Consider the following 56,978-nt stretch of genomic DNA (forward strand, 5'->3'; position numbering starts at 1 on the left):
CTGCCGCCTCCGGGTTTGTTACGCATTTGGCGTGGTTTTATGCGGTGTGCAGTACGGTTCTCCGCGCCCCTTACGGGGCGCGCCCCGTAAGGGGCGCGGGGAACTGCGCGATCAGCCACGACGGTGGTGCGCTCGGCGGCGCACCGTACCGTCTGCGGCGGCTAGCCGACCTGGCCCATGCCCGCCGCGTTGGGCCAGCTCTGGGCGTTGGGCCAGCCGGTGGCCGGTGCGGGGGCCAGGTTCGGGGCCGGGGGCGCGGGGGCCGTCATCCCGCGGACCTGCGCGGCGGTGAGACCGCCCCGGGCCGGTACCCCGGGCGGCGTGGGCCCGGCCGGAACGGGGGCCGGGGCCGGGATCGGGGCGGGGGCCTGCATCTGCATCGGCATCTGCATCGGGACCGGCGCGGGCGCCGGTGCCATCGGCGTCACCGGCGCCATCATCGGCTGCTGCATCTGCTGGGGCTGCTGCATCTGCATGGCTGCCGCCGGCATCGGCATCCCGACGCCCTGCTGCGCGGCGACGGGGAGCGGCATGCCGACACCGGCGGCGGGAGCGGCGGCGAGCCCCGGAGCGGACATCGCGCCGACGGCCTGCGCGAGCTGGAGGCCCGCCCCGTTGGTCTCGCTCACCAGCCGGTCCACCGCCGCCGTACCCGAGCTGTAGCTGGTCCCATTGCTCAGCTCGGGCACGGCGGCTCCCCTCCTGGTCCCGTAGAGCACCTGTTCCATGGCGGACACCAGGCGACGCACGTCCACCTCGGGGCGCACCACGAGACGCAGGAAGCGGCTGGAAGAACCGATCTTGTTGCCGCACTCACGGACCAGGATCCGGTGCTCGGTGAGCATCCGGTCGCGGACCACGGTGCCCTCGGCGCCGACGGGAAGGCGCACGAAGAGGAAGTTGCCCTGCGAGGGGTAGACCGTCAGGCCGGGCAGGGTGGCGAGCTGGCTGGCCATCTCCAGGCGGTCCTTGCGGACCTGGAGCAGGCTCTGCGCGTACTCGGTGCCGTGCTCCTTGAGCATGAAGACGACGTACTCGGCGAACGCGTTGAGGTTCCACTTCGGGAGCATCGAGCGGACCTTGCCGGCCAGCGAGGGGTTGGCCACCATGTAGCCGAACCGGATGCCGTGCAGGCCGAAGTTCTTGCCGAGGCTGCGCAGGACGATGACGTTCGGGCGGAGCATCGCCTCCTGGACGACGCTGGGCTCGGCCTCGGCGTCGGCGAACTCCAGGAAGGACTCGTCGATGACGATCAGGTCCAGGTCGGCCATGGCGTCCATGAACTGCACCAGCGCCTGCTTGTGCAGGAAGCCGCCGTCGGGGTTGTTCGGGTTGCAGATGACGGCGACCTTGGTGCCCCGCTTGCGGATGAAGTCGGCGTACTGCGCGAGGTCGAGCGCGAAGCCGTTGGACTCCTGGAGCGGGAACATGTCGACGCGCTTGCCGGTCTCCATCGGCTGGTCGGTCCAGCGGCCGAAGGTGGGGACGGGGATGGCGAGGGACTCGCGGACCAGCAGGTGGTCGATCCAGGTGATCAGCTCGGTGGAGCCGTTGCCCATGGCCACGGCCTGCGGGGGGAGCTGGAGGAGGTTGCAGAGCTCGGCGGTGATGGTGTCGGCGCTGCTCGGGTAGAAGGTGATGATGTCCTTCAGCCGGGCCGCCATTGTTTCCATCATGGCCGGGGTGGGGAAGTAGGGGTTGCAGGGAATGCAGAAGTCGACCGGACCGGTTCCGTCGCCCCCCTCGCGTGCCAGCGCCGCCATCGACGGGCTGTGTGCACCGCTGCGGAACAACGAGGTGACGTTGCCGGCCATTTAACCTCCGTATGAGGCGGGCCCGGTGGGGACGTCCGGGCCCGTCGTCTTGGGCGGCCCGCGCGGGGGAGCACGGGCCGCCCTTCAATACGGAAACAGCTGATCCTCTGTTCACCCGGTGTGAAAAAAGTGTGAGTTACCGTTTCTTCATGGAACCGGGCTGTGCCGCGCCCCGTCAGGGGCGCGGGGAACTGCGCGGCCGGCCCCTTACCGCCCGCACAGCTCCCCACAACCTCAGGCGTCGAACGAATGAACCGTCCGCGTCCTGTAAACCTGCCCCGGCCGCAGCACCGTCGACGGGAAGCTCGCGTGGTTCGGCGAGTCGGGGAAGTGCTGGGTCTCCAGGCACAGTCCGTCGCCCTGCCGGTAGGTGCGGCCGGAGGTGCCGGTGAGCGTGCCGTCGAGGAAGTTGCCCGAGTAGAACTGCAGGCCCGGCTGGTCCGTGGCGATCTTCAGGGTGCGGCCGGAGCGCGGGTCGCGCAGCGTGGCGATGTGCTCGGGCCGGGCCGTGACGCCCTTGTCCAGGACCCAGTTGTGGTCGAAGCCCTTGGCCTGCACCTGCTGGGGGTGGCCCGCGCGGATGTCCCGGCCGACCGGCTTGCCCTTGCGGAAGTCGAAGGGGGTGCCGGAGACCTTGGCCAGCTCGCCCGTCGGGATCAGGCCCGAGTCGGTCGGCGTGTAGCGGCCGGCGGCGATCGTCAGCTCGTGGTCCTCGATCGTGCCGTTGCCCTCACCGGCGAGGTTCCAGTAGGTGTGGTTGGTGAGGTTGACCACGGTCGCCTTGTCGGTGGTGGCCTCGTAGTCGATGATCCAGTCGCCGTGCCGGTTCAGGGTGAAGGTCACCTTCGTCCTGAGGGTGCCCGGGTAGCCCATCTCGCCGTCGACGCTCGTGTAGTGCAGGTGCAGGCCGACGTCGGAGCCCGAGGTGAAGCCCTCGATGTCCCAGACCTTCGTGTTGAAGCCCTTGGCGCCGCCGTGCAGGCTGTTGACGCCGTCGTTGACGGAGAGCTGGTAGGTCGTGCCGTCGAGGGTGAACCGGCCCTTGGCGATCCGGTTCCCGTACCGGCCGATGGTCGCGCCGAAGAAGGTGGTCCCGGCGACGTACGCGGCGAGGTTGTCGTAGCCGAGCGACACGTTGGCGTACCGGCCGTGCCGGTCGGGGATCTCCAGGGACTGGATGATGCCGCCGTAGGAGAGGACCTTCAGGCGGGTGCCGCCGTTCTCCAGGGACCAGCGGTAGACCTTGGTCCCGTCGGCGAGGGTGCCGAAGAGCTCCTTCACCGGCTTCCTGCTCCCCGAGGCGGCCTCGGCGCTGCCCGTACCGAGGGTGGTGGCGGCGATGCCCGCCGCCGCGGCTCCTGCGATGACCGTGCGTCTGTTCAGTTCCATGTGCGGCTCCTGGATAAAGGAGGGGCCCCGCCTTCCGGCGGGGCCCGCGCTGACTACGAACCGGACTTGCGCTTGTTCCACACGTCGAAGCCGACGGCCGCGAGGAGGGCGAGGCCCTTGATGACCTGTTGCCAGTCGGTGCCGACGCTGAGGAGGTTCATGCCGTTGTTCAGCACGCCGAGGACGAGACCGCCGATGATGGCGCCGAGGATGGTGCCGACACCGCCGCTCATGGAGGCGCCGCCGATGAACGAGGAGGCGATCGCCTCCAGTTCGAAGCCGTCGCCCGCCTTCGGCGAGGCCGCGTTCAGCCGGGCCGCTACCACCAGGCCGGCCAGGGCCGCGAGCACGCCCATGTTCAGGAAGACGTAGAAGGAGACCTTCTTGTCCTTGACGCCGGACAGCTTGGCCGCCGGCAGGTTGCCGCCGATCGCGTAGATGTGCCGGCCGAAGACCGCGTTGCGCATCACGTAGCCGTAGCCGACGACCAGCGCGCCCAGGACGATCAGGATGATCGGGGCGCCCTTGTAGCTGGCGAGCAGCATGGTGAGGACGAGGATCGCGGCGACCAGCGCGGTCAGCTTCAGCAGGAACAGCCGGGTGGGCGGCACCTCCAGGGCGAACTCCTGCTGGCGGCGCCGGTCCCGGAACTCCTGCCAGACCACGGCGGCGATCAGCACGATCCCAAGGAGCAGCGTGATGTTGTGGTAGTTGGTGTGCGGGCCCACCTCGGGGAGGAAGCCGTTGCCCAGGTTCTGCAGCCCGTTCGGGAACGGGCCGATGGTCTGGCCCTGGAGCAGGATCTCGGTCAGACCGCGGAAGAGCAGCATCCCGGCGAGGGTGACGATGAACGACGGTATGCCGAGGTAGGCGATCAGGAACCCTTGCATCGAGCCGGCCACGGCGCCCATCACCAGGCACAGGATCAACGCGACCGGCCACGGCACGCCGTGGTTGACCGTCAGGACGGCCGCGAAGGCGCCCACGAACGCGGTCAGCGAGCCGACCGACAGGTCGATGTGCCCGGCGATGATCACCATCATCATGCCGATGGCCAGGATCAGGATGTAGCTGTTCTGCAGGACCAGGTTGGAGACGTTGCGCGGCAGCAGCAGGTCGCCGTCCGTCCACACCGCGAACAGGGCGACGATCAGGCCGAGCGCGATCAGCATGCCGTACTGGCGCATGTTGCGGCGCAGCCCGTCCAGGACCAGCCGGAGCAGGTTCCCGTCGGCGGCCGACCCGCTCCTGCCCGGCGGCGCCGGCGCCGGGCTCTTGGCGGTGACATCCGTGCTCATCGCGATACCTCTTTGTCCTTCGCCTTGTCTTTCGTCATATGGCGCATCAGCACTTCCTGCGTGGCCTCGGCCCTGGGCACCTCACCGGTCAGCCGGCCCGCGGCCATGGTGTAGATGCGGTCGCACATGCCGAGCAGTTCGGGCAGTTCGGAGGAGATGAAGACCACCGCCTTGCCCTGGGCGGCGAGCTGGTCGATGACCGTGTAGATCTCGTACTTGGCGCCGACGTCGATGCCGCGGGTCGGCTCGTCGAGGATCAGCACGTCGGGACCCGCGAAGATCCACTTGCTGAGGACGACCTTCTGCTGGTTGCCGCCCGACAGCTTGCCCACCGGCTCGAAGACCGTCGGCGCCTTGATGTTCATGGACGTGCGGTAGCCCTCGGAGACCTGCCGCTCCTCGTGCTCGTCCACGATCCCGCGCCGGGCCACCTTGTTCAGCGCGGTCAGCGAGATGTTGCGGTTGATGGTGTCGATCAGGTTGAGGCCGTAGTGCTTGCGGTCCTCGGTGACGTACGCGATGCCGTGCCCGACCGCCTCGGCGACCGACTTGGTACGGATCTCCGTGCCGTCCTTGAGGACCGTGCCGCCGTCGTAGCGGCCGTAGGTCCGCCCGAAGACGTTCATCGCGAGTTCGGTGCGGCCCGCGCCCATCAGGCCCGCGATGCCGACGATCTCGCCGCGCCGGACGTGGATCGACACGTCGTCGACGACCTTGCGCTCGTGGTCGATCGGGTGCCGCACGGTCCAGTCGCGGATCTCCAGGGCCGGCGCCGCGTCCGTCTCGCCCTCGTACGCGGTGCGTTCGGGGAAGCGGTGGTCCAGGTCGCGGCCCACCATGCCCGAGATGATCCGCTCCTCGGTCGTCTCCTGCGACTTCACGTCGAGGGTCTCGATGGAGTGGCCGTCCCGGATGATCGTCACCGAGTCGGCGACCCGACGGATCTCGTTGAGCTTGTGCGAGATGATGATCGAGGTGATGCCCTGGTTCTTCAACTCCAGGATCAGGTCCAGGAGTTTGCCGCTGTCCTCGTCGTTCAGAGCCGCGGTCGGCTCGTCGAGGATGAGCAGCTTCACCTTCTTCGACAGCGCCTTCGCGATCTCCACCAGCTGCTGCTTGCCCACGCCGATGTCGGTGACGCGGGTCTCCGGGTGGTCGTCGAGACCCACCCGGCGCAGCAGTTCGGTGGCGTGCCGCAGGGTCTCCCGCCAGTCGATGAACCCGCCCTTGGCGTGTTCGTTGCCGAGGAAGATGTTCTCCGCCAGCGAGAGGTACGGCGACAGCGCCAGCTCCTGGTGGATGATGACGATGCCGCGCTGCTCGCTCGCCCGGATGTCACCGAACTTGCACAGCTCGCCCTCGAAGAGGATGTCCCCCTCGTAACTGCCGTGCGGGTGGACGCCGGAGAGGACCTTCATCAGGGTCGACTTGCCGGCGCCGTTCTCCCCGCAGATGGCGTGGACCTCGCCCTGGCGGACGGTCAGCGTGACGTCCGACAGCGCCTTGACGCCGGGAAAGGTCTTGACGATCGAGCGCATTTCCAGGACGGGTCCCGCCATGGTCGTGCCTTCCAATCAGTAGGACAACTAGTGGGGGACTCGGGTCACTTGAGCTCGGCGTCGGTGTAGTAGCCGCCCTTGACGAGGACTTCCTCGTAGTTGGACTTGTCGACGCTCACCGGCTGCAGCAGGTAGGCGGGCACGACCTTGGAGCCGTTGTCGTACGTCTTGGTGTCGTTCGTCTCCGGCGTCTTCTTGTTCAGGACGTCGTCGACCATGGTCGCGGCGACCTTGGCGAGCTGCCGGGTGTCCTTGTAGACGGTCTGCGTCTGCTCGCCCGCGATGATCGACTTCACCGAGGCCAGCTCGGCGTCCTGCCCGGTGATGACGGGCAGCGGCTGGCTGCCGGAGCCGTAGCCGTCCGACTTCAGCGCGGCGATGATGCCGATCGAGATGCCGTCGTACGGCGAGAGCACCGCGTCGACCTTGGCGGACTTGTAGGAGGAGGTGAGGATGTCCTCCATGCGCGACTGCGCGGTCGCGCCGTCCCAGCGCAGGGTCGTGACCTTGTTGAGCGCGGTCTGCCCGGACTTGACCACCAGCTGCTTCTTGTCGATGTACGGCTGGAGCACGCTCATCGCGCCGTTGAAGAAGTACTTGGTGTTGTTGTCGTCGTTCGAGCCGGCGAACAGCTCGATGTTGAACGGGCCCTTCTTGCCGCTGTCCAGGCCCAGCTTGTGCACGATGTAGGTGCCCTGCTCGACGCCGACCTTCTCGTTGTCGAAGGACGCGTAGTAGTCGACGTTCTTCGTGCCGAGGATCAGGCGGTCGTAGGCGATGACCGGGATCTTGGCGTCCGCGGCCTCCTGGAGCACGTTGTTCAGGGACTTGTTGTCGATGGCCGCGATGATCAGGCCCTTGACGCCCTGCGTGATCAGGTTCTCGATCTGCGAGACCTGGGTGTCCGGGTCGTCCTCGCCGTAGACCAGCTTGGTCTTGTAGCCCTTGGACTCCAGGTCCTTGACGACGTTCTTGCCGTCCGCGATCCAACGCTCGGAGGACTTGGTCGGCATCGCGATGCCGATCGTGCCGCCCTTCGCGCTGCCGCTGTCCTCCTTGCTGCCACCCTCACTGCTCTGCCCGCACGCGGACAGCGTCAGGGCGAGGGAGGCGGCCCCGGCTATGAGGGTAAGAGCGCTTCTGCGAGTACGCATGGTGATGGATCCCTGTTCTTCTCGTCGTTGAGATGCATTGCAGGTGTCGTGAAGCGCCCCGAAGGGCAGCGCCCCAAGGGGGCGCGGGGAACTGCGCGACCAGCCGTGACGGACCCGCAGTCCCCGACGCTCATCAGGCAGAACCCTCGACCGGGAACCGGCGCAGTTCCCCCGGCAGCCGCGACCCCAGCGGCGCCATGTCCCCGTCCGCCCCGTGCCGGGCCAGCAGGTCAAGGGCCAGCCGCCCCCGCCGCACCCGCTCCCGCGCGGTGTCCAGCGTCACGTCCCGCAGGTGCGTGCCCCACGGGTAGATGCCGGGCGCCTTGGACAGCCCGAACTTCAGGTAGATCGGCGCCCCGCGCCGGATCAGCTCGGCGACCTCGTACATCCGGATGTAGCCGCCGAGGTCGTCGGGGGCCTCGATGTACATGTCCATCGGGGCACCCGACACCCGCCGGATCTCGGTGAGGTGATCGAGCGTCAGGTCGCTCGGCACGTTGACGGAGTCGGCGCCCAGGTGCTCGAAGACGGAGTACGAGGCCGGGTTGACGGGACCGATCAGCGCCGAGACCTTCAGGGTCGTGTCGGCCGGGATGATCCCCGCCTGCCGGGCCCGGTGCAGGGTCCACAGCACGCCCTCGTCGGCGACCAGCAGGCACTTGACGCCCAGCTCGGTCGCCCGGACCGCGTCCTCGACGCACCCGGCGACGGCGTCGTGGCCGCGGGCACGCAGTCCGGCCCCCCGCGAGTCGGAGCGCACCGAGCCGCCGATGTCCCAGGTGCCGCGCGGCCCGGTGAACAGGCAGAGCTCGATGTCCCGTTCGTTGGTCGCCTCGACCATCTCGGTGATCTCGGCGTCGGAGAGCATCCACACGCCGCTGCCCTGGCTGATCCGGTGGATCGGCACGTCGAGCCGCGAGGACTCCTTGAGGACGACGGCCAGCGCCTCGGGACCCTCGCAGGAGGGGATCTCGGTGCGCCACTTGCCGCCGCCCGGGAAGCCGTGGGCGGAGGCGTCGGCGGGGTCGAGGGCGGGCGCGCCCAGGCCGAGGGCGGCGAGCGCCTGCTCACCGGGTCGGCGGGCCGCCGTAACGGAAGCGTCGGTCGTCACAAGCTGTCCTTCGTGTTCGGTATTTCGGACAAGGTTCGCGGCTCGGGGCAGAGAAAGACTGTGGTGGTACGCCGGCCACGGCGAGGTCAGGGCACGCCGCGGCCGGCGTACGCCTAGGGGCGGAGCAGCACCTTGCCCACCTTCGGATCACCGGCCCCCACCAGCTCGATGGCGTGCGGGAACTCGGTCAGCGGCAGCTCGTGCGTGACCAGCGGCAGCGGGTCGAGGAGGCCGGCCGCGAAGACGCGGACCGTGTGCGACCAGGCGTCCGGCGGTGCTCCGAAGACGGTGTGCACCTCCAGCTGCCGTACGACGAGGTCGGTCGGGTCCAGGCCGTCGGCGCCCGCGGCCGGGATCCCGGTCAGGACCAGGCGTCCGCCGCGCCTGAGCAGGGAGGCGGCGGTGCGCGCGGCGGACGCGGACCCGGCGGTCTCGATGACGACGTCGAAGTCGTCGGGCAGCTCCTGGTCCTTGGTACGGAAGTCGGTCGCGCCGAACTGCCGCGACAGCGCCTCCCGGTCGTTCCTGGTCCCGACCACCAGCAGCTCGCCCGGCGAGATCGCGCGCAGGAACTGCACGGCGAACATGCCGAGCGTCCCGGTGCCGACCACCGCGACCCGCTCGCCCGGCTGGGCGTTGCCCTTCAGGGCGGCGGCTGCGATGCAGGCGGCCGGTTCGAGCAGGGCCGCGGCGGTGAGGTCGGCGTCCTCAGGGAGGGCGTGCAGCAGGCGGGCCGGGAGGGTGAGGGTGGCGGCCATGGCGCCCGGCTGGGTGAAGCCGGTCTCCTCGTAGCCGTCGGTGCACAGGGTGGTCTCCCCGGCGTGGCAGCGGTCGCACACCTGGCAGTTCCGGAACCCCTCGCCGACCACCTTGCGGCCGACCAGCGAGGCGGGCACCCCGGCGCCCACCGCCCGTACGGTCCCCGACCACTCGTGGCCCGGCGTCAACGGGTACCGGACGTACCCCTCGGGCCGGTTCCCCTGGTACACCTCGCGGTCGCTTCCGCAAATCCCGACCGCGTGCACGGCGACCAGCGCCTCGCCGGGACCCGGGTCGCGGGGCGTGTGCTCCTCGACCCGCTGGACGCCCGGCGCCTCGACGACGACCTGGGAGCTCACTTCGACGTCCCCTTCGGCTTGCGCTGCTCCCAGCCCTCGGCCCACAGGTCGAACCGGGCCTGCTGCTGCGGGAACTCGGCCGCCGCGTCGGCGTCGAACTCGACCCCGAGACCGGGCTCCTCGGACAGGTGGAAGTACCCGTCCACGACCTCCGGCGCGCCCTTGACGACCTTCTTGATCTCGGCGTCGGCGAAGTCGTTGAAGTGCTCCAGGATCTTGAAGTTCGGGGAGGTGAACCCGACCTGGAGGGAGGCGGCGGTGAGCACCGAGCCGCCGACGTTGTGCGGGGCGACCAGCACGTAGTGCGTCTCGGCGGTGGCGGCCAGCTTCCTGGTCTCCCAGATTCCACCGATATGGCCGACGTCCGGCTGGATGATGTCCACGGCCTGGCTCTCGAAGAGCTCGCGGAACTCGATGCGGTCGTGGATGCGCTCACCGGTGGCGACCGGGATGTCCACCTTGGCGGCGACCTTCTCCAGCGCCTTCAGGTTCTCCGGCGGGCAGGGCTCCTCCAGCCAGGCGGGCTTGAAGGGCGCGAGCTCGCGCACCAGCCGTACCGCGGTGGAGGGCGAGAACCGGCCGTGCATCTCCAGCATCAGCTCGGCGTCCGGCCCGATGGCGTCCCGCACGGCCTCGATGAGCGACACGGCGTACAGGGTCTGCTCGTGGTCCAGCTCGAAGTGCCCGGTGCCGAACGGGTCGATCTTCAGCGCCTTGTACCCGCGCTCCATGACCCCCTGCGCGGCCTTGTGATAGGCCTCCGGGGTCCGCTCGGTGGTGTACCAGCCGTTGGCGTACGCCTTGACCTTGTCGGTCACCTTCCCGCCGAGCAGCTGCCACACCGGCACGCCCAGCGCCTTGCCCTTGATGTCCCAGCAGGCCATCTCGATCACGGCGATGCCGGACATGACGATCTCACCCGCCCGGCCGTAGTCGCCGTACTTCATCCGGCGTACCAGGTCTTCCACCGCGAACGGGTCCGAACCGAGAATGTGGTTGGCCTCGGCCTCTCGCAGATAGCCGATCAGCGCGTCGGTGTGACCGAGCATCCGGGTCTCGCCGACTCCGGTGATCCCCTCGTCGGTGTGCACCTGGACGTAGGTCAGGTTGCGCCACGGCGTCCCGACCACGTGTGTGCTGATTCCGGTGATGCGCACGGCAGTTGCCCCTCAGCTGTTCGAGATTTCGTCACACGTTCGAAATGCTGGCGTGACAGTAAGGACGGGGCGGCAGGGGTGTCAATGGGTCGAACAGGTAACGGTTTCGGCAAGGCTTGCGATACGTTTTTCGGTCCCCCACAGAACCTTCACAGGGGTGGCTGGTTAAGTGACTGGTGGGGAACTTAGTCTTCCCGCGTCATGGACTACTGCTACCCGTGCCGACGGCACCTCAACGGCGCCCTCGCCTGCCCGGGGTGCGGCACCGCCGCCGAAACGCTACGCGCGTCAGCGCCGGAAGCGTCCGCCTCCGAACCGGTTACGCCCGGTGAAACCCCGTACACGGAGCCGCGGTTCGCCGGCGGCGGGTACGGCCGCGGCCCGGCGTTCACCGAAGACGCACAGGGCGCCGAGGACGCACGGAGCGCCAAGGACGCCGAGGACACCGAGGACGCCGAGACCGAGGCCGACGGAGTGCCGGCGGGCGGCCGGGCCGACCGGCGGCGGGCGGCGCGCGGACGCGGCGGCCGGAGCCGGGGGCAGGCCGCCGACAGCCTCGCCGAGGATCCCGGGGATCCCGAGGAACCGCTGTCCGCCCCGGACGGGAGCCGTCGCGACCGCAAGGCCGCCGCCCATCGCCGGCGGCGCCGCAGGGTCCTGCTGGTGGCCGCGGCGTGCGTACTGGCGGCGGGCGGCCTGAGTCTCGCCGAACTCGGCACGGACGCCATACCGTTCACCAGCCCCGGCTCGGCCTCGGCGGGCGGCGACACGACCGACGGCGTTACGTCGACGTCGTCCCCCGGCACGACGGCCCAGCCCCTGGGCGACACCTCCGGCGCGACGGGCACACCCGGCTCCGCCTCCGCCGACCCCTCGGCCTCCCCGTCCCCCTCCTCCTCGAAGGACAAGGCGTCCGGCTCCCCGTCCCCCTCCTCCTCGAAGGACGCGAACGCCCAGTCGGCGACGACGGCCCCGGTCACCGGCAAGCCCACGGCGACGGCGACATCCACGACGGGCTCGACCCCGACGGCGACCCCGACGACGTCGGACCCGTCCCCCTCCCCGTCCCCGAGCAAGACGTGCACCCGGTTCCTGTGGTGGTGCTCGTAAGGGAGCACCGCCGGACGGCGCCCCGCCGCCGGAGCGCCCCGTCAGGGGAGCGGGGAGCTGTGCGACCGGCCCCCACCGGCCGGCGCTCGACATGTCCACCGGAGCAAACCCAGCAAAGCGATCCTCAGTCCACCGGAATCACCGTCCGCCCCGGATGACTCCCGCTCTCGGCCTCGTCCAGCATCGCCGCCGCGACCGTCGCCCGCCCCACCCTCGCCGGGAAGAACCTCCTCGGCGCCTCCTCCACGCCGAGCGTGCGCCGGGTCGCGCTCAGCGGCGTGTCCGCCAGCGGGCCGGCATGGAACACCGTGCCGCCGGAGCCGGTCACCACCTCGCACGCCGTCACCCGGTCGGCCATCTCGGACTTCATGAACGTCCGCAGCAGGTTGCGGGTGAACCCCCCGGCCGCCTGCGCGGTCGCACCGGTGCCGAACGCGCCGAGCCAGATCACCCGGGCGCCCGCGTCGACGGCCGCCCGCGCGCCCGCCGTCAGGATGCCCGGCTCGCTGCCGCCGCTGATGCCGAGCCCGGACAGCACGGTCGTACTGTCCCGCAGCGCCTCGGCCAGCCGCGCCGCGTCGCGCACGTCCGCGGCGATCCGGGTCAGCCGGGTCCCGTCGGGCACGGAGATCCGCTGTGGATCGCGGGCGACGGCCACCACCGTGTGGCCGCGTTCGAGGGCCTGCCGGGTCAGCTGCAGTCCCGTACCGCCCGACGCGCCGAGGATCGTGACGTTCATGACGCGACGCCGTCCAGGACGGCGCGGGCGGCCTCGTGCAGCCCGGGCGCGGCGATCAGGACGTCGGGGCTCCCCGGCCGCCACGGCTGCCCGCGCAGGTCCGTGACGGTTCCGCCGGCCTCGGAGACCAGCAGCGAGCCGGCCGCGACACCCGGCAGGTCGGGCTCGTACTGCCAGAAGACGTCGTACTGCCCGGAGGCGACCGCGAGCAGCGGGAACGTGGTCGGGATCGTGTTGCGCACCAGCAGGGACACGCCCATCAGCGCGGCCACCGCGTCACCGAAGCGCCGGTTGGCCTCCGGGTTCCCCGGCGCCTGGCTGGCCGTGACGACCGCCGCGTCCAGGCTCTGCTTCTCCGACACGCGCAGCCGCACCCCGTCGAGGAAGGCGCCCCCGCCCCGCACGGCGGTGTAGGTCAGGTCCGGCACCGGCATCCGTACGACGGTCAGCACGGGGACGTTGTCCCGGATCAGCGTGATGTTGACCGACCACTCGGGCAGCCCGTGGACGTGGTTGACGCCCCCTTCGATCCCGTCGGTGGCCCACCACTCGCCCTCGGGCAGGTCGCTGCCCTCCATCTCGTCGCCGACCCAGCCGGCCTCCGGCCGCAGTTCGCGCAGCGCGGCCTCCAGGTACTCGCTGGTGCCGCCCTCGATCCGCCGGCCGAAGGCGTACATGTCGGCGCGGCTCTTCGGGCGTGCCTCGGCCGAGTACGTCTTCAGCAGCCGCTCGCCCGCCTCGCGGGCGATCTCGACGACTTTCTCCAGTAGCTCCATGGGTTTTCCTCCCCTTCGCCGGTGTTGACACCAGTGAAGGGCCCGGACGTCGTTGCGTCCAGTGCAACGTTCTCAACTCTGGATTTACCGAGACGCAATCAATGTCTTGACCTGCTCCCGCAGCCACCGGTGGGCGTGATCGCCCTCGTAGCGCTGGTGCCAGGCCGCGATCAGCGGGACGGGTGCCACGGTCACCGGCAGCTCCGTCAGCCGCAGTCCCTGCCGCGCGACGGCCTCCGCGCACATCCGCGCCGGCACGGTCACCAGCACGTCGTTGCTCCGCGCGAAATCCAGTGCCGCCGTCGTCGTCGGCACCGCGGCCACCGTGCGGCGCCGCAGACCGTGCTCCTGCAGGGCCTCGTCGACCGGATCCCGCAGGCGGCCCCGGCGGGAGACCAGGACATGGTCGGCCGCGGCGTACTGCGCGAGGCTCAGGCGACCGCCCGGCAGGCCCTCGGGGACGGCGACCATCAGCCGGTCCTCGCCCAGCGTCTGCGACCGGATCTCGGGGGCGGCCGGCTCGGTGGCACCCACCTCGATGTCCACCTGCCCGTGCCGCAGGTCGTTCGTGTCCGTACCGGACTCGGCAAGGAACCGCAGCCGCACGCCGGGTGCCCGGTCCCGTACGGCCTTCAGGAGCCCGGGGCCGATCGCGGTGGTGACGGCCTCGTGGAACTGCACGGTGAACGTCCGGTCCAGCGTGGCCAGATCCAGCCGCCGCTGCGGCGCCAGCAGCCCCTGCGCCTCCTGCACGAGCCGGTGCAGGTCCGCCCGCACCGCCAGCGCGTACGGCGTGGCCGTCATCGTCCGTCCGGTGCGCACCAGGATCTGATCCCCGGTCAGCCGCCTGATCCGCCCCAGACTCCGGCTGACCGCAGGCGCCGAGAGTCGAAGCCGGTCAGCGGCCCCCGTCACACTCCCCTCCTCCAACAGCGCGTCGAGTACCGTCAGGAGATTGAGATCCATCTGCATCCGGCGACTCTAGGCTCCCCCCGCTGGGCAGCGCCCCGAAGGGGCGCGGGGAACTGCGCGACCAGCCACAACGCCGCCGCAGCCGACACACAACCCCAGACGCCCACACGCCAATCGCGGCCCCCCCAGCGGAGCGTCTACGCGTCGAGCATCCTGCGCAGCAGATCCCGCAGCGACAGCCGCTCCTCGTCCGACAGCCCCGCCAGCGGCTCGCGCGCGAAGCGCAGCCCCTCGCGCAGGTCCCGGGCGACCCGGCGCCCCTCGTCCGTCGCCGCGGCCAGCTTCACCCGGCGGTCGGCCGGGTCGGGCCGCCGCTCCACGAGCCCGCGCGCCTCCAGCCGGTCCACGATCCCCGTCACGTTGGACGGCTCGCACTTCAGCTTCTGGGCCAGCTTCCGCATCGGCAGCGGCTCCAGCGAGAGCAGACTGAGCAGCCGCGCCTGCGCCCCGGTGAGCGTGTGCTCGCCCGCCGCCTCCTCGTAGTCCGCGTAGAAACGGGCCACGACGTCCCCGATGAGCTCGACGACCTCCAGGGTCAGGGCGTCGGGACGGCGGGTCTGCGCTGGGGTGGACCGTGTGGACGACATGCGCTCCAGGGTACCGCGTTACTTGACATCATGAAATATTCAGGAGCATGGTTGTTTCAGGTACTGAAGTAATTTCGGAAAGGCGTACGTCATGATCAACCGCGAGTGGCACCTGCTGAGCCGTCCCGTCGGCTGGCCGAAGCCCGAGGACTTCGCCCTCGTCGAGACGGAGGTCCCCACGCCGGGCGAGGGGCAGGTGCTCGTGCGGAACAAGTACCTCTCCGTCGACCCGTACATGCGCGGCCGGATGAGTGCCGCGAAGTCGTACGTCGCCCCCTTCGAGCTGGGCAAGGTCATGCAGGGCGGTGCGGTCGGCGAGGTCGTCGAGTCGAACGCCGAGGGCATCGCGGCCGGCGACCACGTCCTGCACTTCTTCGGCTGGCGCGAGTTCGCGGTCGTGGACGCGAAGAACGCCGTCAAGGTCGACGCCGACGCCGCGCCGCTCTCGACCTACCTCGGCGTCCTCGGCATGACCGGCCTCACCGCGTACGCCGGCCTGCTGCGCACCGCCTCCTTCAAGGAGGGCGACTCCGTCTTCGTCTCCGGCGCCGCCGGTGCCGTCGGCAGCCAGGTCGGCCAGATCGCCAAGCTCAAGGGCGCCTCCCGGGTGATCGGCTCGGCCGGCTCCGACGAGAAGGTGAAGCTCCTGGTCGAGGAGTACGGCTTCGACGCGGCGTTCAACTACAAGAACGGCCCGGTGAGCGAGCAGCTGCGCGCCGCCGCCCCCGACGGCGTGGACGTCTACTTCGACAACGTCGGCGGCGACCACCTGGAGGCGGCCGTAGGCCAGCTCAACCGGGACGGCCGGATCGCGGTCTGCGGCATGATCTCCGTCTACAACAGCACCGAGCCCGTCCCCGGCCCGAAGAACCTCGCGCGTCTCATCCAGACCCGCGGCCGGATCGAGGGCTTCCTGGTCGGCGACCACTACGACCTGCAGCCGCAGTTCGTCGCCGAGGTCGGCCCGTGGGTGGCCTCCGGGCAGCTGAAGTACCGCGAGACGGTCGCCGAGGGCATCGAGAGCAACGTGGAGGCGTTCCTCGGGGTCCTGCGCGGCGACAACACCGGAAAGATGATCGTCAAGCTGTAAGGCCGCAGGGAGCGGTGGGCGCCCTCACGGGTCCGGCGGCGAGCCGGGGTTCCCGGGGTGAGGGCGCCCCGTTTCCGTGTTGGATCCTGTCCGAAGTCTTCCCTGGAGCTGTGCGTTCCTGTAGCCATGTGCGCGGAGGTGTTCGCCTCCACTGGGCCTCGGGGTCGGGAGAGCCGCATGCTCCAGTCCGTCCGGTACCGCGCGCTGTCATGGCTCGCACTCATCAGCTGCCTCGTGTTCGTGTCCGGCGCTCTGACATCGTTGTCAGCCCACGCCGCCACCACGACATCCGCGCCGCCGGCCACCACGATCACCGTGGACGGGTCCGGCACCGGCCGCACCTTCGACGGCATCGGCGCCATCAGCGGCGGCGGAGGCAACTCCCGGCTGCTCGTCGACTACCCCGAGCCGCAACGCAGCCGCATCCTCGACTACCTCTTCAAACCCGGCTACGGGGCCGCCCTGCACCTGCTCAAGGTGGAGATCGGCGGCGACACCAACTCCACCGACGGCTCCGAACCCAGCATCGAGCACACCCGGGGCACCGTGCACTGCGACAGCGGCTACGAGTGGTGGCTGATGGAGCAGGCCAAGAAGCGCAACCCGGACATCGAGCTGTACGGCCTGGCCTGGGGCGCCCCCGGCTGGATCGGCAACACCGGCGACACCCCGGGCGGCGGCGACTTCTGGTCCCAGGACATGATCGACTACCTGGTCGACTGGCTGGGCTGCGCCCGGCAGCACGGCCTGGACATCGACTACCTGGGCGGCTGGAACGAACGCGGCTACGACACGGCCTGGTACGAGAAGCTGCACGCCGCGCTCGCCGCCCGGCACCTCCCGGTGCGGATCGTCGCCGCCGACTCGGGTCTGGACGTCGCCGACGACATCGCCGGGGACCAGCAGTTCGCCGACTCCGTCGACGTCGTCGGCGTGCACTACCCCTGCGAGGGCGGCGACGGCGGCACCGCGGACACCTGCTACAGCTCCGACACCGCCCAGGCCACCGGAAAACCCCTGTGGGCCAGCGAGAACGGCTCCCTCGACGAGGACACCGGCGCCGGCGCGCTGATCCGCTCCATCACCCGCGGCTACCTCGACGGCAGGTACACCGCCTACCTCAACTGGCCCCTGCTGGCGGCGGTCTACCCGAACCTGCCGTACGACACGGTGGGTCTCGCGGTCGCGAACCAGCCGTGGTCCGGGGCGTATCAACTCGGCACCAGCCTCTGGACCACCGCCCAGGTCACCCAGGTCACGCGTCCCGGCTGGAAGTTCGTCGACCAGGCGAGCGGCTACCTCGGCGGCGACCGCGCCGACGGCAGCTACGTCACCCTCAAGCCCGCCGACAACTCCGCCTACAGCACGATCGTCGAGACCTCCACCGCGAGCACCGCGCAGCGAGCCGACTTCACCGTCGGCGGCGGACTTCCCACCGGCACCGTGCACGTCTGGGCCACCGACCTCTCCGCCGGCGGCCGGGGCTTCGTCCACACCGGCGACGTGACCCCCCGGGCCGGGCACTTCTCCGTGACCCTCCAGCCCGGCCACGTCTACTCCCTGACCACCACCACCGGCCAGGGCCACGGCACCGCCGTCAGCCCGCCGCAACGGCACCTCGCCCTGCCCTACCGGGACTCCTTCGAGCGGCCCACCCCCGGCCGGGAGGCCAAGTACCTCTCCGACATGCAGGGTTCCTTCGAGACCGCGGCCTGCGGTGGCGGACGGCCGGGACGGTGCGTACGGCAGATGGCGGCGCAGCAGCCCATCGAGTGGCAGGACGACAGCGACGCGTTCGCGCTGCTCGGCGACACGGACTGGCGGGACTACACGGTCAGTTCCGACGTCCGTCTGGCGCAGCCCGGCACCGTCGAACTCATCGGCAGGGCCGGTGAGCAGCAGCGCCCGCAGTCCCACCAGGCGGGTTACTTCCTGCGGGCCGCCGACACGGGTGCCTGGTCGATCGTCAGGAGCGACACCGCGGGTCGGCTGACCACCCTCGCCGCCGGAACCACCCGGGCGCTGGGCACCCGGCACTGGCACACCCTGGCCCTGAGCTTCAGCGGTACCACCATCACCGCGAGCGTCGACGGCCGCCGGGTCGGTGCGGTGGACGACTCCGCGTACCCGGCCGGGCAGGTCGGCCTGGGCGTGGTCGGCTACCAGACCGACGAGTTCGACAACCTGGCCGTCACCCCCGTACGGCACCCCGCCGCGCCTCCGGCCACCCTCACCGCCGACCTGCCGGCCACGGTCCAGCGGGGCGCGTCGGCGACCCTCACCACCACCTTCACCCTCCCGGCGGCCGGCGGACCGGCCACCGGCCTCACGCTGGCGCCCGGCATCCCGGCGAACTGGCGGGCCACCCCCACCACACCCGTCACCTTCACGAAGGTCGCCCCGGGCCACTCGGTCACCGCGAGCTGGACCGTCACCGCGCCGACCGCCACCGACACCCCGGTGACCGAGACGTTCCTGCCGCTCGCCACGTACGACCGCGACGGCGTGCGGCACTGGACGTACGGCAGCGCGAGTACGCGGGTGCCGATCCCGGCGCCCACCGGGAGCCCGTACCTGAGCGATCTGTCGTTCGTCTCCGCCGACAACGGGTGGGGGCCGGTCGAACGCGACACGTCCAACGGGGAGCAGGCGGCGGGGGACGGTCTGCCGATGGCTCTTCGCGGCACTCCGTTCGCCAAGGGGCTCGGCGTCCACGCCGACAGTGACGTGGCCTTCTACCTCGGCGGCAACTGCACCCGGTTCACGGCCACCGTCGGCATCGACGACGAGGTCGCGCCGTACGGGTCGGTCGTCTTCTCCCTGGTCGGGGACGGGCGCACGGTGGCCACGACGCCGGTGCTGACGGGGGAGTCGGCGGGGGTGGCGCTGGACGCCGACGTGACCGGCGTGCAGGAGCTGCATCTCGTCGTCGGGGACGGTGGGGACGGGAACGCGCATGACCATGCGGACTGGGGTGGGGCGAGGCTTGTGTGCGGTGAGTAGGCCGCGCCCTTGGGGGCGTGGGGTGCGGCCCACTCGGCTGCCTGGTGCGGTGCCCTGCCGGGTGCGGGCGGTGTGTGGCTGGTCGCGCAGTTCCCCGCGCCCCTAGGTGGGTTGCGCTCAGCGCGTTGTGAGTACCGCCTGGTGCACGGCCAGTGCCAGGCGGTCGTTCTCGGGGGCCGCGCCGCCCGGGAACGCGAACCGGCGGCGCGTGTAGCCGTAGGCGATGCCGCTGCGCGGGTCCGCGAACGCCTGTGAACCGGCTGCCCCGCTGTGGCCGATCGTGCCCGCGCCGAGGAACGGGTGCCAGGTGTCCGCGGTGGCCTGGAAGCCGAGGCCGTAGGACTTGTGGGCCCGCGCCACCAGGTCGTAGCCGACCGAGTGGATCTGGCCGAACTCCGCCACCGTGTCCTCCTTCAGCAGCGGGGCCTTGCCGTCGACCTCGCTCAGCAGGGCCGCGTACATGCCGGCCAGGCCGCGCGCGGACGCCACCCCGCCGAAGGAGGCCGGGCCCTTGGCGCGGACCAGCCGGTCGTTCGGGAGGGACGCCAGGTCCGTGGGTTCGGCCGTGTGCCGGTTGAAGGCGATCCCCGCCAGGGTCTGCGGGCCGGACGGGACGGAGTCGAGCAGGGCCTGCTGCTCGGACGTGGGCCGCATCGGCAGGGTCGTGCGGAAGCGCGGCTCGTGCGCGGCCGGCAGACCGAGGAAGAAGCCGAGGCCGTAGGGCGCCCGGACCCGCTCCTCGTACACGTCCTGGAGCGTACGGCCGGTCGCCCGCCGTACCACCTCGCCGGTGAGGGCCCCGATGACGAGGGCGTGGTAGCCGAAGGCCGTGCCGGGGCGCCAGAACGGCCGCTGGTCGGCGAGGCGTTCGGCCATCGCACGGTCGTCGCTCAGCTCCTGCCGGCCGAACCCGGTGTCGGTGCCGACCAGACCCGCCCGGTGCGCCAGCAGGTCCCGCAGGGTCAGCGTGCCCTTGCCCTCCGCGCCGAACTCCGGCCAGTAGTAGGTGACCTTACGGTCCAGCTCCAGCGTGCCGTCCTGCACCAGCATCGCCACGACCAGGTGCGCCGCCCCCTTGGTGGACGAGAACACGCTGTACAGGGAGTCCCCGCCGGCCTCCTCGCCCGCCCACAGGTCGACGACCCGCCGGCCGTGGACGTACGTACACAACTGCCCCTCGTAATCGGCCGGCTCGCCCGCGACGAAGGCGGCGAACTCGTCGCGCACCGCCTCGAAACCCTCCGCGACCGTGCCCTGGACGGTGATCTCCTGCGTCATCCGTTCTCCTCAACCGAGCCGCCGGGGGGCAGCTCCCACTGTGAACAACGCCCTACCCACCTGGGCGACCTACCCGTTCCTGAGATCGGTACGGCGAGATGTACCTGTTCGACTCAACCGGGGCATGCTGAGGGCGGACACACCGCGGACAGACCCCACAGCGGCGGGAGGGCCCCGGCCCATGGCGACGATTCCCTCACTTCCCGGCAGGGCGGACGTGCTGCGCATGGCCCGCAGCACCACCGACATCACCGGCCGGCTCCTGGACACCGCCCAGAACCTCACGAAGATCGCCGTCAACACCCTGGACCCACGCGAGGGCTCGGCCCCCGAACTGCTGCGCGTCCTGCACCGGACGACCGCGGAGCTGGCCGAGGCCAGTGCCGCGCCGGGGGCACAGGAGGCCTTCTACCGCGTCGTGGAGACCCTCACCCGGCTCGGCACCAGCGGCGCGCCGCTCGCGGGCCACCCGGTGGCCGAACCGCTGCTGACGGCCCTCAGGGACGGCCTGCTGCCGCTGCTGGACGCGGTGGAGCCGGCGGTGGAGGAGTTCGCGGCGGCGCTCCGCGAACTGGCCGAGGCGCTCTCCCCGCTGCTGCCGCCGGCCGCGGGCGGGGCGGCCGGCGTCCTGCTGGCCCTCACCCCGCTGCTGCGCACGGCGGCCGAGGTCCTGCGGGACTCCGCCCCCGAACTCCACCGCATCGCCGACGCCGTCACCTCGGCCGTGGCCCCGCTGCTGCCCCTCCAGGTGGCCCTGGCCGAGCGGGTGACCACGGCGGGCGCGGGCGTGGTCCGCGCCGCGCTGCCGCCGCTGGCCGACCTGACGGAGGCGGCGGCGAAGACGGCCAGGGCGGCCGGCCCGGCGCTGATCGCCGCCGAGGAACTCGCCGTGACCGGGCTCGAACGCCTCCAGCCCCTCCTGCTGGCCTCCGCCGCCCGCGCGGGGCGGGTGGCCCGGGCCACGGCGGTACGGGTGTCGGCGGCGGTCAGCCCGGCGGCGGACCGGGGGGTGGTGGTGGCGGTGACCCCCGCGTAGAGCTCCGCTGGGGTGGCCGGGATTGCGTCGTTGTTCGGCTGCGGCGGTGTGGGGGCTGGTCGCGCCGTTCCCCGCGCCCCTTTCGGGGCCCGGGTCCCGGTAAAGTTTTGGCCATGCGTGATCTCGGGGTGGGTTTCGGTTATCTCCTCAAGGGCCAGCGGTGGGTCGGGCGGCACGGCAGGCAGTTCGGGTTCGGGCTGCTGCCCGGTCTGATCACGCTCGTGCTGTACGCGGCGGCCCTGGTCGCCCTCGCGATATGGGGAGCGGACTTCGTCGCCTGGGCCACGCCGTTCGCCGACGACTGGTCCAGCCCCTGGCTCGGCCTCTTCCGCGGCTTCCTCACCGCCGTCCTGTTCGCCCTCGGCCTCCTCGGCGCCGTCCTCACCTTCACCGCGGTGACGCTGCTGGTCGGCCAGCCGTTCTACGAGAGCCTCTCCGAGAAGGTCGACGCGGACGTCTCGCCCGACGGCACCGCGCCCGAGTCCGGACTGCCGTTCTGGCGCGAGCTGTGGATCTCCGCCCGGGACAGCCTGCGCGTCCTGCTCCGGGCCGGCCTCTGGGGCGTCCTGCTCTTCGCCCTCGGCTTCCTGCCCTTCGTCGGGCAGACCGTCGTCCCGGTCGTCGGCTTCTTCGTGACCGGGTTCTTCCTCACCGAGGAACTCGCCGCCGTCGCCCTCCAGCGCCGAGGCGTCGACCTGCGCGCCCGGCTCGCCCTGCTCCGGTCCCGCAAGACCCTGGTGTGGGGCTTCGGCACCCCGCTGGGCCTGGCCTTCCTGGTGCCGTTCGTCGCGGTGTTCCTGATGCCGGGCGCGGTCGCGGGCGCCACCCTCCTCGCCCGCGACCTGCTGGGCGAGGAGACGGCCGAGGAGGACGAGCGCGCGGACGAACCCGTCAGCTCTTCCTGAGGCTCTTCCCGAGGCCCGCGTCCGCCGCCACGGTCAGGATCGCCCGCACCTGGTCGATGATGTCCACCCGGTTCCGCACGAACTCCGGGTCGGTCACCTGTGTCGTGTTCCCGGCGCCGAACTGCAGCACCGGCGTGTGCACATGCCCGCCGGGCAGGGTGTCGTGCAGCCCGAGCCGGTCGCGCAGCAGCGTGGCCCGGTAGGCGATCTCGTTGGACAGGTAGTCCCCGCCGCCCCCGGCCCGCGCGGTGGACCCCGCGGTCGGCCCGTCCGCCCGTACGACGGGATCGGTACCGCCCGCCGGGATCTCGGTCACCTCGGTGTGGTCGTACACCGGGAACCGCCCGGTGTCGGCCGCCGTGATCGCCGCGTACGGGAGGGTGGTGGTCGTCCACTGCGGCTGCGAGGCCGGGTCGGTGACCGGGACGGTCCCGGTCCGGCCGATGTTCTCGTTGTCCGCGAACCCGCCCCGCCAGGCGCCGTTGGTCCGCTCCACGTCGAACCGCCCGACCCGCCCCTGGCTCACGGTCGTGAACAGGTCCACCTTCGGCAGGTACGGCCGGAGCGTCCGCTCCACGGTGCCCGCCGCGAAGTCGTCCCACCGCACCGGGAACACCGCCGTCTCCACCCGCGCGGGTCCCTCGGCGGTCTCGATCACGGTCCCGTCGAGGGCCAGCGCGCTCGCCCCGGACGGGTTGGAGATCCGGATGTCCCGGTCGAGGGTGAACGGGTCGAACCCGGTGACGAGGATCCGCCGGACGCCCCTGCCCGGGTAGCGGATGTCCGTCTGCCCGCGCGAGGTCCGCTCCAGCACGTCGAGGAGCGCCGCCCGCTGCCGCTCGCCGACCCCGAACCCGGGCTCCCAGGTGCGCACCTGGCGGGTCATCCCGAGCCGCGCCCAGTACAGCGGCCGGTCGTCGTCCCGGCTCAGGTCGCCCCCGGCGGGACCGCGGCCCTGCGCCCGGTCCACGGCCCGCCGCCACAGCGCCGCCCCCTGCCGTGCCACGGCCTGCCGGGCCTGCGCGTAGGAGTGCGCGTCCGCCAGCGCCCGGGCGAACCCGGGTGCCACGGTGTCGAACCCGGACCGCCGGAGTATCTCCTGCGGCACCGGCTGGTCGAGCCGCTGTTCCTCGACGGTGGGGGAGGGGGCGGTGGCCGCGTGCGCGGCGGTGGGGACGAGTGCTCCGGCCAGCAGCACGATGCCGAGAACGCCCGTCCGAACACGTAGGGAAGTCAAGGGAGTTGGCCCTCCGTCGCAGTGGGGTGCGTGGTGCAGGTCGGGCGCAGTATCGCGTGTGGGCCGCGATGTGGTCTACGCCATCGGCCACCACGGGCCCACGGGCGTTTGTGAAGGGTTCGTACGAGATCGCCGCGACGTGCTCGATGACCGGCCGTCTCCGCACAGCCGCGGCTAAGGTCGGAGCGGGACGCGTCCCCCTTGAGCAGCCCCGGTCCGGGACCTGACCCCTGGACCGGGGCTTGCGTGTCGGTGGACGGCGTCGGCGGGTGTCGTCAGTCCCGCACCCCGAAGCCGTACACCGTCTCCGAACGGTAGGTCGCGCCCGGGTCCAGCCGGGTGCTCGGGAACCCGGGGCGGTTGGGGGAGTCCGGGAAGTGCTGGGTCTCCAGGGCCACGCCGTCGCCGGGGGCGAAGGGGCCGGTCAGGTGCTCGGCGGTGTAGAGTTGGATGCCCGGTTCGGTGGTGGCCACGGTGAGGGTGCGGCCGGACGCCGGCTCGTGCAGCTCGGCGATCTCCACCGGGGTCCCGGTCACCCCCTTGTCCAGGACGAGGTTGTGGTCGTACCCGGAGCCCACCTTGCGGGCCGCGCGGAAGTCGAACCGGGAGCCCGAGACGTCCTCCAGCACCCCCGTCGGAATCAGGTCCGCGTCCACGGGGGTGTAGCGCGAGGCCGCGATCCGCAGCTCGTGGCCGCCCGCGTTCCCGGAGCCCGCCAGGTTGAAGTAGCTGTGGTTGGTGAGGTTCACGACGGTCGGCGCGTCGGTGACCGCCTCGTAGGCGATGTGCAGGGCGCCCGACTCGTCCAGCGTGTACGTCACGGCGAGCTCCAGCCGCCCCGGGAACCCTTCCTCCCCGTGCGGACTCACCCGGGTCAGCCGCACCCCGTGCTCGACGGGCGCCACCTCCCACACCCGCTTGTCGAAGCCGCGGGCGCCGCCGTGCAGGGAGTTGGGCGCGTTGTTCGGCTCCAGGGCGTAGGTCACGCCGTCCAGCGGGAAGCGGGCGTGCGCGATCCGGTTGGCGTACCGGCCGACCAGGGCGCCGAAGTAGGGCCCCGGGTGCTCCAGGTACCCGTCCAGACCGGCGAACCCCAGCACCACGTCCGCCGTGCGCCCCTCCCGGTCCGGGACCTCGACCGACTGCACGATCCCGCCGTACGACAGCACCCGCACCCGGGTCCCCGCGCGCTCCAGCGTCCAGCGGTGCACCTCGGTGCCGTCGGGAAGTGTGCCGAAAAGTTCGTTCATGGGGAAACCCTAAGCCAGGGGTCTAGTCCACCCGTTCCAGCCCACCCGTTCCGGCCCACCCGTTCAAGCCCACCGGTTCTCGCACGCCGGTTCTAGCCCACCGGATCCTTCGCGGTGACGGCCCGGTAGGCGATGGCGGCGAGTCGGGACTGGCCGTCGGTGCTCGGATGGAACCAGTCCCAGTGGCTGAGCTGATCGGTTCCGAACCGGTACGCGTACACGGCCCCGCCGTCGAACCGGCACCGCCGGTCCTTGGCGCAGACCTGCTCCAGCACCTTGTTGTAGTCCTCGACCCGCTGCTGGACCTTGTCCCGGCGCACGGTCGCCGCGCTGGTCAGGTCGTCCGCGTCGGACAGCATGGACGGGCAGATGCCCAGCTTCCACACCTGCTTGCCCAGCGGGTTGGTCCGCCCCTCGGACCACAGCCGCTTCAGGTTCGGCACGCTCGCCACGTACACCTGCGTCTTCGGCAGCTCCTTGCGCAGGGTGCCCAGCGCGTCCTCGAACCCGCTGCGGAAGTCGGCCACCGAGGTCATCGCCCGCACCGACGTACGACAGGCGTCGTTCGCCCCCACCATCACCGTCACCAACTGCGGCTTCCGTACCGCCGCGTCGGCCATCTGCTCCGGCAGGTCGGCCATCCGGGCGCCGGTCTCCGCGTAGTTCCAGCTGTGGTCGGCCGCCCGGGCCCGCCCCAGCAGCCGCACCGCGAGACTGTCCACCTGGTCGCTGGTACCGGTCGCCCAGGACACCTCGGGGCAGTCCGAGAGCACCGTGCAGGCGTCGAAGCCGCGGGTGATGGAGTCGCCGACGGCCGCGATCGAGGCGGGGCTGCGGTCCCACACCTGCACGGTCCGCGCGGCCCGCGTCTTCTCGCTCCCGGTCGCGCCGGAGGAACCGCCCAGCGCATCGCACCCGGCCACCCCCAGCGCGGCGGTGACGGCGACGGCGCCTGCCAGGGCACGCGAACGCCGGCGTCGCTGCTTGCGCATACCCCGTAGGTCCTCTCCGTTTGCCCGATCGTCCCCCGTAATGACAACGCACGGGAGTTCCCGGCCCGCGCCGTGCAACGGACCAACCCCGTACAAGCGTCCCCCTGGGTGAATGGCGGGGGTTTCCTGGCTGTGGGACCGACGGTACGTCACACTCCTTGCGCCACCGCACGGTAGCCTCGCCATCAACGCGGCCGTCGTGTCACTGCCGCCAGCCAGCCAGCAAGATGTCCGCTCAGCCCGGAGGTTCCGGTGACGACACGTGGAGTTCTGTACGTGCACTCCGCGCCCCGCGCGCTGTGCCCGCACGTCGAGTGGGCCGTCGCCGGGGTGCTGGGCACGCGCGTCAACCTCGACTGGATCCGCCAGCCGGCCGCGCCCGGCACCTGGCGCTCCGAGTTCTCCTGGCAGGGTGAGGTCGGCACGGCGTCCAAACTCGCCTCCGCGCTGCGCGGCTGGCACCTGCTCCGCTTCGAGGTCACCGCCGAGCCCTGTGCGAAGGCCGAGGGCGAGCGCTACAGCTGCACTCCCGACCTCGGCATCTTCCACGCGGTCACCGGGATCCACGGTGACATCCTCATCCCCGAGGACCGCCTGAGGGCCGCCCTGACCCGCTCACAGCGCGGGGAGACGGCCCTGGAGGCCGAGATCGCCAAGCTGCTCGGCAAGCCCTGGGACGACGAACTGGAGCCGTTCCGCTACGCGGGCGAGGGCGCGCCGGTCCGCTGGCTCCACCAGGTGGTCTGACGCCGACCGGATCTCGTCCGCGGCGCCGTCGTGGCTTGTCGCGCAGTTCCCCGCGCCCCTAAAAGCCAGGGGCTGGCGCCCCTTTAGGGGCGCGGGGAACTGCGCGAACAACCCCCACCGGCCGTCAGCCGACAACGAAACGCACTGTGGCCCAAACTCCGACACCGGAGCTTGGGCCACAGGCCTTAAAGCAAGGTTTTTCACACGGTCCGGAACGCAAGGACCACGTTGTGGCCGCCGAACCCGAACGAATCGTTCAGCACGGCGATCCTGCCCTCGGGCAGCTCCCTCGCCTCGCCCCGCACCACATCCGCGTTGACCTCGGGGTCGAGCTCGTCGAGGTTGATGGTCGGCGGAGCCGTCCGGTTCACCAGCGCGAGGATCGACGCGACGGTCTCGATGCCGCCCGCACCACCCAGCAGGTGACCCGTCATCGACTTGGTCGCGGAGATCGCCATGTGGTCGACGTCGTCGCCGAACACCTTCCGCAGCGCCTTGATCTCGGCCACATCACCCTGCGGCGTCGACGTCGCGTGCGCGTTGACGTGCACGATCTCGGCCGGCTTCAGATCCGTGTTGTCGAGCAGGTTCTGCAGCGCGTGCGCGATCCCGTTGCCCGACGGCTCCGGCTGCGTGATGTGGTGCGCGTCGGCCGAGATGCCCTGGCCGACCGCCTCGGCGTAGATCCGCGCCCCGCGCGCCTTCGCGTGCTCCTCGGACTCCAGGACGATCACGCCCGCGCCCTCGCCGAGGACGAAGCCGTCACGGCCGGAGTCGTAGGGACGCGACGCACCCTCGGGGTCGTCGTTGTTCTTGGACATCGCCATCATGTTGCCGAACGCGACGATGGGCAGCGGGTGGATCGCCGCCTCGGTGCCGCCGGCCACGACGACGTCCGCACGGCCGGTGCGGATCATCTCGATGGCGTACCCGATGGCCTCGGCGCCGGAGGCGCAGGCCGACACGGGCGTGTGCACGCCGGCCCGCGCGCCCAGCTCGATACCGACGTTGGCGGCCGGCGAGTTGGGCATCAGCATCGGCACGGTGTGCGGGGAGACACGGCGTACGCCCTTCTCCTTCAGCACGTCGTACTGGTCGAGGAGGGTCGTCACACCGCCGATGCCGGAGGCGATGACGGCGCCGACCCGGTCGGGGTCGGCGGCCCCGTCCTCACCGGCCCTGGCGGTGAAACCGGCGTCCTTCCAGGCCTCCTTGGCGGCGATCAGCGCGAACTGCGCCGACCGGTCCAGCTTGCGGGCCTGCGGACGAGGGATGATCTCGCCCGGTTCGACGGCGATCTGCGCCGCGATACGGACGGGCAGCTCGGCCGCCCAGTCCTGCTCCAGGAGGCGGACGCCGGACTTGCCGGCGATCAGCGCCTCCCAGAACGAAGCTGCGTCGCCACCCAGCGGTGTGGTTGCGCCGATACCGGTGACGACCACGGTGCGATTGGTCGGGCTCACGGGAATTCTTTCTCCAACGGATACGGGATTCGACGGCGCCACCGCCGGGTGGCGGGGCATTGCAGCCAGAGGCTAGTTAACTGCCTCAGGCCTGGTGCTTGAGGATGTAGTCGGTCGCGTCGCCGACGGTCTTGAGGTTCTTGACATCCTCGTCCGGGATCTTGACGTCGAAGCGCTCTTCGGCGGCGACGACGACCTCGACCATGGACAGCGAGTCGACGTCCAGGTCGTCGGTGAAGGACTTGTCCAGCTGGACGTCCTCAACCGGGATGCCGGCGATCTCGTTCACGATCTCGGCGAGACCTTCGACGATCTCTTCCTGAGTGGCGGCCATGTCAGGCGCTCCTTCTTAGATGTTCCAGACGGTTGCTGCGGTACTGCTGCGGTACTGCGGACGGCGACCCGTTCCGGATGCATGATCCGGCACGGAGTGCCTAGGGGAGGGTAACGACAGTGGCGGCGTAGACGAGACCCGCCCCGAACCCGATGACGAGTGCGGTGTCGCCGCTCTTCGCCTCGCCGGTCGCCAGGAGCCGCTCCATAGCGAGCGGGATCGAGGCGGCCGAGGTGTTGCCGGTGGTGCGGATGTCACGGGCGACCGTGACGTGCTCCGGCAGCTTGAGAGTCTTCACCATCGAGTCGATGATCCGCACATTGGCCTGGTGCGGGATGAAGACGTCCAGGTCGTCCGCGCTGATCCCGGCCGCGTCCAGCGCCTGCTGGGCGACCTTCGCCATCTCGAACACGGCCCAGCGGAACACCGCCTGGCCCTCCTGCGTGATCGCCGGGAACTTGACGTTGCCCTGGCTGTCCAGCGGAAGCCCGGCCTTGTCGCCGAAGTGGAGCCGGTCCCACGGCACGGTCTGCTTGATGGTCTCCGACTTGTCGCCCTCGGAGCCCCAGACCGTCGGGCCGATCGCCGGCTCCTGCGAGGGGCCGACCACGACCGCGCCGGCGCCGTCGCCGAACAGGAAGGCGGTGGCCCGGTCCTCCAGGTCGGTCAGATCGCTGAGCCGCTCCACGCCGATGACGAGCACGTACTCGGCGGAGCCCTCCACGATCATGCCCTTGGCGAGCGTGAGGCCGTAGCCGAAGCCCGCGCAGCCGGCCGAGATGTCGAAGGCGGCGGCCTTGGCCGTGCCCAGCTTGTCGGCGATCTCGGTGGCGACGGCCGGGGTCTGGCTGAAGTGCGAGACGGTGGAGACGACCACGGCGCCGATCTGCTCGGCGGAGATGCCCGCGTCGGCGATCGCCTTGCCGGAGGCCTCGATGGACATCGCGGCGACGGTCTCGTCCGGGCCCGCCCAGTGCCGGGTCTCGATGCCGGAGCGCGACCGGATCCATTCGTCGGACGAGTCGATCGTCTCCAGGATCACCTCGTTGGGCACCACACGGGTCGGACGGTAGCCGCCGACGCCGAGGATGCGCGCGTACGGAGCACCCTTGCTGGGCTTGATCTTCGACATCGCTGTGCGCTCCTAGTTCAGCTGTGCTCGGCGATGAGCTCGCGGGCCGCGTCGAGGTCGTCGGGGGTCTTCAGGGCCAGCGTCTTCACGCCGGGCAGGGCGCGCTTGGCCAGGCCGGTCAGGGTGCCGCCGGGGCACACCTCCAGGAGGGCGGTGACGCCGAGCTCCTTGAAGGTCTCCATGCACAGGTCCCAGCGGACCGGGTTGGCGACCTGGCCGACGAGGCGCTCCACGATCTCGGCGCCGGACGCGACGGCCTGCCCGTCCTTGTTGGAGACGAACGTGAACTTCGGGTCCAGTGGCGCGAGTTCCCTGGCTGCCTCGGCCAGCTTCTCGACCGCGGGGCCCATGTGGTGCGTGTGGAAGGCACCGGCGACCTTGAGGGCGACGACCTTGCGGACGCCCTCCGGCTTGTCCTCGTTCAGCGCGGCGAGCTGCTCCAGCGTGCCGGCCGCGACGATCTGGCCCGCGCCGTTGATGTTCGCCGGGGTCAGACCGAGCTTCTCCAGGTGCGCGACGGAGACGTCCGGGTCGCCGCCGAGCAGCGCCGACATACCGGTCTCGGTGATCGCGGCGGCCTCCGCCATCGCGAGGCCGCGCTTGCGTACGAGGGCCAGCGCGGCGGTGTCGTTCAGGACGCCCGCGAACGCGGCGGCCGTGATCTCACCGACGCTGTGCCCGGCGACCGCGCCCGGCGCGATGTCGGCGACCGCCGCGGCAGCGGCTGATGTCTGGGTACCGAGTGCCGCGCCGGAGACGAGTCCCGCGGCGACCAGCAGCGGCTGCGCGATCGCGGTGTCCCGGATCTCGTCCGCGTCGGCGTGCGTGCCGTAGTGCACCAGGTCGAGACCGATGGCGTCCGACCAGGCACGCAGACGGTCCTCGACACCGGGGAGGTCGAGCCAGGGGGTCAGGAAGCCAGGGGTCTGGGCGCCCTGGCCGGGAGCGACGAGTACGAGCACTCTCACACTCTCTCTTGGGGACGGCCACGGCCGCCCGTGGGGACAGGGACGAAGAACACGAGGGGGTTTTGTAGGCCCCCGACAAAAGCCTATGACTGGGGATCTCCATCGACCAGACGCCCCAGGATCAGCGCGATCCGCAGTGTGAAGGCGGATCGTACATCGGACGGCGACCATCCGGTGACGTCAGTCACACGTCGGAGCCGGTAGCGCACGGTGTTCGGGTGGACGAAGAGCATCCGGGCGGCACCCTCCAGGCTGCTCGCCTGCTCCAGATAGACGCTCAGTGTTTCCAGCAGCGCCGAACCGGCTTCTTCCAGCGGTCTGTAGATCTCCTCCACCAACTGCTCGCGTGCGCTCGGATCGCCCGCGATGGCGCGCTCCGGCAGGAGATCGTCCGCCAGCACCGGGCGCGGCGCGTCCTGCCAGGCGGAACAGGCCTTGAGCCCGGCGGCGGCGGCCTGCGCGGACCGGGTGGCCGCCAGCAGGTCCGGCACCACAGGACCCGCCACGACCGGCCCGGCGGCGTACGGCCCGATCAGCGACTTGGCCACGGCCAGCGGATTGTCGTTGCCGCCCGCGATGACGACGAGGCGGTCCCCGAGCACCCCGGTCAGCACCTGCAGCTTGGCGTGGCGGGAGGCCCGCCGGATCGCCTCGACGGTCAGTTCGCTGTCCCCGTCGGGCGCGGTCCCGAGCACGACGCACACGTTGTCCGGCGAGTTCCACCCGAGCGCCGCGGCCCTGCTCACCGCCCCCTCGTCGGCCTCGCCGCTCAGCACGGCGTTGACGACCAGCGACTCCAGCCGGGCGTCCCAGGCACCGCGTGCCTCGGCGGCCTGCGCGTACACCTGGGCGGTGGCGAAGGCGATCTCCCGGGCGTACACCAGCAGCGCCTCGCGCAGCACGCTCTCGTCGCCGGGCGCCGCGACCTCGTCGATCGCGCTCTCCATGACCTCGATGGTGGTCCGCACCATCTCCACGGTCTGCCGCAGCGTGATCGCGCGGGTCAGCTCCCGCGGCGCGGTCCCGAACACGTCCGTGGAGATCGCCTGCGGGGCGTCCGGGTGCCGGAACCACTCGGTGAAGGCCGCGATGCCCGCCTGGGCGACCAGCCCGATCCAGGAGCGGTTCTCCGGGGGCATGGCCCGGTACCACGACAGGGTCTCGTCCATGCGCGCGATGGCCTGGGCGGCGAGGCTGCCGGACGACTTCTCCAGCCGCTTCAGGGTCGCGGAGTGGGGGTGGACCTTCTGAGCCGAGGGGTCGGGCTTGCGGGTTACGGGTTCGGGCACGGGGACAAGACTGCCTTATCCGGACGGGAGCCTGCGCCGCCGGGTGCCGACTGCGGTCTACCGTGGTGCCGTGATGGACGTCAGGCGCGCGGCGCAGCGCTATCCGGGAGGCGACCCGGCGACCGGCATCGAGTCGTCGCACGCCTTCTCCTTCGGCCCGCACTACGACCCGGACAACCTCCGCTTCGGTGCGGTCATCGCCTGCAACGAGGAGCGGCTGCCGCCGGGCGCCGGCTTCGACGAGCATCCGCACAGCCACACCGAGATCGTGACGTGGGTGGTCGAGGGCGAGCTCACCCACCGGGACTCGGCGGGCCACGAGACGGTGGTCCGGCACGGCGACGTCCAGCGCCTCAGCTCGGCGGGGGGCGTCCGCCACGTGGAGCGCAACGACGGGCCGCTGCCCCTGACCTTCGTCCAGATGTGGCTGGCCCCGGTGCGGCCCGGCGGCGAACCCTCCTACGACATCGTCCGCGGCATCGCCGACTCCACGCCGTACGCGGTCCCGGAGGCCGCCGCGATGCTGCACGTGCGCCGCCTGGGAGCGGGGGAGCGGACGGCGGTACCGGACGGCGCGTACGTGTACGTCCACGTCGTCCGGGGCGAAGTCCGCCTGGGGGAGGCGGAGTTGGGACCGGGAGACTCCGTACGGATCACCGACGCGAAGGACTTGGAGGCGTCGGGCATCTCCGACACAGAGCTGCTCCTGTGGGAAATGGCGGGGTAGCAAAGATCGTTGCCCGGCCGCGGCCCGGCGGGGGCTGGTCGCGCAGTTCCCCGCGCCCCTTACAGGGCGCTTCACAGCTCCCCGTCCCTACCCCCCCGGCCTCAGCCGTGCAGCTCCGCCAGTACCGCCTCCGTGAACGCCGGCCACGTCTCGATCGCCCAGGGCCCGAACGCCCGGTCTGTCAGGGCGGCGCAGGCCGCGCCCGCGTCGGGGTCCACCCACAGGAACGTGCCCGCCTGCCCGAAGTGCCCGAACGTCCGCGGCGAGGACGAGGCCCCGGTCCAGTGCGGCGACTTGGAGTCGCGGATCTCGAACCCGAGCCCCCAGTCGTTCGGGTTCTGGTGCCCGTACCCCGGCAGCACCCCCTTCGTCCCCGGGTACTGCACACTCAGCGTCGCCTCCGCCACCGTCCGCGGATCCAGCAGCCGCGGCGCCTGCAGCTCGGCCGCGAACCGCAGCAGGTCCGACACCGACGACACGCCGTCCTTCGCCGGCGACCCCTCCAGCGACGTCGCCGTCATGCCCAGCGGCTCCAGCACCGCCTGCCGCGCGTACTCGGCGAACGGCATCTCCGTCGCCTTGGCGACATGCTCCCCGAGCACCTCGAACCCGGCGTTCGAGTACAGCCGCCGGTCCCCGGGCGGCGCCGTCACCCGGTGCTCGTCGAAGGCCAGCCCCGAGGTGTGCGCGAGCAGGTGCCGTACCGTCGCCCCCTCAGGGCCCGCCGGCTCGTCCAGCTCCACCGCCCCCTCCTCGTACGCGACGAGCACCGTGTACGCCGCGAGCGGCTTGGTGACGGAGGCCAGCGGGAAGCCGTGTCCGACCGGCCCGTGGGTGCCGAGGACCGTCCCGTCGGCGCGTACGACGCCCGCCGCGGCGGTGGGCACGGGCCAGTTCTCGATCGACGCGAGGCTGTTCAAGGGCATGCCCACGACCCTAAGCGGCTCAGAGCCGCAGCATCATCGTGGGGTCCGGCTTGTGGACGAAGCCGAGCGCCGCGTAGAGCGGCTCGGCCTCCGGGGACGCGGTCAGCATGACCTGCCCCGCACCCCGCTCGCGGAACCACGCCAGCAGCTCCTCCATGCACGCGCGCGCGTACCCGCGCCGCCGGGCGTCCGGGTCGGTCGCCACGCTGAAGACGTACCCGGAGCGGCCGTGCGGGCTGCCCGCCTTGCCGATCCGGTAGTCGACGGTCCCGGCGACCAGCGCCGCCAGCGTCCCCGGCCGGTCAGGGTGGTCGACGACGAACGCGGCGAAGTCCCCGTCCGGCTCGCCCAGCCGCTCCGCCAGCGCCGGCCGCGCCTCGGCGTGCCATCCTGTGGAGCTGTCCCCGCCGGGCAGCGCGTCGATCATCACCTGGCGCAGCCGCAGCACTTCCGCCGCGTCCTCGGCCGTGGCACGGCGTACGAGACTCATGCCCCGCACGCTAGTCACCGCCCGGCCCGCGCGTCGCGTGTATTTCTTACCGGGTTCCGCTTGCTTCGAGTGCACTCCAAGGTCTTAGCGTGGGCCCATGACGGTGATGCAGACCACGACCGCGGCCCCCACCGAGCAGCCCGACATCGCGCCCGCCGACATCTGTTCCGCCCCGCCCCGGCGCCATCCGCGACCCGAGGGCCAGGACCGCTACACGATCAGCGAGGTCGTCGCCTTCACCGGGCTGACCGCCCACACCCTGCGCTGGTACGAGCGGATCGGCCTGATGTCCAGCATCGACCGCTCCCACACCGGCCAGCGCCGCTACAGCAACCGCGACCTGGACTGGCTCGACTTCGTGACCAAGCTCCGCCTGACCGGCATGCCGGTGGCCGACATGGTCCGCTACGCGGAACTGGTACGCGAGGGCGAGACCACCTACCCCGAGCGCCGCGAACTCCTGGAACAGACGAGGCGAGACGTCCTGTCGAGGATCGCCGAACTCCACGACACGCTGTCGGTCCTGGACCGCAAGATCAGCTTCTACGAGACGGGCGGCAGCTGAAAAACGCCCCTCGCCATGGCGCCCCGTAAGGGGCGCGGGGCTGTGTTTGATCTGCGGCTGCCGCCGCGTGGGCGCGACCAGCCCCCACCTGCGGGCAGCCGAACTACGGCCTGTCACAACTCGGCCAACAACTCCGCCTTCTTCGCGGAGAACTCCTCATCCGTCACCAGCCCCGCCTGATGCAACTCCCCCAGATGCCGAATCCGCTCGGCGATGTCGGCCGGGTCCCGCCGCCCCGACGGCACCGGCACCACCCCGGCCCCCTTGGCCCGCAGGGCCTCCAGCACGGCCGCCGCGAACGGCAGCGACTCGTGCACCGGGCCGTACCCCAGCCCGAACACCACGGTCGCCGGATCCTGGTCCGCCGGGACCGCCCGCACCGACCCCGCGAGGTCCCGCCGCAGCAGCCGTAGATGCCCCTCGAAGACCTCCGGCGACCGCCACTCCACACCCCCGAGGTCGGCGACGGCGAAGCTCTGGTCGCCGGCCTTCCACTTCGCCGTGGACGCGCCCGTCCACGACCACCGGAAGTGCACGGCCCTGCCGTCGAAGCTCGCCTTCCCGTCGTACGCCTTGAACTGCCGGGGTCCCTCGGGCGCGGCGACCAGAAACCTTTCGGCCGGTCCGGACGCGGTGAGCAGCGGTCGCAGCTCGTCGGCGTAGTACTCGGCGAGGGTCGCCCGCTCCGCCGGGACCACCAGGCGGTACGGGTCGCTGCCGTCCTTGAGCTGTCCGGCCGCCGCCTCCAGGAGGGGGTCGGCACCGGGGCGCGGCTCGGCCTTCAGTACGACCGTGCCCCGTTTCCCGGGCGTGAGCGTCACGCCCTCCAGCGCGGCGAGCGGCACCCGGCGTTCGCCCAGGCTCTGGAACAGCTTGGGTGTTCGAATCCCTCGTTCGTAGCGGATGAGCACGGAGTCGGACTCGAACTCCCAGGCGGCATGAAATCCGGCCAGTACGTCACCCATGCGGCTCATCGTATGCGGCACGTGCTTCCCAGTCCCATCCCCGCGCATACCGCACTTCCTGCTGTCTCTACGCGCGTCCGGCCGTCGACGTGCCGGACAAACCCGCCCGGCACCCGTCATCGTCGTGGGCGCAGGTCACCGCGCCGTATGCGCCGACCCCGACGTCCGCGAGGTTGCGCAGGCTGTCCGTACCCGGCTCGAAGTACCCGGCGTGTCCCTTCGCGTCGTGCGCCGACAGCACCCGGGCGCCGAAGGAGGAGGAGACGGGGTCGGCGCCGTGGCCGAGTCCGCCGAACTCCAGATAGGGGACGTCCTGGATCCAGTCGGAGGCGTCCCGCATCGCCCACACCCGGGCCGGGGTGTCCAGGTGCGAGGCGTTCTCGACCCGCATCCCGGGGCTCGCGGCCACCGCTATGTCGGCCACCCGGTCCGGCATGGCGTGCGCGGCCACCCCGCAGACCACCGACCCGTAGCTGTGGCAGAACATCGACACCGGCGCCTCGCCGGGCAGCGCCCGCAGCAGCGCGTTGAGGCGTACGGCACCCTGCTCGGCGGCCGTGCCGGTCGCGGCGCCCACGCCGAGCCCGTCGGGCGCGGTGTAGTCGGCCCAGGCGATCACCGCCGTACGGGTCGCGGGACTCGCCGTGCGCTCCGCCCGGTACAGCGACTTGGCCATGCCGACCGGCGCGGTGTACTGGCGGTTCGTCTTCTGGAAGGTGAGCAGGTCGGTGTCGACGCCGGGGACGACGACGGAGATCCGCTCGGCCTTCGTGAGGTCGCCGAACACCTCCGCGACCCGGCCGCTGCCGTCCGGGTCGAAGGCGAGGATCTGCCGGCCCTTCGCCATCAGCGCCTCGTAGCGGTGCATACGACGGCCGGCGTCCTGTTGCCCGGCCGCGCTGAGCCGTGGGTCGTGCATGCGTTTCTTCTCGACGGCGCGCTGCTGGTCGAGGGCGATGTCGTTGGCGCGGTAGCGCAGTTCGGCCGGGGCGCCGTTCATGTTGCCCACGGCGAGCGGGTAACGGTGCGCGAGCCGGTCGCGCTCCTGCGCGGTGAGCGACGCGAAGAACCGGGTGAGCAGCGCGGGCGACGCCTCCGGGTCCGGCAGCCGCAGGCCGTGGACGCTGCCGTGCTCCCACTTGGCGAGGGAGGTCTGCAGGGCGGTGGTCTCGCGGTGTGCGCGCAGGGCGGTCCAGCCGGTGGTCGCGAGCATCACGAACACGACGGCCAGGGCAAGGAGCGCGCGCCAGACGTTGAGGGGCGGGGAGGTGTCGAAGGAAGTCACTGGGAGGACACACTAGGAGAACGAAGGGGTCTCGCGGTAACTGAGTGACAGTTATCACGTTTCGGCAAACGTGAGGCTTGTCTCGGGCCCGTGTGATGGGGAGTCAGCCCTCGCGCCAGTGCCCGGTGAGCGCCGGTCCCACCTGATCGAGGTACGACGCGGTGAGTTCGCGGATCGCCGCGGCGCTGAAGTCGTCGCCGACCGACCAGTGCCGCTCGGTGACCCGGATGACCGCGCCGAACACGGCGACCACGAGCCGGGGCCGGGGGTCGGTGTCCGGGTCGACGCCCTCCCGCTCGGCGACGATCCGCGCGATCTCCTCCTCCGTCTCCGCCTGCCGCCGCAGGCGGGCGGCGAACAGGGCCGGGGTCGCCTCGATCATCTTGTACGTGCGCAGGAACAGCTCGACCGGCACGTACCGCTCGATGGCCTCCTCGATGGTGTCCCAGCTGTCCATGACCGACCGGCGCAGCGCCTCCAGCGGGGGTTCCCCGGGCGGGCGGCGGCGCACGGCCTCGACGTAGTGCTCCTCGGTGAGCCGCGGCACGAAGAAGGCGACGTCCTCCTTGCTGGCGAAGTAGCGGAAGAAGGTGCGCTGCGAGACGTCGACGGCCGCGACGATCTCGTCGACGGTGGTGTGCTCGTACCCCTGGGTCACGAACAGTTCGAGCGCGGTCCGCAGGAGCGTGTCCCGGGTCCGCTGTTTCTTGCGTTCGCGCAGCGTTTCCATGTCTGACAGTTACTGACTACTGAAATTGTTTGTCAACTGTCAGTGGCTGTCATTAGCCTCGAACGCATGACTAGTCAGACCACGATCGACACGACGGGGTCGGGGGACAAGGCACCGGCGGCCCTGCCGGACCGGCCGCCGGCCTCCGGCCTGCGCGGCCACCCCTGGTTCACCCTGATAACCGTCGCCGTCGGGGTCATGATGGTCGCCCTCGACGGCACCATCGTGGCCATCGCCAACCCCGCGATCCAGAAGGACCTCGGCGCCAGCTTCGCCCAGGTCCAGTGGATCACCAACGGCTACTTCCTCGCCCTCGCGGTCTCCCTGATCACCGCGGGCAAGCTCGGCGACCGCTTCGGCCACCGGCAGACGTTCCTGATCGGCGTCGTCGGCTTCGCCGCGGCCTCCGGGGCCATCGGCCTCTCGGACAGCATCGGCCTGGTCGTCACCTTCCGCGTCTTCCAGGGCCTGTTCGGCGCGCTGCTGATGCCGGCCGCGCTCGGCCTGCTGCGGGCCACTTTCCCGGCCGAGAAGCTCAACATGGCGATCGGCATCTGGGGCATGGTCATCGGCGCCTCCACCGCGGGCGGCCCGATCCTCGGCGGTGTGCTGGTCCAGCACGTCAGCTGGCAGTCGGTGTTCTTCATCAACGTGCCGGTCGGCGCGATCGCCCTGGTCCTCGGCGTGGTGATGCTGCTCGACCACCGCGCGGAGAACGCGCCGCGCTCCTTCGACCTGCTCGGCATCGGCCTGCTCTCCGGCGCCATGTTCTGCCTGGTCTGGGCGCTCATCAAGGCGCCGAGCTGGGGCTGGGGCGACGGCAAGACGTGGACGTTCATCGCCGCGTCGGTGCTGGGCTTCGCCCTCTTCTCCTTCTGGGAGACCAGGGTCGGGGAACCGCTCATCCCGCTCGGCCTGTTCCGCTCCGTCCCGCTCTCGGCGGGCGTGGTCCTGATGGTCCTGATGGCCATCGCCTTCATGGGCGGCCTGTTCTTCGTGACGTTCTACCTCCAGAACGTGCACGGCATGGACCCGGTCGACGCCGGCCTCCACCTCCTCCCGCTCACCGGCATGATGATCGTCGGCTCGCCGCTGGCCGGTGCCGCGATCACCAAGCTCGGCCCGCGGATCCCGCTGGCGGGCGGCATGGCGGCCACCGCGATCGCCATGTACGGCATGTCCACGCTGAAGGCGGACACCGGCAGCGCGCTGATGTCCCTCTGGTTCGCCCTGCTCGGTCTCGGGCTCGCGCCGGTCATGGTCGGCGCCACCGAGGTCATCGTCGGCAACGCCCCGATGGAGCTCTCCGGCGTGGCCGGCGGTCTCCAGCAGGCCGCCATGCAGATCGGCGGCAGCCTCGGTACGGCCGTGCTCGGCGCCGTGATGGCCTCCAAGGTCGACAACGACCTGCCGGGCAACTGGGCCGACGCGGGGCTGCCGAAGCTGACCGACGCGCAGCTGGCGCAGGCCTCCGAGGCCGTGCAGGTCGGGGTCGCGCCGGTCGCCAAGGGGACGCCGGCGGAGATCGCCGCGAAGATCTCCGACGTCGCCCACGACACGTTCATCTCCGGCATGAGCCTCGCCTCGCTCGTCGCGGCGGGGGTGGCGGCGGTCGCGATCCTGGTCGCGCTGTTCACCAAGCGCGGCGAGAACGCGGACGGCGGCGCGGGCATGGGGCACATCTGACGCCGATCCAGGCGTAGTTCACCTATCAGGGTGACTCCGCTAAAGATTCCTCGCGCTCGGCACGCGCCGCAGGTCACAGTGGGTCAAGTCCTCCGCAGGGCATGGGGGGACAGCCGGGCCGCGGCGCGCTGCCGGAGGGGGGCAGCGCGCGGGCAGGTCTGCGGACGCGGAACAGGGGTACCCGATCGTCAACCCGAACAGGTCACGCAGACCGAGGAGTTGATGATGGCGAGCTTCGGGCAACGAACCCGCGGGTACCCCCGTTCACGTGGCCGCACAGGTCCGCGATGGGGGTCCCCCCGCTCGAGCGCAGCCGAGAGTGGGGGAGGGCTGGACCGCGACACGCTGGGCATCGTCGGCACGATCTGCGCCGTCGCCGGCTTCTTCGCGCTGGGGATCGTGCTGGGGCCTGCGGCGCTGGTGTGCGGCTGGTTGTCGATGGGCCGGGTATGGAACCCGAAGAGTTCGATACCGGCGCTGGTGGCGGTGGTGCTGGGGGCGATCGACACGGTGCTGGCGCTGCTGTGGCTGGGTGGCGTGTCGCTCTAACGCGCGGGCCGGTGGCGGGTTGCCCGCGCAGTTCCCCGCGCCCCTTACGGGGCACGACTCAACTGCGGGCAGTCGTGCCGCTGGGGCGGCACGGGTGGGCGCAGCGGCACCCGGCCAGCGCCGGTGAGCGTCCCCCGCCCCCGGCCCCCACGCCGGCCCCCACGACCTCGCGCAAAGCGGCGACCTCGGCCCGGAGCGCCCGTACTTCCTCGGTCAGCATCCCGATCGCCTCCGTCTGCCGCCGTTCCTCCACGTCGTCCTTCTCGAACCGTGCGATGAACCACGTCGCGATGTTCGCCGTCACCACACCCAGCAGGGCGATCCCGGAGAGCATCAGGCCCACCGCGATCATCCGGCCCAGCCCGGTCGTCGGCGCGTGGTCCCCGTAGCCCACCGTCGTCATCGTCGTGAACGACCACCACAGGGCGTCACCCAGCGTCCGGATGTTCCCGTTCGGCGAGTCGCGTTCCACCGACAGGACGGCCAGCGAGCCGAACATGAGCAGGCCGATGACCGCGCCGACGACATACGTCGTCAGCCGGATCTGCGAGGCCATCCGCGCCCGCCGCCCCACCAGCATCAGCGTCGCGACGAGCCGCAGCAGCCGCAGCGGCTGGAGCAGCGGCAGCACCACCGCGCAGAGGTCTATCCAGTGCGTCCGCACGAACTCCTTGCGCCGCGGTGCGAGTCCCAGCCGTATCAGGTAGTCCACGGCGAAGGAGCCCCACACCACCCACTCCGCCACCGTGCACGCGGCGGTGAGGACGTGTCCCGCGGAATCGTCCACGATCGGCAGCGCGTAGGCGACGGCGAAGGCCACCGCGAGCGCCAGCAAGGGCCGTTGGGTGACCTGCTCCCAACGGGCCTGCGCGGGCTGTTCCTTCATGTGCGCATCGTAGGCAACATCGGCGCCCCGAAGAGCGCCCCCACGGGGCGCCTGGGGGTCCCCCCGGCCGAAGGCTGGGGGAGGAACTGCGCGACCGGCCCTCACCGGACCCGCAGCTCCCCACCGCCTTCAACGGCCGGAGCCGAGCGCAGCGCTACGCGTCGCCGCCCGCCGCCCCCGGGTGCGCCGCCCTGACGTCCAGCAGCTGGTACCGGTCGATGGCCTGCTTCAGCACCGAGCGGTCGAGCTTGCCCTCACGGGCCAGCTCGGTCAGCACCGCGACCACGATCGACTGCGCGTCGATGTGGAAGAACCGGCGCGCCGCGCCCCGCGTGTCGGCGAAGCCGAAGCCGTCGGCGCCCAGCGACTGGTACGTGCCCGGCACCCACCGCGCGATCTGGTCCGGCACCGACCGCATCCAGTCGGACACGGCCACGAACGGACCCTCGGCGGCGCTCAGCTTCTGCGTCACCCACGGCACCCGCTGCTCCTCCTCCGGATGCAGCAGGTTGTGCTCCTCGCAGGCCACGGCCTCGCGCCGCAGCTCGTTCCAGGAGGTCGCCGACCAGACGTCGGCCTTGACGTTCCACTCCTCGGCGAGGATCCGCTGGGCCTCGATCGCCCACGGGACCGCCACGCCGGACGCCATGATCTGCGCCGGGATGGTGCCCGCGCTGCCCGCGCTGATCCGGTGGACGCCCTTGAGGATGCCCTCGACGTCCACGTCGGCCGGCTCGGCCGGGTGCTGGATCGGCTCGTTGTAGACGGTCAGGTAGTAGAAGACGTCCTCACCGTGCGGGTGCTCGGCGTCGCCGCCGTACATCCGGCGCAGGCCGTCCTGGACGATGTGCGCGATCTCGTACGAGTACGCCGGGTCGTAGGCCACGCATCCCGGGTTCGTCGAGGCGAGCAGCTGGGAGTGGCCGTCGGCGTGCTGGAGGCCCTCGCCGGTCAGGGTCGTACGCCCGGCGGTCGCGCCCAGGACGAAACCGCGCGCCAGCTGGTCGGCCATCTGCCAGAACTGGTCGCCGGTGCGCTGGAAACCGAACATCGAGTAGAAGACGTAGACCGGGATGAGCGGCTCGCCGTGCGTCGCGTAGGCCGAGCCCGCCGCGATCAGGGAGGCCGTGCAGCCGGCCTCGGAGATGCCGTCGTGCAGCATCTGGCCGGTCGGCGACTCCTTGTAGGCGAGCAGCAGGTCGCGGTCGACCGCCTCGTACTGCTGGCCGAGCGGGTTGTAGATCTTCGCACTCGGGAAGAACGAGTCCATGCCGAAGGTGCGGTACTCGTCCGGCGCGATCAGGACGAAGCGGCGACCGATCTCCTTGTCCCGCATGAGGTCCTTCAGGAGACGGACAAAGGCCATCGTGGTCGCGATCGACTGCTGGCCCGTGCCCTTCTTCACGGTCGCGTACGTCTTGTCGTCCGGCAGCGCGAGCGGCTCGGAGCGTACGACGCGGGTCGGGACGTAGCCGCCCAGGCCCTTGCGCCGGTCGTGCATGTACTGGATCTCCTCCGAGTTCCGGCCCGGGTGGTAGTACGGCGGCAGGCCGGACTCCAGCTCCCGGTCGGAGATCGGCAGGTGCAGGCGGTCGCGGAAGCCCTTGAGGTCGGCGACCGTCAGCTTCTTCATCTGGTGCGTGGCGTTGCGGCCCTCGAAGTTCGGGCCCAGCGTCCAGCCCTTGATCGTCTTGGCCAGGATGACCGTCGGCTGGCCCCGGTGCTCGGTGGCCGCCTTGAACGCCGCGTAGATCTTGCGGTGGTCGTGGCCGCCGCGGCCCAGGTGCAGGATCTGGTCGTCGGTCATGTTCGCGACCATCGCGCGCAGCCGCTGGTCGTCGCCGAAGAAGTGGTCGCGGATGTACGCGCCGGACTCGGTGGCGTAGGTCTGGAACTGGCCGTCCGGGGTCGTGTTCATCTTGTTGACGAGCACGCCGTCGCGGTCCTGGGCGAGCAGCGGGTCCCAGGTGCGGTCCCAGACCAGCTTGATCACGTTCCAGCCGGCGCCCCGGAAGACCGACTCCAGCTCCTGGATGATCTTCCCGTTGCCGCGCACCGGGCCGTCGAGGCGCTGGAGGTTGCAGTTGACGACGAAGGTCAGGTTGTCCAAGCCCTCGCGGGCGGCGATGGACAGCTGGCCGAGCGACTCCGGCTCGTCCATCTCGCCGTCGCCGAGGAACGCCCAGACGTGCGACTTGGAGGTGTCGGCGATCCCGCGCGCGTGCATGTAGCGGTTCATCCGCGCCTGGTAGATCGCGCCGATCGGGCCGAGGCCCATCGAGACGGTCGGGAACTCCCAGAAGCCCGGCATCGAGCGCGGGTGCGGGTAGCTGGAGAGGCCGTCCGGGTACTTCGACTTCTCCTGGCGGAAGCCGTCCAGCTGGGTCTCGCTGAGCCGGTCGAGCAGGAACGCGCGCGCGTAGATGCCGGGGGAGGCGTGCCCCTGGAAGAAGACCTGGTCGCCGCCGAGGCCGTCGTCCTTGCCGCGGAAGAAGTGGTTGAAGCCGACGTCGTAGAGGGACGCGGAGGAGGCGAAGGTGGCGATGTGGCCGCCGACGCCGATGCCGGGGCGCTGGGCGCGGGAGACCATCACCGCGGCGTTCCAGCGGGTCGCGTTCAGGACCTTGCGCTCGATCTCCTCGTTGCCCGGGAAGAACGGCTCCGCGCGCGTGGGGATCGTGTTGACGTAGTCCGTGCTGCGCATCTCGGGCACCGCGACGCGCCGCTCGCGGGCGCGCTCGATCAGGCGGAGCATCAGATAGCGGGCCCGCTCCCGGCCGCGCTCGTCCACGGCGGCGTCGAGCGAGTCGAGCCACTCCTGGGTTTCCTCGGGATCGAAGTCAGGAACCTGACTCGGAAGGCCGCCAATGATGATCGGGTTGCGATCGGATCCGGAAGCCACGCTGTTCCTTACCTGTCAGAGGGGCACTGATTCGCTGTTTTGGCTGTTTCGCCTGTTTTCCCGGTTTTTCCCTGCGTTTTGCCTGCGCCGCTGTCCATCGTCCACCTCGGCGCAGCGCTCGTCATCTCTACCGCGAGGTAACTCGGGACCGGCCAAAACGCAACGATACGCCCGGGGTGTGACGCGCTTGGCATACTCGTTCGACCGTCGTATGTGAGGATGATTCCGAAAGGTACATAGCGGGCAAAAGGGAGTGGTGTGTGTCACGCCCGTCCGCGATACGGTGCCGGGAGTTGCGGCGACACGGCCGGGATCGTCACCGTTTCGGCGGTCCGAACGGCCGGGTACTTGCGCGATCCGTCCCGCCCGTGTGGACTACGGCCAATGCTTCGCGCACGCGCGTGGCTGAGTTCATCACCAAGACATGATCAGGAGGCAACCCGTGAGCGCGACCGCGGACCACGCGGAGGAGCGGACCACCCCTGCCGTCAGGCTGGGGTTCCAGCCAGACCAGGTGGTCCAGGAGATCGGCTTCGACGACGACGTCGACCAGGAGCTCCGCGAGTCCATCGAAGAGACCATCGGCAGCGAGCTGATGGACGAGGACTACGACGACGTGGCCGACGCCGTGGTGCTCTGGTTCCGTGAGGATGACGGCGACCTGACGGACGCGCTGGTCGACGCCCTCGGCTACCTCGAAGAGGGTGGCTCGATCCTGCTGCTGACGCCGAAGACCGGCCGCGACGGCTACGTCGAGCCGAGCGACATCGGTGAGGCGGTCACGACCGCCGGCCTCTCGCAGACCAAGAGCGTCAGCGTGGGCAAGGACTGGAACGGCAGCCGGCTGAACACGCCGAAGGGTGCCGCCAAGAAGCGCTGACCCGCACCGGTGGACGGACCGGGCGCCGGTCCGTCCACCGGCCTGCCGTGATCGCCGCGCAGGAGCCGCCGCATAGGGTGTCCCCACCCGAACAGCCCCTGACGAAGGGATGCAGCGATGGCGATCCAGGTCGGCGACAAGGCGCCCGACTTCGAGCTCAAGGACAACCACGGCCGGGCCGTGAAGCTGTCCGACTTCCGCGGCGAGAAGAACGTGGTGGTGCTCTTCTACCCGTTCGCCTTCACCGGTGTGTGCACCGGCGAGCTGTGCGAGCTGCGCGACAACCTGCCGAAGTTCGAGGACCGCGACACCCAGCTGCTCGCGGTCTCCAACGACTCCATCCACACCCTGCGCGTCTTCGCCGAGCAGGAGGGCCTGGAGTACCCGCTGCTCAGCGACTTCTGGCCGCACGGCGAGACCTCCCGCGCCTACGGCGTCTTCGACGAGGCCAAGGGCTGCGCCGTGCGCGGCACCTTCGTCATCGACAAGGAGGGCGTCGTGCGCTGGACCGTGGTCAACGGCCTGCCGGACGCCCGTGACCTGAACGAGTACGTGACGGCGCTCGACACGCTGTGACCCCTAGGGGTCCGCATGGCCGACACCCCGTGATTCTTCGGGGTCCTGGGCCTGCGTGCGGCGGGAACCCGTCACTAGGATCGAGTCGTTGATCCGGTATCCGAAGCACGACGGGGCTCCCCGCCCCTTGACACACATGGGAGGACTCGTGGGAGTCAGCCTCAGCAAGGGCGGCAACGTTTCGCTGACGAAGGAGGCCCCCGGCATGACCGCGGTCCTCGTCGGTCTGGGCTGGGACGTGAGGACCACCACCGGCACCGACTTCGACCTCGACGCCAGTGCGCTGCTGCTGAACACGGCGGGCAAGGTCGCCAGCGACCAGAACTTCGTCTTCTTCAACAACCTCAAGAGCCCCGACGGCTCCGTGGAGCACACCGGTGACAACCTCACCGGTGAGGGCGAGGGCGACGACGAGGTGATCAAGGTCAACCTGGCCACGGTCCCCGCCGACGTCGACAAGATCGTCTTCCCGGTGTCGATCTACGACGCCGACAACCGCCAGCAGTCCTTCGGCCAGGTCCGCAACGCGTTCATCCGCGTGGTCAACCAGGCCGGCGGTGCCGAGATCGCCCGCTACGACCTGTCCGAGGACGCCTCGACCGAGACCGCGATGGTCTTCGGCGAGCTCTACCGCAACGGCGCCGAGTGGAAGTTCCGTGCCATCGGCCAGGGCTACGCCTCCGGCCTGCGCGGCATCGCCCAGGACTTCGGCGTCAACGTCTGAGCCAGGTGAGCGCCCCCGGGGCGTTCGAAAGTCCGCTCTGTCCGGCGCCGCACCGTTTACGGTCGGCGCCGGACGTGCAGGACAACCGGAGAAACACCGCTAGGGGAGGACCAGCATCATGGGCGTCACGCTCGCCAAGGGGGGCAATGTCTCCCTCTCGAAGGCCGCACCGAACCTCACCAACGTCATGATCGGACTCGGCTGGGACGCCCGCTCCACCACCGGCGCCCCCTTCGACCTGGACGCCAGCGCGCTGCTGTGCCAGGGCGGGCGGGTCCTCGGCGACGAGTGGTTCGTCTTCTACAACCAGCTCAAGAGCCCCGAGGGCTCCGTGGAGCACACCGGCGACAACCTCACCGGCGAGGGCGAGGGCGACGACGAATCGATTCTGGTCGACCTGCCCAAGGTGCCGGACACCTGCGACAAGATCGTGTTCCCGGTCTCGATCCACATGGCCGACGAGCGCGGCCAGACCTTCGGCCAGGTCTCCAACGCCTTCATCCGGGTCGTCAACCAGGCCGACGGCCAGGAGCTCGCCCGCTACGACCTGTCCGAGGACGCCTCCACCGAGACCGCCATGATCTTCGGCGAGCTCTACCGCTACCAGGGCGAGTGGAAGTTCCGCGCCGTCGGCCAGGGCTACGCCTCGGGCCTGCGCGGCATCGCGCTCGACTTCGGTGTGAACGTCTCCTAGCACGTTCTCCGTCCGGATGTAGGGACCGCCCCACCCGAAGGACACCGGAGCCCTCTACACTTCGTGGTCAACAGTAGGTAAAGCCGAGTACGGCGCGAGCGAGACCCGTACACACAAGATTGGGTAGCCAGTGCTTCTGAAAACCTTCGGCTGGTCGTTCGCGATCACCGCGCTCGGCCTGGTCGCCGCGGTCTTCTACGGGGGGTGGGAGGCCTTCGGCATCGTGGCCATCCTCGCCGTCCTCGAGATCTCCCTGTCGTTCGACAACGCGGTCGTCAACGCCGGAATCCTGAAGAAGATGAACGCCTTCTGGCAGAAGATCTTCCTCACGGTCGGCGTCCTCATCGCGGTCTTCGGCATGCGACTGGTCTTCCCGGTCGTCATCGTCGCGGTCACCGCCAAGATGGGCCCCATCGAGGCCGTCGACCTCGCGCTCAACAACAAGGACCGCTACCAGGAACTGGTCACCGACGCCCACCCGGCGATCGCCGCCTTCGGTGGCATGTTCCTGCTGATGATCTTCCTCGACTTCATCTTCGAGGACCGCGACATCCAGTGGCTGCGCTGGATCGAGCGCCCGCTCGCCAAGCTCGGCAAGGTCGACATGCTGGCGGTCTGCATCGCCCTGATCGTCCTGCTGGTCACCGCCTTCACCTTCGCCACCCACGCCCACCAGCACGGCGGCGGCCACACCGACAAGGCGCAGACGGTCCTGATCGCCGGCATCGCCGGCCTGATCACGTACATGATCGTCGGTGGTCTCTCCGGGTTCTTCGAGGACCGCCTCGAAGCCGAGGAGGAACGCGAGCACGAGGAGGAGGAAGAGGCCGAGCGCTCCGGCAAGAAGAAGTCGCCGGTCCTGCTGGCCGGCCAGGCCGCGTTCTTCATGTTCCTCTACCTGGAGGTCCTGGACGCGTCCTTCTCCTTCGACGGCGTGATCGGCGCCTTCGCCATCACCAACGACATCGTCCTCATGGCCCTCGGCCTCGGCATCGGCGCGATGTACGTCCGTTCGCTCACCGTGTACCTGGTCCGCCAGGGCACCCTGGACGACTACGTCTACCTGGAGCACGGCGCCCACTACGCGATCGGCGCGCTGGCCGTGATCCTGATGGTCACCATCCAGTACCAGATCAACGAGGTCATCACCGGTCTCGTCGGCGTCGTCCTGATCGGCTGGTCGTTCTGGTCCTCCGTACGACGCAACCAGCGGCTCGCGGAAGCCGAGGGAAAAGCGGGCTCGGACGACAAGGCTGAGGTCGCGTCCGGGGTCTGAACCGGCTCACCAGGCCGGAAACGGAGGGTGTGACACCCTCCTCCACGAGGAACGCTCTGTTCAGGGCGGCCGACCGGGTCGGCCGCCCTGAGGCGTTGACGGGAGCTACTGGGGGCGGGAATGGGTTTCTTCGACGGTCTGCTGGGCGGGAAGGCGGCCGAGTTCGACTCGGGCAGCGCCGCGTCCAACTCCATAGAGCTCACCAAACGGCACCAGCAGGTGTCCCTCACCAAGCAGGGCGCGGCCACCGGCAACCTGCGGATCAACCTGAGCTGGCGGATGCGGACGTCCGACTTCGACGGGGAGCAGCGGGAGAGCCTCTTCCGGCACCCCTTCAAGGCGCTCAGGCCGCCGGACGTGATCGGGCACGGCCAGAGCATGGTCAACGTCGACCTCGACCTCGGGGCGCTGTACGAGCTGTCCGACGGGACGAAGGGCGTCGTCCAGCCGCTGGGCGGCCTGCTCGGGGACGTGAACGCACCGCCGTACGTCAAGCTCAGCGGCGACGACCGGTTCGGTTCGGCGTCCGGCGAGACGATGTACGTCAACCTCGACCACCGTGAGGACATCAGGCGGCTGCTGGTGTTCGTGTACATCTACGACCAGACGCCGGCGTTCGACCGCACCCACGCCATCGTCACGCTCTACCCGAGCAACGGACCGCGCATCGAGATCGGCCTCGACGAACGGCATCCGCAGGCCCGCTCCTGCGCGGTGGTGATGATCGAGAACGTGAAGGGCGAGCTGGTCGTCCGGCGCGAGGTGAAGTTCGTGTACGGGTTCCAGGGGGAGCTGGACCGGTTGTACGGGTGGGGGCTGCAGTGGGGGCGGGGATACAAGACGGCGGGGCGTTAGTCGGGAAGCAGGTCGGCATCCTCAGCGCCCGATGAACTGCGGGCCCTGCGGAGGCAGCCGGAAGTCCGCGTTCGGGACCGTCGCCACCGGGATCGGGGCCGGCGGGGGGTAGCCGTAGCCCGACTGGGGCTGTTGCTGGGTGTAGGCGGGCTGCGGGTAGGCGTAGGTGGCCGGCTGCGGGTAGCCGTAGGCCGGCTGGGTGGGGACCGAGGTCGGCTGCTCGGGCGGGAGCGGCAGGGACGCCGAGGGCTCCTCCATCGGCTCGGACTCGTCCACCGAGATGCCGAAGTCCGTGGCCAGGCCCTTGAGGCCGTTGCTGTAGCCCTCGCCGAGCGCGCGGAACTTCCAGCCCTCGCCCCTGCGGTACAGCTCGCCGCAGATCATGGCGGTCTCGGCGCCGGTCTCCGGCTTGATGTCGAAGTGGGCCAGCGGTTCGGCGTCCGGCGCCGCGGCGTCGTACAGCAGGATGCGCAGGGCGGGTACGTGTTCGAACGGGACGCCGTCCGCCGACGCGACCAGGAGGATTCGGCCGACGTTGGACTCGACAGCGGGGAGATCTGTCTGGATCGTGTCGGTGAGGCCCTCGGCCACCCGTTTCTTGCCGAGCCGCCAGACCTTCCCGGAAGGATGCCGGGGCTGGTTGTAGAAGACGAAGTCCTCGTCGGAGCGCACACGTCCGTCGGGGCCGAGGAGCAGCGCCGAGGCGTCGACGTCCGGAACCCCCTGCCCGGGCGTCCAGCGCAGCACGGCCCGGACCGTGGTGGCTTCCACGGGGACGTTGGACCCCTTCAGCATCGCGTGCGTCATGCGGTCATCCTGCCCTCTCGGTCCTGGTCACGACAACGCGGGGGGCTTCGCGACCGACACAGGCGGGTTACCTGAAATTCATGCCCGGCGGGAACCCCGGACATGGCTTTGTACGTACTATTACCGGCCACCCTTTACCAATTCCACAGGCTAGGCCCACGCCACGGGGGAGTTCTATGCGTCATTTCGGGCACATCGCACCTGAGGTGCGGCAGCGCCTCTTCCACCAGGAGCCGTGCGAGTTCACCGCCGACTCCCCGGCCCGGCTGCTCTCCGCGGCCCTGGGTGCCACGCTGTACAGCCCGGCCACCCGGCCGCGGCTCGCCGACGACATCGTCAAACAGGCGGCACTCGGCGTGGTCTCGATGGTGCTGTGCCTGGAGGACTCCATCGGCGACGAGGACGTGGTGGCCGGCGAGGAGAACCTCGTCCGGCAGTTCGCCGACCTCGCCGGGCGGGCGCGGGCCGGCACGGAGCTCCCGCTGCTCTTCATCCGGGTGCGGGAGCCCGAGCAGATCTCCGACCTGGTACGACGGCTGGGCGCGGACGTGTCGCTGCTGTCGGGATTCGTGTTCCCGAAGTTCACCGAGGAGCGCGGCATCCCCTTCCTGCAGGCCCTGGACGGCGCCACGGTGAGCAGCGGTCGCCGCCTGTTCGGCATGCCGGTCCTGGAGACGCCCGAGCTGATGTACCGGGAGACGCGCGTGGACGCCCTGGAGGGCATCGCCCGCGCCGTCGACAAGTACCGCGACAAGGTGCTGGCGCTGCGCCTCGGGGTGACCGACTTCTGCTCGTCCTACGGGCTGCGCCGGGCCCCCGACATGACCGCCTACGACGTGCAGATCATCGCCTCCGTCATCGCCGACGTGGTGAACATGCTGGGCCGGGCCGACGGCACCGGCTTCACGGTGACCGGGCCGGTCTGGGAGTACTTCCGGGTCCCCGAGCGCATGTTCAAGCCGATGCTGCGGACCAGCCCCTTCCTGGAGGAGCAGGCCGTGGAACTGCGCAACCGGCTCATCGAGCACGCCATGGACGGCCTGCTGCGGGAGATCTCCCTCGACCAGGCCAACGGGCTGCTCGGAAAGACCTGCATCCACCCGTCCCACGTCATCCCCGTGCACGCGCTGTCCGTCGTCAGTCACGAGGAGTTCTCCGACGCCCAGGACATCCTGCGGCCGGAACGCGGCGGCGGGGGTGTACTTCGCTCGGCCTACACGAACAAGATGAACGAGGTGAAGCCGCACCGCGCCTGGGCCGAGCGGACCATGCTCCGCGCCGAGGTGTTCGGCGTGGCCAACGAGGACGTCGGCTTCGTGGAGCTGCTCGCCGCCGGGATACCGGCTTGACGGACGCTACGGGACGACACAGGGAACCCATGAACATCGCAGCGAACAACGGGGTCTGGTCCGGCAGCTGGGTCGCCGAGCGGCTCGGCGTCGAACTCGTCGGCGACGACGGCCTGACGGCCCTCCTGGGCCTCGCCCTGCGCCGCAACCCCAGACGGGCCCACCTCCTCGTCTCCAACGTGCTCGGCAAACACGTACCGCAGTCGCCGTCCGTGGTGTACGGGCACGGCTTCGCCCTCGGCCGGCGGGCACGGGACCTGCTCGGCGAGTCGGAGGCCGGGCAGGCGGTCGTCCTGGGCTACGCCGAGACGGCCACGGGCCTCGGGCACGCGGTGGCCGACGGCCTCGGCCTCGCCCCGTATCTCCACTCCACGCGCCGGCCGGTCGCCGGGGTGACCCCGGCCGGCGGCTTCGAGGAGTCCCACTCCCACGCGACGTCCCACCTGCTGCTCCCCGAGGACCCCGCCCTGCTCTCCGGCGACGGCCCGCTGGTCCTCGTCGACGACGAGTTCTCCACCGGCAACACGGTCCTGAACACGATCAGGGACCTGCACGCCCGTTATCCGCGGAAACGTTACGTCGTGGTGGCGTTGGTCGATATGCGGTCGGCGGCGGACGCGGGTCGGCTGACGGCGTTCGCCGAGGAGATCGGCGCGCGGGTGGACCTGGTGGCGGCGGCGTCGGGGACGGTGCGGCTGCCGGAGGGGGTGTTGGAGAAGGGGCAGGAGCTGGTGGCGCGGTACGAAGAGAGTGCCGCGTCGGGTGATTCGTCGTCTGCGGCAGCGCCGGGGCCGGTCGCGCAGTTCCCCGCGCCCCTTGAGGGCGTTGCCCTTGAAGCCGACTTCAAGTCCACCCACCCAGGGGCGCGGGGAACTGCGCGACCAGCCCCCACCGGTCCGCAGTCGACCGACGACCGCACCACCCCCCACCTCCACCCCACCCGCATCGACCTGCACTGGCCGCCCGGCCTCCCCGACGGCGGGCGGCACGGCTTCACCCCGGCCCACCGCATACGCCTCGAATCGGCTCTCCCCCTGATGGCGGCCCGGGTCGCCGAAGCCCTGCCCCCCGACGCCCGCCGGGTGCTCACGCTCGGCTTCGAAGAGCTGATGTATACCCCCCTCAGGGTCGCCCGCGAGCTGGAGGCCCTGGTCCCCGCCGAGGTGCGGTACTCCACCACCACCCGCTCACCCGTCCTGGCCGTCGACGACCCCGGCTACGCCATCCGCAGCCGCCTCGTCTTCCCGGCCCACGACAACCCCGCCGACGGCCCCGGCGAGCGCTACGCGTACAACGTGGCGGGCGCCGGCTTCGACGCCGTCGTCCTGTTCGTCGACTCGGCGGGCGACACCCCCGAACTGCACGCCCCCGACGGCCTGCTGGCCCGGCTCGGCGCGCATGCCCCGCACGTCCTGCTCGCGGTTGTACCGTCGTACGTCCCCGCGCTACCCGAAGAGAGCCCCGCCATGCTGCCCGAGCCCCTCCGCGGCCCCGCCTTCTCCTCGTACCCGGCGGAGGACGTCGGCTGGCTGCTCCAGGACCTCTCGGACGTCACGCTGGAGGCGCCGACCGAGGAGCGCGAGGAGGCGATCCAGAGCGGCGGCGCGCACTACGCCGAGTCGCTGCCGGTGGAGTACCAGCCGAGCGACCGGTACCAGGCGCTGTTCCACGCCGCCCTGGAGACCTCGGCGGCCCGGATCGCGCAGGCGGTCGGCGTCGTCACCGAGACCGTGCTGGCCGAGCGGTCACCCCGCCCGGTGCTCGTGTCGCTGGCCCGGGCCGGCACCCCGGTGGGTGTGCTGATGCGCCGCTGGGCGCAGTTCCGGTACGGCCTCGACCTGCCGCACTACGCGGTGTCGATCGTGCGCGGCCGGGGCATCGACGCCAACGCGCTGCGCTGGCTGGCCGCGCACCACGACCCGCGGGACGTCGTCTTCGTCGACGGGTGGACGGGGAAGGGCGCGATCACCCGGGAACTCGCCGACGCGATCGAGGAGTTCCAGGCGCGGGAGGGCGTGAGCGGCTTCGATCCGGAGATCGCGGTACTCGCCGACCCGGGGTCGTGCGTACGGACCTACGGCACCCGGGAGGACTTCCTGATCCCCTCCGCCTGCCTCAACTCGACCGTCTCCGGGCTGATCTCGCGGACCGTGCTGCGCGCGGACCTGGTCGGTCCCGACGACTTCCACGGCGCGAAGTTCTACCGTGAACTGGCCGGCGCCGACGTGTCGGTGGCCTTCCTGGACGCCGTCGTGGCGCGGTTCGCCGAGGTGGCCGAGTCCGTGGACGCGGCCGTGAAGGAGCTGGCCGTCACCGACCGCACGCCGACCTGGGAGGGCTGGGCGGCCGTCGAGCGGATCAGCGAGGAGTACGGCATCCACGACGTGAACCTCGTCAAGCCGGGCGTCGGCGAGACCACCCGGGTGCTGCTGCGCCGGGTGCCCTGGAAGATCCTGGCGCGGGCCGGGGCGGGCGCCGACCTGGACCATGTGCGGCTGCTCGCGGAGCAGAGAGGGGTACCGGTGGAGGAGATCGGCGAACTGCCGTACACCTGTGTCGGGTTGATCCACCCGAAGTACACGCGGGGCGCGACCGGCGCCGACGGCCGGGCGGTGAACGTCTGATGGCGGTGCTCGTCGCGAGCGACCTCGACCGTACGCTCATCTACTCGGCCGGTGCCCTGGCGCTGACCATGCCGGACGCGCGGGCGCCCCGGCTGCTCTGCGTCGAGGTGCACGAGGCCAGGCCGCTGTCGTACCTGACGGAGACGGCCGCGCAGTTGCTGACCGAGCTGGGGGACGCGGCCGTCTTCGTGCCGACGACCACGCGGACCCGCAAGCAGTACGAGCGGATCAACCTGCCGGGGCCCGCGCCGCGGTACGCGATCTGTGCCAACGGCGGGCATCTGCTGGTCGACGGGGTGTCCGACGCGGACTGGCACGGACGGGTGCTGGCGCGGCTGGCCGACGAGTGCGCGCCGCTGGAGGAGGTACGGGCGTATCTGGCCGAGCACGCCGATCCGCTGTGGCTGCGCAAGCTCCGGGTCGCCGAGGACCTGTTCGCCTACCTGGTGGTGGAGCGGGAGCTGCTGCCCGAGGAGTGGGTGAAGAGCCTCGCGGTGTGGGCGGAGAACCGCGGCTGGACGGTGTCGTTGCAGGGCCGGAAGATCTACGCGGTGCCGAAGCCGCTGACGAAGAGCGCGGCCATGCGGGAGGTCGCACGCCGGACCGGGGCCGAGCTGACGCTGGCCGCCGGTGACTCCCTGCTCGACGCCGACCTGCTGCTGGCTGCGGACCGCGGCTGGCGGCCGGGACACGGCGAGTTGGCCGACGCCGGGTGGACCGGGCCTGCCATCACGGCGCTGCCGGAGCGAGGGGCGCTCGCCGGTGAGCGAATCCTGCGGGAGTTCCTGAAGGCGGTCCGCACGGCGGGCTAGCGCCTGTCCGACCATTCCCGTCGTCGCCCGGAGGGCGGCCTCGCGGGGCCTCGCGGCGTCAGGTGCGGCGCGAGTGCGTGCATGGCGTCGTGAGGCAGACGGGAACGGTCGGACAGGCCCCAGGGACCTTCGCCGCAGGCCCTCGGCCCGCCTCGTGCCTCGGCCGACCCGGGATCGGCGTCGAGGACCGCGTCGAAGGGGGCCTCCGCCAATGCCACGTCGACCGGCGCCCGAGTGTGCGCCTCGGTAGGCGTGGCGTTGTGCGTTTCACGCCCCGGCGGTACCGGCCGGTCTTTTCGACCGAGCGCCCCAATCTTCTCGACTGAATCGCCGTGACGTCGACCGAAGAGATGTGGCTGGTTGGTGGAGGAGAGGGAAAGGGCTTTCGGCTCTCCTGTGGATTGTGATCTGCGCCACACGCAGTGAGGGCGGTGGATGCGGCCTCCAGGGGCGGTGGGGCCCTCTTTGTCGACGCGCGTGGGTGTCGGATTCCCTGCCTCACCATGCGTAATCAGTCGGGACGCAACAGTGAGGGAGAGATTCCGCATGAGGGGGCGTCAGAAGTGTCTACGCGCGTAGTGTACTGACTGTCCTAAACGGTCGTCACAACGTACTTGTGCACCAGCTTGACCGTGCTCCGCATGGTCGGTTTCATGCTTACCTCAGCCGCCTGACGGGGCGGACGACCCGCCCGTGACGTCCCTCCGCGCTCCACTCGATTCCCGGCCTCCGTCGGCATGTTCGTCATGCCCGCGACGCCGTGCGCGCCTCCCTTCCGGAAAGGAAAGCCCCCGGTGTTCCAGCTCCATGCCGCAGACCGCTTCCGCCTCCGCTCCGCCTTCCGCAGGCGGGCGAAGTGAGCAGGCACCGGGGGAAGGCCGTACGGACGAGGCCGAACACCGGCCCGGGCCGCAGCATCCGTACCTCGTTGATCTCGCTCGCGCTGGTTCCGGCGGTGGCGATGGTCCTGCTCTGGTTCAGCGGTTCGGCCGTGCTGTTCGACCAATGGCGTCAGGCCGGCCACGTCGGGGACGCGGCGAAGACGACGTACGCGCTGGTACCGGGAGTCGGCGAGTTCCAGAAGGAACGGCAGCTGACGGTGCTCCTGCTCTCGCCGCACGGCAACGGTCAGCGAGCCGCGCTGGCCGCCCAGCGCGCCCGCACCGACCGCGTCCTCGCCGCCTTCCGCACGGCGGACGCGGCCTCCGCCCGTGCGGGATCGGCCGAGTACCAGGACCAGTTGGCGACCGTGCGGAAGCGGCTGGACGCCCTGACCTCGGAACGAGCCGCCGTCGACCGCGGGAAGACCGACCGGCGGCACGCCTACGACGTGTACTCGGAGACGATCCAGTCGGTGCTGAACCTCTTCGGGACGCTGAGCACCGACAACGGCAGCGGGGCCACGGCGGCGGAGGCCGCGCACGCCCTGTCGTTCCTGCGGGCGGCCGAGGCGCTCGCGGGGGAGCGTGCCGTCCTGGACGCGGCCGTGGCCGGCGGTCGGCTGAGCGTCGAGGAGCGGACGACTCTGGCCGCCGAGGCCGCCGTTCGCGGCTCCATCCTCACCAACGAGGTCGCTCCCTATCTGCCGGCCGAGCTGCGGCGGGGGCTGGAGAAGACCATGGACGGCCGCGACTGGGCCGAGCTGAACGCCTTCGAGGCGGCTCTTCCCACGGCGGCCGAGGGCGGCGGCGACACCATCGAGGTGCCCCGCCTCACGGCCGCCCGCGCCGCCGCGCCCGGCCGCGTCTTCACCGAGGTCCAGGGCATGGAGAACCAGTACCTGGCCCAGGTCACCCAGAACAACGTGGACCGCAACGCCGAGCTGCGGGACCGGGTCATGGTCGGCAGCGCCCTCGCGCTGCTCGCCGTGTTCGCGGTCGCCGTGCTGTCCTGGCGCATCACGCGGTCGCTCATCGGGCGCATGACCGCCCTGCGCGAGGCGACCCTCGATCTGGCCCAGGAACGGCTCCCCGAACTGATCGACGGACTGCGCACCGACAGCAAACACGTCGGCCCCGACGACCTGCCCGAACTCGACTACGGTGCCGACGAACTGGGCAAGGTCGCGGAGGCCTTCAACAGCGCCCAGCGGATCGCGGTGAGCGTCGCCCTGGAACAGGCCGAGCTGCGCGAGGGCGCCCGGACGGTGTTCCTCAACATGTCCCGGCGCATCCAGATCCTGGTGCACCGGCAGCTCACGGTCATCGACGGCATGGAGCGCAAGGAGCAGGACCCCCAGCTCCTCGCCGACCTCTACCGCGTCGACCACCTGGCCACCCGGATGCGCCGCAACGCGGAGAGCCTGACGGTCCTGTCCGGTTCGGCCCCCCGGCGCCGCTGGAAGCAGGCCGTGTCCCTCGCGGACCTGCTGCGCAGCGCGGTGTCCGAGATCGAGGGCTACACGAGGGTGGTGGTCGAGCCGATGCCGGCGATCGCCGTGGCCGGCCCGGCGGTCGGCGACACCATCCACCTGATGGCGGAACTCATCGAGAACGGCGTGACGTTCTCGCCCCCGCACACCGAAGTCCGGGTCCGCGCCCTGCCGGTGGCCCAGGGATACGCCGTCGAGGTGGAGGACCGCGGCCTGGGGCTGGCGCAGGAGGAGTACGAGGCCGCCAACGTCCTGCTGCACGAACCCAAGGACTTCAGCATCACCTCGCTGGGCGAGGACCCACGTCTGGGGCTGTTCACCGTCGGCCATCTCGCCAAGCGGCACGGCATCAGGGCCAGCCTGCAGCCGTCGTCGTACGGCGGATCGCTGGCCGTCGTCATCCTGCCGCACAGCCTGACGGAGCCGGCCGCCGACCTCCCGCCGATGACGCTGGACCCGCGGGCGGAACGCCATCTGGCCTCGGTCGACAGTGCGCCGCCGGAAGGGTCGACGATCGCCGGCATGCCGAGGCGGACCCGCACGGTGACCCCGGCCCCGGCCCCGGGTCCTGCCCCCGCTCCGGCCCCGGCTCCTCCCTCCGCTCCGGCCCCGGCTGGGGCCTCCGCCCGGGTGTGGACGCAGGCCCCGCCCGGCGCGACCCCGCCCGGCATGACCCCGCCCGGCGTCAACCGGTCCGGCACGGCCGCGGCGGGCCCGTCGCGCACCGGTGGCCCGAGCCGGCTCCCGCGCCGGGTCCGGCTGGCCAACCTCGCTCCCCAGCTTCGCGAGCG

49 protein-coding genes (1 of these 49 running past the window's edge) are annotated in these 56,978 nt (G+C 70.9%); 20 read left to right on the forward strand and 29 right to left on the reverse strand.

The genetic code is table 11. The features are described 5' to 3' along the window. Positions 1-161 precede the first annotated feature (161 nt). From AB0D74_RS40590 to AB0D74_RS40625, 8 genes are all read right to left on the reverse strand, one after another. Positions 162-1,814, reverse strand: coding sequence for a histidinol-phosphate transaminase (locus tag AB0D74_RS40590; protein ID WP_362598663.1), 1,653 nt, complete (start codon positions 1,812-1,814; stop codon positions 162-164). 234 nt (positions 1,815-2,048) lie between these two features. After that, positions 2,049-3,203 (reverse strand): aldose epimerase family protein, encoded by a 1,155-nt coding sequence (locus AB0D74_RS40595; protein ID WP_362598666.1) that lies wholly within the window; start codon positions 3,201-3,203, stop codon positions 2,049-2,051. 53 nt (positions 3,204-3,256) lie between these two features. Next, entirely contained in the window at positions 3,257-4,501 is a 1,245-nt protein-coding gene (mmsB, locus tag AB0D74_RS40600) for a multiple monosaccharide ABC transporter permease (RefSeq protein WP_362598669.1), read from the reverse strand. Further along, entirely contained in the window at positions 4,498-6,060 is a 1,563-nt protein-coding gene (gene mmsA, locus AB0D74_RS40605) for a multiple monosaccharide ABC transporter ATP-binding protein (protein ID WP_362598672.1), read from the reverse strand. The genes mmsB and mmsA overlap by 4 nt, the downstream gene beginning before the upstream one ends. Before the next feature lie 44 nt (positions 6,061-6,104). After that, complete coding sequence (gene chvE, locus AB0D74_RS40610) at positions 6,105-7,214, reverse strand: multiple monosaccharide ABC transporter substrate-binding protein (RefSeq protein WP_362598675.1); 1,110 nt, start codon at positions 7,212-7,214, stop codon at positions 6,105-6,107. Between the two features lie 133 nt (positions 7,215-7,347). Next, positions 7,348-8,325 carry a hypothetical protein gene (locus AB0D74_RS40615; RefSeq protein ID WP_362598678.1) on the reverse strand — a complete coding sequence of 326 codons (978 nt, stop codon included), beginning with the start codon at positions 8,323-8,325 and terminating at the stop codon, positions 7,348-7,350. Positions 8,326-8,438: 113 nt separating this feature from the next. Beyond that, complete coding sequence (locus AB0D74_RS40620) at positions 8,439-9,443, reverse strand: alcohol dehydrogenase catalytic domain-containing protein (RefSeq protein WP_362598682.1); 1,005 nt, start codon at positions 9,441-9,443, stop codon at positions 8,439-8,441. Next, positions 9,440-10,600: a mandelate racemase/muconate lactonizing enzyme family protein gene (locus AB0D74_RS40625; protein ID WP_362598685.1), complete on the reverse strand. Its 1,161-nt coding sequence runs from the start codon at positions 10,598-10,600 to the stop codon at positions 9,440-9,442. Before AB0D74_RS40625 ends, AB0D74_RS40620 begins: the two co-directional genes overlap by 4 nt. Before the next feature lie 201 nt (positions 10,601-10,801). On the opposite strand from AB0D74_RS40625, the gene AB0D74_RS40630 reads away from it, so the two are divergent. Further along, entirely contained in the window at positions 10,802-11,710 is a 909-nt protein-coding gene (locus tag AB0D74_RS40630; RefSeq protein WP_362598688.1) for a hypothetical protein, read from the forward strand. A 124-nt stretch (positions 11,711-11,834) separates the two neighbouring features. Here AB0D74_RS40630 and AB0D74_RS40635 read toward each other — a convergent pair whose 3' ends face one another. The 4 genes from AB0D74_RS40635 to AB0D74_RS40650 all read right to left on the reverse strand — a co-directional run bounded on the left by AB0D74_RS40635 (position 11,835) and on the right by AB0D74_RS40650 (position 14,784). Beyond that, on the reverse strand, positions 11,835-12,449 hold the full coding sequence (locus tag AB0D74_RS40635; RefSeq protein WP_362598691.1) for an NAD(P)H-binding protein: 615 nt from the start codon (positions 12,447-12,449) through the stop codon (positions 11,835-11,837). Then, positions 12,446-13,225, reverse strand: coding sequence for an inositol monophosphatase (locus tag AB0D74_RS40640; protein ID WP_362598694.1), 780 nt, complete (start codon positions 13,223-13,225; stop codon positions 12,446-12,448). The genes AB0D74_RS40635 and AB0D74_RS40640 overlap by 4 nt, the downstream gene beginning before the upstream one ends. Positions 13,226-13,309: 84 nt before the next feature. Continuing rightward, the gene (locus tag AB0D74_RS40645; RefSeq protein WP_362598697.1) at positions 13,310-14,197 is read right to left on the reverse strand and encodes a LysR family transcriptional regulator; all 888 of its coding nucleotides are present in this window, start codon (positions 14,195-14,197) and stop codon (positions 13,310-13,312) included. Between the two features lie 137 nt (positions 14,198-14,334). Further along, complete coding sequence (locus tag AB0D74_RS40650; protein ID WP_362598700.1) at positions 14,335-14,784, reverse strand: MarR family transcriptional regulator; 450 nt, start codon at positions 14,782-14,784, stop codon at positions 14,335-14,337. A 91-nt stretch (positions 14,785-14,875) separates the two neighbouring features. Between AB0D74_RS40650 and AB0D74_RS40655 the strand changes: the two genes are divergently transcribed. Together AB0D74_RS40655 and AB0D74_RS40660 are read left to right on the forward strand one after the other, a co-directional pair. Continuing rightward, on the forward strand, positions 14,876-15,874 hold the full coding sequence (locus AB0D74_RS40655; protein ID WP_362598703.1) for an NADP-dependent oxidoreductase: 999 nt from the start codon (positions 14,876-14,878) through the stop codon (positions 15,872-15,874). Between the two features lie 177 nt (positions 15,875-16,051). Continuing rightward, a complete protein-coding gene (locus AB0D74_RS40660; RefSeq protein WP_362598706.1) occupies positions 16,052-18,877 on the forward strand; it encodes an NPCBM/NEW2 domain-containing protein in 2,826 nt (941 codons plus the stop codon). 117 nt (positions 18,878-18,994) lie between these two features. On the opposite strand, the gene AB0D74_RS40665 is transcribed toward AB0D74_RS40660, so the two are convergent. Next, positions 18,995-20,155 (reverse strand): serine hydrolase domain-containing protein, encoded by a 1,161-nt coding sequence (locus AB0D74_RS40665; RefSeq protein ID WP_362598709.1) that lies wholly within the window; start codon positions 20,153-20,155, stop codon positions 18,995-18,997. Between the two features lie 181 nt (positions 20,156-20,336). Here AB0D74_RS40665 and AB0D74_RS40670 point away from each other — a divergent pair, with 181 nt between their 5' ends. Together AB0D74_RS40670 and AB0D74_RS40675 are read left to right on the forward strand one after the other, a co-directional pair. Continuing rightward, positions 20,337-21,191, forward strand: a complete 855-nt coding sequence (locus AB0D74_RS40670) for a hypothetical protein (protein WP_362598712.1) — start codon at positions 20,337-20,339, stop codon at positions 21,189-21,191. 113 nt (positions 21,192-21,304) lie between these two features. Beyond that, positions 21,305-22,096, forward strand: a complete 792-nt coding sequence (locus tag AB0D74_RS40675) for an EI24 domain-containing protein (protein ID WP_362598716.1) — start codon at positions 21,305-21,307, stop codon at positions 22,094-22,096. Here the strand turns inward: AB0D74_RS40675 and AB0D74_RS40680 are convergent. The 3 genes from AB0D74_RS40680 to AB0D74_RS40690 all read right to left on the reverse strand — a co-directional run bounded on the left by AB0D74_RS40680 (position 22,083) and on the right by AB0D74_RS40690 (position 25,575). Continuing rightward, on the reverse strand, positions 22,083-23,333 hold the full coding sequence (locus tag AB0D74_RS40680; RefSeq protein WP_362598719.1) for a pyroglutamyl peptidase: 1,251 nt from the start codon (positions 23,331-23,333) through the stop codon (positions 22,083-22,085). The genes AB0D74_RS40675 and AB0D74_RS40680 overlap by 14 nt on opposite strands. A gap of 275 nt (positions 23,334-23,608) precedes the next feature. Further along, positions 23,609-24,583 carry an aldose epimerase family protein gene (locus AB0D74_RS40685; RefSeq protein ID WP_362598722.1) on the reverse strand — a complete coding sequence of 325 codons (975 nt, stop codon included), beginning with the start codon at positions 24,581-24,583 and terminating at the stop codon, positions 23,609-23,611. Between the two features lie 92 nt (positions 24,584-24,675). Next, positions 24,676-25,575, reverse strand: a complete 900-nt coding sequence (locus AB0D74_RS40690) for an SGNH/GDSL hydrolase family protein (protein WP_362598725.1) — start codon at positions 25,573-25,575, stop codon at positions 24,676-24,678. Positions 25,576-25,827: 252 nt separating this feature from the next. Between AB0D74_RS40690 and AB0D74_RS40695 the strand changes: the two genes are divergently transcribed. Beyond that, positions 25,828-26,322, forward strand: a complete 495-nt coding sequence (locus AB0D74_RS40695; RefSeq protein WP_093503479.1) for a DUF3145 domain-containing protein — start codon at positions 25,828-25,830, stop codon at positions 26,320-26,322. 200 nt (positions 26,323-26,522) lie between these two features. Here AB0D74_RS40695 and fabF read toward each other — a convergent pair whose 3' ends face one another. The 5 genes from fabF to fasR all read right to left on the reverse strand — a co-directional run bounded on the left by fabF (position 26,523) and on the right by fasR (position 31,508). Next, on the reverse strand, positions 26,523-27,785 hold the full coding sequence (gene fabF / locus AB0D74_RS40700) for a beta-ketoacyl-ACP synthase II (protein WP_362598728.1): 1,263 nt from the start codon (positions 27,783-27,785) through the stop codon (positions 26,523-26,525). Between the two features lie 85 nt (positions 27,786-27,870). Next, positions 27,871-28,119 (reverse strand): acyl carrier protein, encoded by a 249-nt coding sequence (locus tag AB0D74_RS40705; RefSeq protein ID WP_046425089.1) that lies wholly within the window; start codon positions 28,117-28,119, stop codon positions 27,871-27,873. Positions 28,120-28,219: 100 nt separating this feature from the next. After that, on the reverse strand, positions 28,220-29,251 hold the full coding sequence (locus AB0D74_RS40710) for a ketoacyl-ACP synthase III (protein ID WP_362598732.1): 1,032 nt from the start codon (positions 29,249-29,251) through the stop codon (positions 28,220-28,222). A 17-nt stretch (positions 29,252-29,268) separates the two neighbouring features. Then, positions 29,269-30,213, reverse strand: a complete 945-nt coding sequence (locus AB0D74_RS40715; RefSeq protein ID WP_362598735.1) for an ACP S-malonyltransferase — start codon at positions 30,211-30,213, stop codon at positions 29,269-29,271. 89 nt (positions 30,214-30,302) lie between these two features. After that, the gene (gene fasR / locus AB0D74_RS40720; protein ID WP_362598738.1) at positions 30,303-31,508 is read right to left on the reverse strand and encodes a fatty acid biosynthesis transcriptional regulator FasR; all 1,206 of its coding nucleotides are present in this window, start codon (positions 31,506-31,508) and stop codon (positions 30,303-30,305) included. Between the two features lie 73 nt (positions 31,509-31,581). Between fasR and AB0D74_RS40725 the strand changes: the two genes are divergently transcribed. After that, positions 31,582-32,235, forward strand: a complete 654-nt coding sequence (locus AB0D74_RS40725; RefSeq protein ID WP_362598919.1) for a pirin family protein — start codon at positions 31,582-31,584, stop codon at positions 32,233-32,235. A 101-nt stretch (positions 32,236-32,336) separates the two neighbouring features. Here AB0D74_RS40725 and AB0D74_RS40730 read toward each other — a convergent pair whose 3' ends face one another. Continuing rightward, positions 32,337-33,161 (reverse strand): serine hydrolase domain-containing protein, encoded by an 825-nt coding sequence (locus tag AB0D74_RS40730; RefSeq protein ID WP_362598741.1) that lies wholly within the window; start codon positions 33,159-33,161, stop codon positions 32,337-32,339. 19 nt (positions 33,162-33,180) lie between these two features. Continuing rightward, positions 33,181-33,651 carry an N-acetyltransferase gene (locus AB0D74_RS40735; RefSeq protein ID WP_362598744.1) on the reverse strand — a complete coding sequence of 157 codons (471 nt, stop codon included), beginning with the start codon at positions 33,649-33,651 and terminating at the stop codon, positions 33,181-33,183. A 97-nt stretch (positions 33,652-33,748) separates the two neighbouring features. Between AB0D74_RS40735 and AB0D74_RS40740 the strand changes: the two genes are divergently transcribed. Continuing rightward, the gene (locus AB0D74_RS40740; protein ID WP_362598747.1) at positions 33,749-34,216 is read left to right on the forward strand and encodes a MerR family transcriptional regulator; all 468 of its coding nucleotides are present in this window, start codon (positions 33,749-33,751) and stop codon (positions 34,214-34,216) included. Positions 34,217-34,329: 113 nt separating this feature from the next. Here the strand turns inward: AB0D74_RS40740 and AB0D74_RS40745 are convergent, their stop codons facing one another. The 3 genes from AB0D74_RS40745 to AB0D74_RS40755 form a co-directional block, all read right to left on the reverse strand. Continuing rightward, positions 34,330-35,181, reverse strand: a complete 852-nt coding sequence (locus tag AB0D74_RS40745) for a DUF4429 domain-containing protein (RefSeq protein ID WP_362598750.1) — start codon at positions 35,179-35,181, stop codon at positions 34,330-34,332. 67 nt (positions 35,182-35,248) lie between these two features. Next, a complete protein-coding gene (locus AB0D74_RS40750) occupies positions 35,249-36,466 on the reverse strand; it encodes an alpha/beta hydrolase (RefSeq protein WP_362598753.1) in 1,218 nt (405 codons plus the stop codon). A gap of 103 nt (positions 36,467-36,569) precedes the next feature. Further along, positions 36,570-37,196, reverse strand: coding sequence for a TetR family transcriptional regulator (locus AB0D74_RS40755; RefSeq protein ID WP_362598756.1), 627 nt, complete (start codon positions 37,194-37,196; stop codon positions 36,570-36,572). Between the two features lie 66 nt (positions 37,197-37,262). Between AB0D74_RS40755 and AB0D74_RS40760 the strand changes: the two genes are divergently transcribed. Together AB0D74_RS40760 and AB0D74_RS40765 are read left to right on the forward strand one after the other, a co-directional pair. Continuing rightward, positions 37,263-38,882 carry an MFS transporter gene (locus AB0D74_RS40760; RefSeq protein ID WP_362598759.1) on the forward strand — a complete coding sequence of 540 codons (1,620 nt, stop codon included), beginning with the start codon at positions 37,263-37,265 and terminating at the stop codon, positions 38,880-38,882. Between the two features lie 225 nt (positions 38,883-39,107). Continuing rightward, positions 39,108-39,431: a small hydrophobic protein gene (locus AB0D74_RS40765; protein ID WP_362598921.1), complete on the forward strand. Its 324-nt coding sequence runs from the start codon at positions 39,108-39,110 to the stop codon at positions 39,429-39,431. A 58-nt stretch (positions 39,432-39,489) separates the two neighbouring features. Here the strand turns inward: AB0D74_RS40765 and AB0D74_RS40770 are convergent, their stop codons facing one another. Further along, the gene (locus AB0D74_RS40770) at positions 39,490-40,317 is read right to left on the reverse strand and encodes a potassium channel family protein (RefSeq protein WP_362598762.1); all 828 of its coding nucleotides are present in this window, start codon (positions 40,315-40,317) and stop codon (positions 39,490-39,492) included. Between the two features lie 154 nt (positions 40,318-40,471). Next, on the reverse strand, positions 40,472-43,219 hold the full coding sequence (aceE, locus tag AB0D74_RS40775) for a pyruvate dehydrogenase (acetyl-transferring), homodimeric type (RefSeq protein ID WP_362598766.1): 2,748 nt from the start codon (positions 43,217-43,219) through the stop codon (positions 40,472-40,474). Positions 43,220-43,661: 442 nt separating this feature from the next. Between aceE and AB0D74_RS40780 the strand changes: the two genes are divergently transcribed. The 6 genes from AB0D74_RS40780 (at position 43,662) to AB0D74_RS40805 (ending at position 48,224) form a co-directional block, all read left to right on the forward strand. Then, positions 43,662-44,099, forward strand: a complete 438-nt coding sequence (locus tag AB0D74_RS40780; protein WP_355710888.1) for a DUF3052 domain-containing protein — start codon at positions 43,662-43,664, stop codon at positions 44,097-44,099. 117 nt (positions 44,100-44,216) lie between these two features. Next, positions 44,217-44,675, forward strand: coding sequence for a peroxiredoxin (locus AB0D74_RS40785; RefSeq protein ID WP_362598769.1), 459 nt, complete (start codon positions 44,217-44,219; stop codon positions 44,673-44,675). Positions 44,676-44,823: 148 nt separating this feature from the next. Further along, positions 44,824-45,399 carry a TerD family protein gene (locus AB0D74_RS40790; RefSeq protein WP_362598772.1) on the forward strand — a complete coding sequence of 192 codons (576 nt, stop codon included), beginning with the start codon at positions 44,824-44,826 and terminating at the stop codon, positions 45,397-45,399. Between the two features lie 118 nt (positions 45,400-45,517). Further along, a complete protein-coding gene (locus tag AB0D74_RS40795) occupies positions 45,518-46,093 on the forward strand; it encodes a TerD family protein (protein WP_293997730.1) in 576 nt (191 codons plus the stop codon). Positions 46,094-46,223: 130 nt separating this feature from the next. Further along, positions 46,224-47,369 carry a DUF475 domain-containing protein gene (locus AB0D74_RS40800; RefSeq protein ID WP_362598776.1) on the forward strand — a complete coding sequence of 382 codons (1,146 nt, stop codon included), beginning with the start codon at positions 46,224-46,226 and terminating at the stop codon, positions 47,367-47,369. A 120-nt stretch (positions 47,370-47,489) separates the two neighbouring features. Continuing rightward, positions 47,490-48,224 carry a Tellurium resistance gene (locus tag AB0D74_RS40805; RefSeq protein WP_362598779.1) on the forward strand — a complete coding sequence of 245 codons (735 nt, stop codon included), beginning with the start codon at positions 47,490-47,492 and terminating at the stop codon, positions 48,222-48,224. Between the two features lie 21 nt (positions 48,225-48,245). On the opposite strand, the gene AB0D74_RS40810 is transcribed toward AB0D74_RS40805, so the two are convergent. Then, positions 48,246-49,031: a TerD family protein gene (locus AB0D74_RS40810; RefSeq protein WP_362598782.1), complete on the reverse strand. Its 786-nt coding sequence runs from the start codon at positions 49,029-49,031 to the stop codon at positions 48,246-48,248. Between the two features lie 176 nt (positions 49,032-49,207). On the opposite strand from AB0D74_RS40810, the gene AB0D74_RS40815 reads away from it, so the two are divergent. The 4 genes from AB0D74_RS40815 to AB0D74_RS40830 form a co-directional block, all read left to right on the forward strand. Continuing rightward, complete coding sequence (locus AB0D74_RS40815) at positions 49,208-50,380, forward strand: HpcH/HpaI aldolase/citrate lyase family protein (RefSeq protein ID WP_362598785.1); 1,173 nt, start codon at positions 49,208-49,210, stop codon at positions 50,378-50,380. Positions 50,381-50,409: 29 nt separating this feature from the next. Further along, positions 50,410-53,004, forward strand: coding sequence for a phosphoribosyltransferase (locus tag AB0D74_RS40820; protein WP_362598788.1), 2,595 nt, complete (start codon positions 50,410-50,412; stop codon positions 53,002-53,004). Next, on the forward strand, positions 53,004-53,816 hold the full coding sequence (locus tag AB0D74_RS40825) for an HAD family hydrolase (protein WP_362598791.1): 813 nt from the start codon (positions 53,004-53,006) through the stop codon (positions 53,814-53,816). Before AB0D74_RS40820 ends, AB0D74_RS40825 begins: the two co-directional genes overlap by 1 nt. An 856-nt stretch (positions 53,817-54,672) precedes the next feature. After that, a protein-coding gene (locus tag AB0D74_RS40830) for a nitrate- and nitrite sensing domain-containing protein (protein WP_362598794.1) crosses the window boundary here: on the forward strand, positions 54,673-56,978 show its 5' portion. The gene runs 208 nt beyond the window's last position; the window shows 2,306 of its 2,514 coding nt (coding positions 1-2,306); its start codon is at positions 54,673-54,675; its stop codon lies beyond the right edge, outside the window.

Source organism: Streptomyces sp. NPDC048278 (genome assembly GCF_040652195.1).
Lineage (GTDB): Bacteria > Actinomycetota > Actinomycetes > Streptomycetales > Streptomycetaceae > Streptomyces.

Coding starts and splice junctions, on each gene's coding strand:
- AB0D74_RS40760 (WP_362598759.1), top strand. CDS start 37,263: ATGACTAGTCAGACCACGATCGACACGACGGGGTCGGGGGACAAGGCA.
- AB0D74_RS40710 (WP_362598732.1), bottom strand. CDS start 29,251: ATGTCGAAGATCAAGCCCAGCAAGGGTGCTCCGTACGCGCGCATCCTC.
- AB0D74_RS40645 (WP_362598697.1), bottom strand. CDS start 14,197: ATGCAGATGGATCTCAATCTCCTGACGGTACTCGACGCGCTGTTGGAG.
- mmsB (WP_362598669.1), bottom strand. CDS start 4,501: ATGAGCACGGATGTCACCGCCAAGAGCCCGGCGCCGGCGCCGCCGGGC.
- AB0D74_RS40770 (WP_362598762.1), bottom strand. CDS start 40,317: ATGAAGGAACAGCCCGCGCAGGCCCGTTGGGAGCAGGTCACCCAACGG.
- AB0D74_RS40805 (WP_362598779.1), top strand. CDS start 47,490: ATGGGTTTCTTCGACGGTCTGCTGGGCGGGAAGGCGGCCGAGTTCGAC.
- AB0D74_RS40735 (WP_362598744.1), bottom strand. CDS start 33,651: ATGAGTCTCGTACGCCGTGCCACGGCCGAGGACGCGGCGGAAGTGCTG.
- mmsA (WP_362598672.1), bottom strand. CDS start 6,060: ATGGCGGGACCCGTCCTGGAAATGCGCTCGATCGTCAAGACCTTTCCC.
- AB0D74_RS40630 (WP_362598688.1), top strand. CDS start 10,802: ATGGACTACTGCTACCCGTGCCGACGGCACCTCAACGGCGCCCTCGCC.
- chvE (WP_362598675.1), bottom strand. CDS start 7,214: ATGCGTACTCGCAGAAGCGCTCTTACCCTCATAGCCGGGGCCGCCTCC.
- AB0D74_RS40745 (WP_362598750.1), bottom strand. CDS start 35,181: ATGGGTGACGTACTGGCCGGATTTCATGCCGCCTGGGAGTTCGAGTCC.
- AB0D74_RS40730 (WP_362598741.1), bottom strand. CDS start 33,161: ATGCCCTTGAACAGCCTCGCGTCGATCGAGAACTGGCCCGTGCCCACC.
- AB0D74_RS40675 (WP_362598716.1), top strand. CDS start 21,305: ATGCGTGATCTCGGGGTGGGTTTCGGTTATCTCCTCAAGGGCCAGCGG.
- AB0D74_RS40665 (WP_362598709.1), bottom strand. CDS start 20,155: ATGACGCAGGAGATCACCGTCCAGGGCACGGTCGCGGAGGGTTTCGAG.
- AB0D74_RS40795 (WP_293997730.1), top strand. CDS start 45,518: ATGGGCGTCACGCTCGCCAAGGGGGGCAATGTCTCCCTCTCGAAGGCC.
- AB0D74_RS40820 (WP_362598788.1), top strand. CDS start 50,410: ATGAACATCGCAGCGAACAACGGGGTCTGGTCCGGCAGCTGGGTCGCC.
- AB0D74_RS40670 (WP_362598712.1), top strand. CDS start 20,337: ATGGCGACGATTCCCTCACTTCCCGGCAGGGCGGACGTGCTGCGCATG.
- AB0D74_RS40655 (WP_362598703.1), top strand. CDS start 14,876: ATGATCAACCGCGAGTGGCACCTGCTGAGCCGTCCCGTCGGCTGGCCG.
- AB0D74_RS40785 (WP_362598769.1), top strand. CDS start 44,217: ATGGCGATCCAGGTCGGCGACAAGGCGCCCGACTTCGAGCTCAAGGAC.
- AB0D74_RS40660 (WP_362598706.1), top strand. CDS start 16,052: ATGCTCCAGTCCGTCCGGTACCGCGCGCTGTCATGGCTCGCACTCATC.
- AB0D74_RS40815 (WP_362598785.1), top strand. CDS start 49,208: ATGCGTCATTTCGGGCACATCGCACCTGAGGTGCGGCAGCGCCTCTTC.
- AB0D74_RS40705 (WP_046425089.1), bottom strand. CDS start 28,119: ATGGCCGCCACTCAGGAAGAGATCGTCGAAGGTCTCGCCGAGATCGTG.
- AB0D74_RS40595 (WP_362598666.1), bottom strand. CDS start 3,203: ATGGAACTGAACAGACGCACGGTCATCGCAGGAGCCGCGGCGGCGGGC.
- AB0D74_RS40635 (WP_362598691.1), bottom strand. CDS start 12,449: ATGAACGTCACGATCCTCGGCGCGTCGGGCGGTACGGGACTGCAGCTG.
- AB0D74_RS40740 (WP_362598747.1), top strand. CDS start 33,749: ATGACGGTGATGCAGACCACGACCGCGGCCCCCACCGAGCAGCCCGAC.
- AB0D74_RS40690 (WP_362598725.1), bottom strand. CDS start 25,575: ATGCGCAAGCAGCGACGCCGGCGTTCGCGTGCCCTGGCAGGCGCCGTC.
- AB0D74_RS40590 (WP_362598663.1), bottom strand. CDS start 1,814: ATGGCCGGCAACGTCACCTCGTTGTTCCGCAGCGGTGCACACAGCCCG.
- AB0D74_RS40650 (WP_362598700.1), bottom strand. CDS start 14,784: ATGTCGTCCACACGGTCCACCCCAGCGCAGACCCGCCGTCCCGACGCC.
- AB0D74_RS40725 (WP_362598919.1), top strand. CDS start 31,582: ATGGACGTCAGGCGCGCGGCGCAGCGCTATCCGGGAGGCGACCCGGCG.
- AB0D74_RS40825 (WP_362598791.1), top strand. CDS start 53,004: ATGGCGGTGCTCGTCGCGAGCGACCTCGACCGTACGCTCATCTACTCG.
- AB0D74_RS40810 (WP_362598782.1), bottom strand. CDS start 49,031: ATGACGCACGCGATGCTGAAGGGGTCCAACGTCCCCGTGGAAGCCACC.
- AB0D74_RS40640 (WP_362598694.1), bottom strand. CDS start 13,225: ATGGAGCTACTGGAGAAAGTCGTCGAGATCGCCCGCGAGGCGGGCGAG.
- AB0D74_RS40765 (WP_362598921.1), top strand. CDS start 39,108: ATGGCGAGCTTCGGGCAACGAACCCGCGGGTACCCCCGTTCACGTGGC.
- AB0D74_RS40685 (WP_362598722.1), bottom strand. CDS start 24,583: ATGAACGAACTTTTCGGCACACTTCCCGACGGCACCGAGGTGCACCGC.
- AB0D74_RS40755 (WP_362598756.1), bottom strand. CDS start 37,196: ATGGAAACGCTGCGCGAACGCAAGAAACAGCGGACCCGGGACACGCTC.